48 protein-coding genes and 2 tRNA genes are annotated in these 57,671 nt (G+C 30.1%); 27 read left to right on the plus strand and 23 right to left on the minus strand.

Annotation, left to right across the window (positions count from 1 at the left end; all coding sequences use genetic code 11):
• Position 1 precedes the first annotated feature (1 nt).
• Both ACW9UN_RS00005 and ACW9UN_RS00010 read left to right on the plus strand, forming a co-directional pair.
• Positions 2 to 76: transfer RNA gene (locus ACW9UN_RS00005), tRNA-Pro, on the plus strand.
• A 29-nt stretch (positions 77 to 105) separates the two neighbouring features.
• Positions 106 to 179 (plus strand) — tRNA-Arg (locus ACW9UN_RS00010).
• A 259-nt stretch (positions 180 to 438) separates the two neighbouring features.
• On the opposite strand, the gene ACW9UN_RS00015 is transcribed toward ACW9UN_RS00010, so the two are convergent.
• From ACW9UN_RS00015 to ACW9UN_RS00060, 10 genes are all read right to left on the minus strand, one after another.
• A complete protein-coding gene (locus tag ACW9UN_RS00015; protein ID WP_459482940.1) occupies positions 439 to 1,095 on the minus strand; it encodes a response regulator in 657 nt (218 codons plus the stop codon).
• A complete protein-coding gene (locus tag ACW9UN_RS00020; protein ID WP_459482941.1) occupies positions 1,095 to 2,894 on the minus strand; it encodes a tetratricopeptide repeat-containing sensor histidine kinase in 1,800 nt (599 codons plus the stop codon). The genes ACW9UN_RS00015 and ACW9UN_RS00020 overlap by 1 nt, the downstream gene beginning before the upstream one ends.
• Positions 2,895 to 2,978: 84 nt before the next feature.
• On the minus strand, positions 2,979 to 4,022 hold the full coding sequence (locus ACW9UN_RS00025) for a hypothetical protein (protein ID WP_459482942.1): 1,044 nt from the start codon (positions 4,020 to 4,022) through the stop codon (positions 2,979 to 2,981).
• Between the two features lie 236 nt (positions 4,023 to 4,258).
• On the minus strand, positions 4,259 to 6,931 hold the full coding sequence (locus ACW9UN_RS00030) for a carboxypeptidase-like regulatory domain-containing protein (protein ID WP_459482943.1): 2,673 nt from the start codon (positions 6,929 to 6,931) through the stop codon (positions 4,259 to 4,261).
• A 63-nt stretch (positions 6,932 to 6,994) separates the two neighbouring features.
• Entirely contained in the window at positions 6,995 to 7,765 is a 771-nt protein-coding gene (locus ACW9UN_RS00035) for a GLPGLI family protein (protein ID WP_459482944.1), read from the minus strand.
• Positions 7,766 to 7,825: 60 nt separating this feature from the next.
• Entirely contained in the window at positions 7,826 to 8,608 is a 783-nt protein-coding gene (locus tag ACW9UN_RS00040; protein WP_459482945.1) for a GLPGLI family protein, read from the minus strand.
• Positions 8,596 to 9,372 (minus strand): GLPGLI family protein, encoded by a 777-nt coding sequence (locus ACW9UN_RS00045; RefSeq protein WP_459482946.1) that lies wholly within the window; start codon positions 9,370 to 9,372, stop codon positions 8,596 to 8,598. The genes ACW9UN_RS00040 and ACW9UN_RS00045 overlap by 13 nt, the downstream gene beginning before the upstream one ends.
• Before the next feature lie 63 nt (positions 9,373 to 9,435).
• A complete protein-coding gene (locus ACW9UN_RS00050) occupies positions 9,436 to 9,681 on the minus strand; it encodes a hypothetical protein (protein WP_459482947.1) in 246 nt (81 codons plus the stop codon).
• 592 nt (positions 9,682 to 10,273) lie between these two features.
• The gene (locus ACW9UN_RS00055) at positions 10,274 to 12,172 is read right to left on the minus strand and encodes an amidophosphoribosyltransferase (protein ID WP_459482948.1); all 1,899 of its coding nucleotides are present in this window, start codon (positions 12,170 to 12,172) and stop codon (positions 10,274 to 10,276) included.
• Between the two features lie 64 nt (positions 12,173 to 12,236).
• Complete coding sequence (locus tag ACW9UN_RS00060; RefSeq protein WP_459482949.1) at positions 12,237 to 13,163, minus strand: PfkB family carbohydrate kinase; 927 nt, start codon at positions 13,161 to 13,163, stop codon at positions 12,237 to 12,239.
• Between the two features lie 156 nt (positions 13,164 to 13,319).
• Between ACW9UN_RS00060 and ACW9UN_RS00065 the strand changes: the two genes are divergently transcribed.
• From ACW9UN_RS00065 to ACW9UN_RS00090, 6 genes are all read left to right on the plus strand, one after another.
• Positions 13,320 to 13,739, plus strand: a complete 420-nt coding sequence (locus tag ACW9UN_RS00065; protein WP_459482950.1) for a SufE family protein — start codon at positions 13,320 to 13,322, stop codon at positions 13,737 to 13,739.
• 7 nt (positions 13,740 to 13,746) lie between these two features.
• The gene (locus ACW9UN_RS00070) at positions 13,747 to 14,067 is read left to right on the plus strand and encodes an SUF system Fe-S cluster assembly protein (RefSeq protein WP_459482951.1); all 321 of its coding nucleotides are present in this window, start codon (positions 13,747 to 13,749) and stop codon (positions 14,065 to 14,067) included.
• Between the two features lie 90 nt (positions 14,068 to 14,157).
• Positions 14,158 to 14,667 carry a DUF2480 family protein gene (locus ACW9UN_RS00075; RefSeq protein ID WP_459483148.1) on the plus strand — a complete coding sequence of 170 codons (510 nt, stop codon included), beginning with the start codon at positions 14,158 to 14,160 and terminating at the stop codon, positions 14,665 to 14,667.
• 48 nt (positions 14,668 to 14,715) lie between these two features.
• The gene (locus ACW9UN_RS00080) at positions 14,716 to 15,579 is read left to right on the plus strand and encodes a DUF3078 domain-containing protein (RefSeq protein ID WP_459482952.1); all 864 of its coding nucleotides are present in this window, start codon (positions 14,716 to 14,718) and stop codon (positions 15,577 to 15,579) included.
• Between the two features lie 60 nt (positions 15,580 to 15,639).
• On the plus strand, positions 15,640 to 16,557 hold the full coding sequence (locus tag ACW9UN_RS00085; protein WP_459482953.1) for a DUF3078 domain-containing protein: 918 nt from the start codon (positions 15,640 to 15,642) through the stop codon (positions 16,555 to 16,557).
• Positions 16,558 to 16,835: 278 nt separating this feature from the next.
• A complete protein-coding gene (locus ACW9UN_RS00090) occupies positions 16,836 to 17,951 on the plus strand; it encodes a CNNM domain-containing protein (protein WP_459482954.1) in 1,116 nt (371 codons plus the stop codon).
• A 91-nt stretch (positions 17,952 to 18,042) separates the two neighbouring features.
• Here the strand turns inward: ACW9UN_RS00090 and pdeM are convergent, their stop codons facing one another.
• A complete protein-coding gene (pdeM, locus tag ACW9UN_RS00095) occupies positions 18,043 to 18,705 on the minus strand; it encodes a ligase-associated DNA damage response endonuclease PdeM (RefSeq protein ID WP_459482955.1) in 663 nt (220 codons plus the stop codon).
• Positions 18,702 to 21,149 (minus strand): ligase-associated DNA damage response DEXH box helicase, encoded by a 2,448-nt coding sequence (locus ACW9UN_RS00100; protein ID WP_459482956.1) that lies wholly within the window; start codon positions 21,147 to 21,149, stop codon positions 18,702 to 18,704. Before ACW9UN_RS00100 ends, pdeM begins: the two co-directional genes overlap by 4 nt.
• Before the next feature lie 500 nt (positions 21,150 to 21,649).
• Here ACW9UN_RS00100 and lysS point away from each other — a divergent pair, with 500 nt between their 5' ends.
• The 3 genes from lysS to ACW9UN_RS00115 all read left to right on the plus strand — a co-directional run bounded on the left by lysS (position 21,650) and on the right by ACW9UN_RS00115 (position 25,321).
• Complete coding sequence (lysS, locus tag ACW9UN_RS00105; RefSeq protein WP_459482957.1) at positions 21,650 to 23,347, plus strand: lysine--tRNA ligase; 1,698 nt, start codon at positions 21,650 to 21,652, stop codon at positions 23,345 to 23,347.
• A 122-nt stretch (positions 23,348 to 23,469) separates the two neighbouring features.
• The gene (locus ACW9UN_RS00110; protein WP_459482958.1) at positions 23,470 to 24,387 is read left to right on the plus strand and encodes a glutaminase; all 918 of its coding nucleotides are present in this window, start codon (positions 23,470 to 23,472) and stop codon (positions 24,385 to 24,387) included.
• 82 nt (positions 24,388 to 24,469) lie between these two features.
• Entirely contained in the window at positions 24,470 to 25,321 is an 852-nt protein-coding gene (locus tag ACW9UN_RS00115; RefSeq protein ID WP_459482959.1) for a DUF3667 domain-containing protein, read from the plus strand.
• A 237-nt stretch (positions 25,322 to 25,558) separates the two neighbouring features.
• Here the strand turns inward: ACW9UN_RS00115 and ACW9UN_RS00120 are convergent, their stop codons facing one another.
• Positions 25,559 to 26,422 (minus strand): sigma-70 family RNA polymerase sigma factor, encoded by an 864-nt coding sequence (locus tag ACW9UN_RS00120; RefSeq protein WP_018942691.1) that lies wholly within the window; start codon positions 26,420 to 26,422, stop codon positions 25,559 to 25,561.
• Positions 26,423 to 26,635: 213 nt separating this feature from the next.
• On the opposite strand from ACW9UN_RS00120, the gene ACW9UN_RS00125 reads away from it, so the two are divergent.
• The 3 genes from ACW9UN_RS00125 (at position 26,636) to ACW9UN_RS00135 (ending at position 29,847) form a co-directional block, all read left to right on the plus strand.
• Entirely contained in the window at positions 26,636 to 27,193 is a 558-nt protein-coding gene (locus ACW9UN_RS00125) for an RNA polymerase sigma factor (protein WP_459482960.1), read from the plus strand.
• A gap of 566 nt (positions 27,194 to 27,759) precedes the next feature.
• Entirely contained in the window at positions 27,760 to 28,299 is a 540-nt protein-coding gene (locus tag ACW9UN_RS00130; protein ID WP_459482961.1) for a CIA30 family protein, read from the plus strand.
• Positions 28,300 to 28,356: 57 nt separating this feature from the next.
• On the plus strand, positions 28,357 to 29,847 hold the full coding sequence (locus tag ACW9UN_RS00135) for a TIGR00271 membrane domain-containing protein (RefSeq protein WP_459482962.1): 1,491 nt from the start codon (positions 28,357 to 28,359) through the stop codon (positions 29,845 to 29,847).
• A 2-nt stretch (positions 29,848 to 29,849) separates the two neighbouring features.
• Here the strand turns inward: ACW9UN_RS00135 and ACW9UN_RS00140 are convergent, their stop codons facing one another.
• Positions 29,850 to 30,440 carry a SprT-like domain-containing protein gene (locus ACW9UN_RS00140; RefSeq protein WP_459482963.1) on the minus strand — a complete coding sequence of 197 codons (591 nt, stop codon included), beginning with the start codon at positions 30,438 to 30,440 and terminating at the stop codon, positions 29,850 to 29,852.
• Positions 30,441 to 30,458: 18 nt separating this feature from the next.
• Positions 30,459 to 31,139, minus strand: a complete 681-nt coding sequence (locus ACW9UN_RS00145; protein WP_459482964.1) for an SDR family NAD(P)-dependent oxidoreductase — start codon at positions 31,137 to 31,139, stop codon at positions 30,459 to 30,461.
• Between the two features lie 69 nt (positions 31,140 to 31,208).
• On the opposite strand from ACW9UN_RS00145, the gene ACW9UN_RS00150 reads away from it, so the two are divergent.
• Positions 31,209 to 32,483 carry a metal-dependent hydrolase family protein gene (locus ACW9UN_RS00150; RefSeq protein WP_459482965.1) on the plus strand — a complete coding sequence of 425 codons (1,275 nt, stop codon included), beginning with the start codon at positions 31,209 to 31,211 and terminating at the stop codon, positions 32,481 to 32,483.
• A gap of 87 nt (positions 32,484 to 32,570) precedes the next feature.
• Here ACW9UN_RS00150 and ACW9UN_RS00155 read toward each other — a convergent pair whose 3' ends face one another.
• Genes ACW9UN_RS00155 through ACW9UN_RS00165 form a run of 3 tightly spaced genes read right to left on the minus strand, consistent with a single transcriptional unit; the run spans position 32,571 to position 35,654 of the window.
• A complete protein-coding gene (locus tag ACW9UN_RS00155; protein WP_459482966.1) occupies positions 32,571 to 33,038 on the minus strand; it encodes a hypothetical protein in 468 nt (155 codons plus the stop codon).
• Positions 33,039 to 33,055: 17 nt separating this feature from the next.
• Entirely contained in the window at positions 33,056 to 34,573 is a 1,518-nt protein-coding gene (locus ACW9UN_RS00160; protein ID WP_459482967.1) for a hypothetical protein, read from the minus strand.
• Between the two features lie 43 nt (positions 34,574 to 34,616).
• Complete coding sequence (locus tag ACW9UN_RS00165) at positions 34,617 to 35,654, minus strand: glutaminyl-peptide cyclotransferase (RefSeq protein WP_459482968.1); 1,038 nt, start codon at positions 35,652 to 35,654, stop codon at positions 34,617 to 34,619.
• A 237-nt stretch (positions 35,655 to 35,891) separates the two neighbouring features.
• Between ACW9UN_RS00165 and ACW9UN_RS00170 the strand changes: the two genes are divergently transcribed.
• From ACW9UN_RS00170 to ACW9UN_RS00185, 4 genes are all read left to right on the plus strand, one after another.
• A complete protein-coding gene (locus ACW9UN_RS00170; protein WP_397447281.1) occupies positions 35,892 to 36,143 on the plus strand; it encodes a type B 50S ribosomal protein L31 in 252 nt (83 codons plus the stop codon).
• A 363-nt stretch (positions 36,144 to 36,506) separates the two neighbouring features.
• Positions 36,507 to 38,024 carry an FMN-binding glutamate synthase family protein gene (locus ACW9UN_RS00175; protein WP_459482969.1) on the plus strand — a complete coding sequence of 506 codons (1,518 nt, stop codon included), beginning with the start codon at positions 36,507 to 36,509 and terminating at the stop codon, positions 38,022 to 38,024.
• 8 nt (positions 38,025 to 38,032) lie between these two features.
• Positions 38,033 to 38,995 (plus strand): YpdA family putative bacillithiol disulfide reductase, encoded by a 963-nt coding sequence (locus tag ACW9UN_RS00180; protein WP_459482970.1) that lies wholly within the window; start codon positions 38,033 to 38,035, stop codon positions 38,993 to 38,995.
• A 12-nt stretch (positions 38,996 to 39,007) separates the two neighbouring features.
• Entirely contained in the window at positions 39,008 to 39,679 is a 672-nt protein-coding gene (locus ACW9UN_RS00185) for a class I SAM-dependent methyltransferase (RefSeq protein WP_459482971.1), read from the plus strand.
• A 52-nt stretch (positions 39,680 to 39,731) separates the two neighbouring features.
• On the opposite strand, the gene ACW9UN_RS00190 is transcribed toward ACW9UN_RS00185, so the two are convergent.
• On the minus strand, positions 39,732 to 40,475 hold the full coding sequence (locus ACW9UN_RS00190; RefSeq protein ID WP_459482972.1) for a tyrosine-protein phosphatase: 744 nt from the start codon (positions 40,473 to 40,475) through the stop codon (positions 39,732 to 39,734).
• 137 nt (positions 40,476 to 40,612) lie between these two features.
• On the opposite strand from ACW9UN_RS00190, the gene ACW9UN_RS00195 reads away from it, so the two are divergent.
• On the plus strand, positions 40,613 to 41,464 hold the full coding sequence (locus ACW9UN_RS00195; protein WP_459482973.1) for an N-acetylglucosamine kinase: 852 nt from the start codon (positions 40,613 to 40,615) through the stop codon (positions 41,462 to 41,464).
• On the opposite strand, the gene ACW9UN_RS00200 is transcribed toward ACW9UN_RS00195, so the two are convergent.
• Both ACW9UN_RS00200 and gldJ read right to left on the minus strand, forming a co-directional pair.
• On the minus strand, positions 41,457 to 42,716 hold the full coding sequence (locus ACW9UN_RS00200; RefSeq protein WP_459482974.1) for a UDP-N-acetylmuramoyl-tripeptide--D-alanyl-D-alanine ligase: 1,260 nt from the start codon (positions 42,714 to 42,716) through the stop codon (positions 41,457 to 41,459). The genes ACW9UN_RS00195 and ACW9UN_RS00200 overlap by 8 nt on opposite strands.
• Positions 42,717 to 42,781: 65 nt before the next feature.
• Positions 42,782 to 44,467 (minus strand): gliding motility lipoprotein GldJ, encoded by a 1,686-nt coding sequence (gene gldJ / locus ACW9UN_RS00205; protein ID WP_459482975.1) that lies wholly within the window; start codon positions 44,465 to 44,467, stop codon positions 42,782 to 42,784.
• Between the two features lie 192 nt (positions 44,468 to 44,659).
• Here gldJ and porU point away from each other — a divergent pair, with 192 nt between their 5' ends.
• The 7 genes from porU to ACW9UN_RS00240 all read left to right on the plus strand — a co-directional run bounded on the left by porU (position 44,660) and on the right by ACW9UN_RS00240 (position 54,757).
• Positions 44,660 to 48,055 carry a type IX secretion system sortase PorU gene (gene porU, locus ACW9UN_RS00210; RefSeq protein WP_459482976.1) on the plus strand — a complete coding sequence of 1,132 codons (3,396 nt, stop codon included), beginning with the start codon at positions 44,660 to 44,662 and terminating at the stop codon, positions 48,053 to 48,055.
• Between the two features lie 35 nt (positions 48,056 to 48,090).
• On the plus strand, positions 48,091 to 49,203 hold the full coding sequence (porV, locus tag ACW9UN_RS00215; protein WP_459482977.1) for a type IX secretion system outer membrane channel protein PorV: 1,113 nt from the start codon (positions 48,091 to 48,093) through the stop codon (positions 49,201 to 49,203).
• Positions 49,204 to 49,278: 75 nt separating this feature from the next.
• Complete coding sequence (gene cdd / locus ACW9UN_RS00220; protein ID WP_459482978.1) at positions 49,279 to 49,761, plus strand: cytidine deaminase; 483 nt, start codon at positions 49,279 to 49,281, stop codon at positions 49,759 to 49,761.
• A gap of 17 nt (positions 49,762 to 49,778) precedes the next feature.
• Positions 49,779 to 50,180 carry a group III truncated hemoglobin gene (locus ACW9UN_RS00225; protein WP_459482979.1) on the plus strand — a complete coding sequence of 134 codons (402 nt, stop codon included), beginning with the start codon at positions 49,779 to 49,781 and terminating at the stop codon, positions 50,178 to 50,180.
• A gap of 122 nt (positions 50,181 to 50,302) precedes the next feature.
• Positions 50,303 to 51,367 carry a 3-oxoacyl-ACP synthase III family protein gene (locus tag ACW9UN_RS00230; RefSeq protein WP_459482980.1) on the plus strand — a complete coding sequence of 355 codons (1,065 nt, stop codon included), beginning with the start codon at positions 50,303 to 50,305 and terminating at the stop codon, positions 51,365 to 51,367.
• A 187-nt stretch (positions 51,368 to 51,554) separates the two neighbouring features.
• Positions 51,555 to 53,090, plus strand: coding sequence for a glutamine-hydrolyzing GMP synthase (gene guaA, locus ACW9UN_RS00235; RefSeq protein ID WP_459482981.1), 1,536 nt, complete (start codon positions 51,555 to 51,557; stop codon positions 53,088 to 53,090).
• A gap of 5 nt (positions 53,091 to 53,095) precedes the next feature.
• The gene (locus tag ACW9UN_RS00240) at positions 53,096 to 54,757 is read left to right on the plus strand and encodes a LysM peptidoglycan-binding domain-containing protein (RefSeq protein ID WP_459482982.1); all 1,662 of its coding nucleotides are present in this window, start codon (positions 53,096 to 53,098) and stop codon (positions 54,755 to 54,757) included.
• Between the two features lie 705 nt (positions 54,758 to 55,462).
• Here the strand turns inward: ACW9UN_RS00240 and obgE are convergent.
• Both obgE and ACW9UN_RS00250 read right to left on the minus strand, forming a co-directional pair.
• Positions 55,463 to 56,452 carry a GTPase ObgE gene (obgE, locus tag ACW9UN_RS00245; protein WP_459482983.1) on the minus strand — a complete coding sequence of 330 codons (990 nt, stop codon included), beginning with the start codon at positions 56,450 to 56,452 and terminating at the stop codon, positions 55,463 to 55,465.
• Positions 56,453 to 56,528: 76 nt separating this feature from the next.
• Positions 56,529 to 57,647 (minus strand): adenylate kinase, encoded by a 1,119-nt coding sequence (locus tag ACW9UN_RS00250; protein ID WP_459482984.1) that lies wholly within the window; start codon positions 57,645 to 57,647, stop codon positions 56,529 to 56,531.
• Positions 57,648 to 57,671 lie beyond the last annotated feature (24 nt).

Raw genomic sequence — 57,671 nt, forward strand, 5'->3', positions numbered from 1 at the left:
TCGGGGTGTAGCGTAGCCCGGTTATCGCGCCTCGTTTGGGACGAGGAGGTCGCAGGTTCGAATCCTGCCACCCCGACAATGTTTTCGTAGAAACATAAAAACTACGGGCTCTTAGCTCAGCTGGATAGAGCACCTCCCTTCTAAGGAGGCGGTCGAAGGTTCGAATCCTTCAGGGCTCACTTAAAGCTTCACAGAAATGTGAGGCTTTTTTGTTTTCTATAGGTTTTATAGGGGTTTACTGTAGGATCATTCTCAATTGTTGGGATCATTCTCAATTGTTGTGTTTAAGCAAAAATGGATCATGGATCATTCTCAATTGTTGTTTTTAAGCAAAAATTGTAGTTAATCTAAAAAGGAAGAATTCTATATTTCTAAAACAGATGAAGTCTAAAGATTTTTACCTCATTTAGGTTTACGTTAAATCGAATTTAATTTATATTAAGAAGTTAATCCGTTTTGGAAAGCAAAACGAATTAAAGAAGCCACATTATGAACCTCTAATTTTTTCATAATATTGGTTCTATGCGTATCTACAGTTCTTGGGCTAATAAATAGTTTTTTGCCAATTTGATTGTTTGTAAAACCATTAGAAATTGCTATAATTATTTCTATTTCTCTTGGTGTTAAAGAATTTAATAAAGGTGATTTTTCTTTAGTTTCTACCGTTAATTTTGAAACACTTTTGTTGATGAGAAGTTCTTTTGTAACATCTGAATTAAAATAATGTTTACCCTTGTAAATTGTTTTAATGCCTTGTATTAAATCTTCTTTAGGAATTGTTTTGAGCATATAACCCTTTACCCCAATTTCTACTAACTCTTTAATAATAGATGCTTCTTTATGCATAGAAAGCATTGCTATTTTTGTATTAGTATATTTGGCTATAATTTGTTTTGCGGTTTCAATACCATTTAAAATAGGCATATCAATATCTAACAAAACAACATCTGCAGGTATGTTTTTAAGAAAATTTAAGGCTTCTTGACCATTTTCTAACACAGCCAATACATTTATATCATCATCTAAACTTAAAGCATCTTTAATACCTAAAGCCATTAGGGGATGATCATCAACAATAAGCGTATGAATGGGCATTATTTTTTAATTTTGATGGTGACTAAAGTACCCTTTTCTGGACTTTTATCAAAATTAGCTTCTCCATTTACAATTTCTAAACGGCTTTTAATGTTACTAAAACCCATTCCTTTTTTAGATTTCTTATGGTCTATACCAACGCCATTATCTTCTACAATAAAGATAATATGATCTGCAGAATTAATTAGCTGTACACTTACTGATGTTGCTTTGCTATGTTTAATGATATTATTTACCAACTCTTGGGTAATTCGATATAAGGTAATTTCGATTTTTTCTTGTAATCTTTCTTTTAAATTAAAATGTTCAAAAGAATAATTAATATTAACATAGGCTAAACTTCCATTAAGCAAATCATCAATTGCGGCTACTAAACCTAATTCACTTAAAGCTCTTGGCATCATTTGATGCGATATATTTCTCAAATCATTACTAGAATTATTTAGTCTTTTTAAGATTTCTTGTACTTCTTTATCGTCTTCAATTTCTTTTTTCTTAAAAACGTTTCTAGATTTTAAAATAATACTACCAATCTGCTGCACAACACCATCATGCAACTCTCTAGCAATTTTACTTCGTTCTTGTTCTTGAGCATCAATAATGGCTTTAAAACTTTTCTCTTTTTCTTTGGTAATTTGTAGTTGCGCCTTGCGTTTATTTCTTTGGGATATCGCTAAAAATGAAAAAACAGCCATTAAAAGACTTCCTACAACCACAAATAACCAACTTTTAGTTTTAGTTAACGCTAATTCTGCTTCTACTTTTTCTGTTCTGGTTTGTAAAAGCTCTTTTTCTTTTTCGTTACTTTTAAATTGAATTTCCAATTCTCTTATTCTGTTTTCAATTTTAACAGAGCTTGTACTATCATTTATTTGTTTGTTAATTTTTAAATATTGGTAAGCTTTTCCTAAATTTCCAGTAAGCTCATAACTCTTATACAATTGTTCTGTAAGGTCTTTAATCATATAATTAAAAGAATAGCGTTTAGCCATACTTAAAGCCTTTTCGTAATAATAAATTGCTTTTTTATAAAATTTGTTGTCGTAATAAAAGTTGCCTAAATTTTCATAGGAATCTACAATGCCATAAGTGTCGTTTATTTTTTGCCTAATCTGCAGTGATTTTTGCAATAGTTTTTTAGCTTTATCTCTTTTATTTAGATTGTTGTAGATAATTCCCATCTCAACCATTGCATAGGGCATACCTATACTATCATTATGTTGTATGCTTAATTGATAGGATTTTTTATGATAGTACAAGGCACTATCAATTTGAAGTTTACGTTGTTTTAAAATACCGTAATTATTGTAAGCACCAATTCTTAAAAAAGAGGTTTCTTTGGGTTGTTCTTCTAAGATATCAATTCCTTTTTTCATGTAAGAAATCCCCTTGTCTAAATCTCTTCTATTTATTCTCCAGCCCAGTTTAACATAACAATCTCCATATTTTTTTATATTATTTATGGCATAGTATAGGTTTGCGGCCTTTATGGTGTGTGCTATAGCAGCATCAAACTGATTGGTAAAGTGATAAGCCAATGCCAAATCTTCATAAGTTTTTGCAATTTTTAGACTATCTTTTAGAGATATTGCTATGGCATTTGTTTTTTTTGAAAGTATAAGAAACTGCTTACTATCACTTGTTTTTTCAGCAAAAGAAAGCGATAATACAGTGTCTAAAAACTGTTTTTTACTTACTTTTTTTTCTAATTTTTGTAATTTTAATAACTTATTTTCTTGTGATATGCCTAATTGACTGTAACAACAGAAGAATATAAAAAGAATCAATTTCTGAAACATTTTACAATATAAAACAAATTCCTCTTTTTTAAAAACAAGAAAAGCACCTGAATTCTCAGATGCTTTTTTTGATAAAAATTAGTACTACTTTTTCCTTGACTTGTCTAAATTGGAGAATTTTTTTAAACCTACTAATAAATCTTGGGAGATTCTTGCTGTAACCTTGTCTAAATCGTTGAGGTACCACTGTGTTATTTCGCCTGTTTTTCTTTTCATGTCTGCTATTTTAAAAGCTTCTGGGTTTACCAAAACAGAGGTAAATACCAAACCATCTCTATATTGATTCATCATTTTAGCCCCAATTCTTCCTTTATATTCAATAGATTCATCATCATTTATAGGGCCAGCAATAACAGTATTTAATCCTCTAAAAAACAAAGATCTACCCCCTTTTTCAATACTTACTTTTATGCCAACAATCAATACAGCATCTAAACCTAACTTTTCCGCTATTTTTCCTACTTGTGCTGGAGATTTTATATCTGAAGCAAAAACATCTGCTCCAATAGGGAAAAAGGTGTAATTTGTTGCAGCTGTGCTTCCTTGCCCTTCTCGTATTCCTTGTAATCTTCTAAAAATTTTACTGTTTGCAAATTTTGTTATTCCACTGAGTTCTATATTTGGAATTGCAGTATTATAGATTTCTTTTTTTTGAGGATTATCAATAAAATCAAGAGGTTGTTGTAGTACTATTGCTTTTTTTTGAAATTGTTTTTCTAAAACTGGAAACATAATTTCTAAAAATTTATCAGCAATGATATTACTACCATTTCCTGTAAGAAAATGTTTTTCATAATATCTCCAATTTCCAGATTTTCTACTTTTTGTAATAGACTCATCCCATATTTGAAAAGATAATAATCCTATTTTTTTTGGATTTGGGAGCTTATTTTTATCGAGTACATTAATGCCAATTAATCCTTCTAACTGCGGAATAAAATTACTGCTATTGCTGTAGTTTTTTACAGTTTTTTTCCATTTACGGTCATTGAAGTCATTAAGTTGTGAAAAATTTTTTTGTGCCTGCCCTTCGATTACAAGTGCAAAGACAAAACAAATAAACAAACCATAATTGCTTTTTAAATTTAAGATGTTTAATTTGTTTTTTAATAGATGTAAGGTTTTCATTTTTTTATTTTTTAGGACTGAATGAATTAACATTTCAAAAGTACCATTGAAAAAACATTATGTAAATAGAGTGTTTATCGTAAAACAACTAGGGTGATTCCCGTATTTTTAAGATAAAATAGGTTAATCAGTACAGGTGATTTGATTTTAGTACACCTTTTGATGTTATTAAAGTCAGTCTTATAACATTTAAAAAGCAAAAAGTTACGGGTATAGGTAAAAAGTGATGTACAGCGTTAAAAACGATATTCTATCTTTAACAAAACGTATCTTGGTAATAATCTAAATGCTGTAGTAGAAGAGCCGAAATCACTGATTGAAAAGTTTCTGAATGTTTTGGTGTTGAATAGGTTTTTACCAGATACACTTAGGGTTAATTTATCTTTCAATAATTTATAATTAGAATTTACGTCTAAAAAATAATAGGTGTTTTCATTTTGCAGATTACCAAAAAAGTAACGTTCAGATTGTACATCAATATTAAATTTATTGTTGAAAAGAAATGACAAATCTAAAAAGCTGGTATTATCTGTAAATGAATTTTTGAGAGTAGTTTGAATGGTGTTTGTATTCCATTTTGTGCCAAAGTGATAATTAAAAATTCCTGAAAAACCAGAACGAACTTCAAACCCATAAGTATAACTTTTGGAACTAATTGCTCTTAAATCGGAATTATTGATGATATTTTTAAAGTTGCTTTTAGAGTACCCCAAATCTATTTTTAAGTTAGAGGATATAAAATTGAAGTAATAGTCTAAGTTGGTGTTAATACTTAAAAACTCGCTGTCTTTAATTAGTATTTTTTCAGATTGCGTGTAATTTTGAGTAATTATGGAGTTGGTAGAAAAGAAGTCGTGATTTTTGTTATATATAAAAAATGTATTTGCAAAAAAACGCTCGCTCCAATTCCCAAGTTGATAATTAAATACAAAATTAGACGATTTGAGTTGATTAAAACTGCCTATTCCTTTTGTAAAAGAACGAAAACCTGTTAATACAAAATTATCATATACCTCTAAAATACCAGCATTTCTAAAATTATAAGCGTAAGAAGACATAATTTTATTGCGATCATTTATTTTCCAATCAAAACCAATATTCGGATTCATAAAAAACGGAGTCTCCTCTTTTATTTGAAGATCTGATTCTAATCGATTGTACAATTGATGAAAATCTAACTGACCAACAACTGCAAAATCATTGATTTTATATCGATATTTTGTTTTAAAATAACCGTTATTGGTTAAATAATTGATGTTATTTTGATAATCAATAGGGTTTTTTAGTACGCTTTCATCTTCTAATAACGTAAAAACAGAAGTCAAATTGTCTTTTCTAAATTCGTTTCCCAATTGTATTTCTAATAAATTTCCGTTTTCTTTTCTATCTAATAAATGCGCATTTATGCCAGCAAAAAGCATCTTGTTGGTGCTTTGTTGGTTTACATTATTGGTGTTTGTGTTCGGAAACAAATCCGCATAAAAAAATTGATTAATGGCATAGTTTTGAGGTGTTTCTTCCTGTATAAAACGCCCTGTAAGCAGAAATACTTTGGTATCTTTAAACTTATTGGTGTAATTGATTTTTTGATCAAATAATTGATTATTAGACTTTAAATTCTCTAAAGTAGAATTGCCGTTAAAAATTAAATTAGCATTGGCAGTATAATTGCCACTATTATATTTCGTTACACTTTCTAACATTTTTGTTTTAGAAATGTTATAGGTAACATCTAGTTTGCCAAAACCTATCATTTTTTTATTACCAAGTGTAAAATCTTCGGTATTGGTAAAATTGGTATTATTAGCGTTAAAAACTTCTATACTATTTCTAAAAAAATCGGTTTCATCCCAATTAAAAAAGCCTAGTGTTTTTATTTTTAATTTTTCAGTAGGATTAAAAATAGCGTTTACAGACAATAATTCTGCATTGTTAAAATTACTTCTACTTCTTTTAAAATTTAAGTTGCCAGCAGAAAGACTTAATAAATTATTTACCTGCATATTATCACCAATAGAACCTGGTTCATTTGCTCTAAAAGGTCTTATTAAATTTTGAATATCACCTGTAGCGTCAACACCAATAGTATTAAGGTTGGTTAAAAAATAGTATTTATTTTTTTTGCCAAAATTCATCAAATTTCCTTTTAATTCATAAAAATTATCGTTTCCAAAACCAAGTGTAGTGTTACCAAACCAGATGCGTTTGGCATCTTCATTCATTTTTAAATTTAAGGCTACTTTATTACTTTCTTCAACGCCTTTTAAGAGTCTATTGTTAGAATATTTTTTTAATATTTCAACTTGTTCAATTGGGTAAGCAGGCATATTCTTAGAGAGTATTTTGTAGCCTTTTTCAAACAAATCATCACCATCTATCATTAGTTTTTCTATTTCTTGATTACCTACTTTTATAGTGCCTTGGCTGTCTATTTGTAACCCTGGTATTTTTTTTAGTAAATCTTCTACGGTTTGTTCTGTGCCATTTACAAAAAACTTAGTTTTAAAAGTGATGGTATCTTTTTTTATTTTGATGTCTTTTTCTGATTCAATAATAATTTCATCCAATTCAAAAGGTTGTTCTTCTAATATGGCATCTATTTTTATTGCTGTTTGGTTGGTAATTGTAAAAGGAATCGTTTTGGTTTTGTAACCCAAAGAAGAAAATGTAAGGTTAAGTTTTCCTTTTTTATTTGTTACAATTAAATATTCACCTTTTTCTGATGAATAGGTGTACTCTAAAATATTTGATTTTAAGCTGTCTTTTAAAACTACGCTTGCAGAAACAAAAGTGTTTGTAGCGTTTTTAATTTTACCAGTGATATTTGTTTGTGATAAACAAATATTTTGGAAAAAAAATATAATTATTAAAGTTGAAAAAGATTTTTCTTTTACATTTCTTATCCTCATTTAAAAAAGAATATTTTTTAGGTTATTGTGTTTGGTTAGAATTAATAGATTTTTGCTTAAGAATTAATTTTCTAAATCAAAGGTTTCTAATTTTAAATCTTTAGGACAATCATCACAGTCTTCTGCAATAACATAAGGCTTAGCACCTTTTGGTAATTTAGAGTTTAATCTAGAAAAATATTTTTTGTCTTTTAGTTTGGTTTTTTGAACCATTTCTTTTATGCTAATAGCCTTTTTTAGCATTTCTTTATTTACAGGATTAGCACATTTTTTTGCGCTACTTAATACTACTTTTAAAGCTTTGATATAAATTAAATTATTCGAATCTGAAAGTTCTAAAATAAGACCTGGTAAATCTTTAGCTTTCCAAGGTCCAAATGGTACAGGTATATCAATAGCAAACCAAGCTGTAAATAAACTTCCTCTGAAAGTAGTTGTAGCTTTTTGACAATTAAATTTACCTATCTTCTTTGTAGCTGTTAGTAGATTCCATTTCCATATATTTTTATCTTCTTTTACAATATCAGTTTCATTATCAATATAATCAAAATTAAAATAAAAACTTTCTCCATCGTTATAAAGAAAATATGGGTCTAAATTTTTAGGTACTATGGTAATGCTTCTTGTAAAACCTTCTCCACCTTCCTCTATGTTTTCTTTATTTTTTAGTTTTTTACTATTTACTTGTTGGTTGTAAGAGAAATCTTTAGTGAAAACCATTTGAGAATATGTGGTAATATAACCTTGTGTCTTATAATCAACAATTCCGCAGACATTTTGACTGGCAATACTGTTTACATAAAAAATGTATAAAATAAGTATGGTTTTTTTCATTGTTTTAAGATTAAAGAGCATTGTTGATGAAGTGGTCATATGAATTTAAAAACTATTTTATTACTGTTTTTCTTCCCATTCAAATAGTAATTCTATTCCATTTCGTTTAATTTTTCTTTTATTCATGCTTGTACCTCTTGGTAGTCTAGATGCATTGAATAGATTTAATCCTTGATTATATCTCATATCAACATAATCTTTTATAGAAACCTTTTTTGAACTTTGAAGCATTTTTGTTAAGTCTATACTTTTCTTAGATTTTCTGATAGAACTAATTACCCACCTATATCTTTGAGTGTCATCATAAATTTCTAATATTAAACCAGGTAGTTTATTAAATTTCCAAGGGCCAAATTTTAAAGGATAATCTTCGCTAAACCAAGCAATATAATTTCTACCTCTAAACTTTAAGGTAGCTTTTTTTGCTAATAATTTGTCTATTATTTTTGTTTCTGAGGTTACTATCCAATCTAAAGTTTCTGCTTTCTCATTAATAATAAACTCGTTTCTTAAAATCTTTTCTTTAGAATATATACTGTCAACTTCTGACTTAAAATAATTGAATCTTTCGCTTTCACTAAATTTAATTTGTAAAGTATTTTCTGATGTTGTGTTTATAGTTCTATCTTTTCTTTTGCCATATATAAAAAGTGAACTTGTTAACGGCTCATTAATATATAAAACACCTTTTTTTATGTTTGGCATTTCAGTGTTGTAATAAATATCGTAATTAATTTGAAGTGATGTTACAAACTTGTCTTGCGCAAAATTAAAATTTTGCAAAAACACAAAAAATACTAAAAACGAAATTTGTTTCAATTTCTTTGAGCTTATTCTTCCCATTCGTAAACTAATTCTATGCCTTGTCTTCTTATTTTCATATCTCTAAATTTTGTTCCTTTTGGCATTTTTGATTTGATTAGGCTAGAATAGTTTTGTGAACCTTTACTTTTCATAGCAACATAATCTTCTAGCTTTACTTTTTTCAACTTTTTTTCATTAGGAATATCAAGTTTTACATTATCATTATATGGCAGTTTAATAACCTTGGTTTTCCAAGCAAATAAACTTTCAGTATCTTTTACTTCTAAGATTAAACCTGGTAATCCAGAGAATTTCCAAGGGCCACTATTTAAAGGGATTTCTGGGCTAAACCAAGCCATATAATTTCTCCCTCTAAAATAGGTAGTTGCTTTTTTACACGTAAACTTACCAATTAATTTTGTTTCATCTGTTATTGTCCACTTAAACGAATGTATTTTCTCTGTAACTATGAATCTATAATCTTCAGAACCAGAAGTTTGTTCTATTAGATTTTTAGTTCTGTCTGTTAAGAGATAAAAATTATTCTTGCTAGATCTATAGATAACTCTTTTAACACTATTTTCTTTTTCGTCAAAAACAGCTTTTTCATTTTTGTTATATTTAGTGTCTTTCGGATTAATAACATATAAAGACTTATTATTATTTATTAATAATTTCGCTTTTACATATATTGGCTTACCTACAGATAAGTTTATAATTTCATATTCAACATAAACTTTATTTTCTTGAGAAAATGCAATATTTACAGCTAAGAAAACAAAGATGGTTACTATAATTCTCATATTTTTATTTTATTAAAATCTTAGGGCATTTTCATAGAAATACCCTAAAATAAATTTTATTAATTAAAGTGAGTTTGCAAATTCCTCAGCCTGTTTATTACAACTTTCTTGTGAGCTCGCAAATCCAACCCAATGATACCAAGTAAACGAAGTAGTTTCAAAGGTTTCTGGATTTGTAGTTAGGTAAGTAACTTCAACCCAGCAATTAAAATAATCGTATTCGTTATCATTATTTTTGTTTTCATATTCATTTCCAAAAGAAAACAAAAAACTAAAACTTAGTACAAGGGTTAATATTATTTTTTTCATGATATTTATTTTTAAATTTATTAAATTATTATACAGAACACAATATCTAGTGTCCAAGATTACATCCAAGAATATCTTCTTGTTCAGGTTCAAATAAAATTTAAAAAAGAATGTGCGCAATTTTTATAAACATTCTTTTTCTTGCTAGCAATGTAAACTAAAAGTGATCATTTTTTTACTTACCATTCAAAACTACATAGAAAATAAGTTTCTCACAATCCCCATTTATGGTGAAATTTTTCTCTCCCCATTTATGGGGAGGCACCACCCCATAAATGGGGAGAGGTAATTTTTAAAAACCAGTAAAACAGTTAGTTATATTTTTTGTGCTATATTGGTTTTGTGCTTTAATTGAATGTTTATTAAATTGTGAAACAGCATACGATTGCTGTTTTAATCAACTTTAAGTTTTAAAGTCAAAAAAAAAGAGGCTGTCTGAAAAGTATTAAAATTTATCATCATTTCGACTGCAATGAAGAAATCTTATATATTGGTAATTAAATACAAAGATTTTTCGATTTCGCTCAAAATGACATCCAAATTTACTTTTCAGACAGCCTCTTTTTTCTATTATTTTTATGAAAGTTAACTTCTAATAAGCCCTTTTATTATTTCCTTCATAAAAGTTGATAAAAGCATTATTTACCACTCTCATACCACCAGGAGTTGGGTAATCTCCAGTAAAATACCAATCGCCTAAATTATCTGGGCATGCTTTGTGTAAGCCTTCTATAGTTTGATAAATAACTTCAACTTCTGCGTTGATGTCGTCAGTTTTAAGCATTTGAGCAATTTTTGCAGAAATTTCTTCCGCAGAAAATGGTTTGTACACCTCTTTTACATAATTGTTAATTTCTGCATCTTCTTTGGTTTGTTGTGCTTTACATTTTTTATAAATCTCATCAATAATATGGTATTGATTGGTTTCTTTGAGTAATTCTAAAGCCGCTTTAAATGCGATAAAAGCATCAATTCTTGCCATGTCAATTCCATAACAATCTGGATAACGAATTTGAGGTGCAGAAGAAACCACTACTATTTTTTTAGGATTTAATCGATCTAAAATCTTAATAATACTTTTCTTTAAAGTAGTTCCGCGTACAATACTATCATCAATAATCACCAAGTTATCTGTAGGTTTTACAACTCCATATGTAATATCGTAAACATGTTCTACCAAATCATCGCGCGAATTATCATCGGCAATAAACGTTCTTAATTTGGCATCTTTTATAGCTATTTTTTCAAAACGAGGTCTTTCAGATAAAATTTCGGTAACTTTTTCTTTTGATAATTTATAACCTCCTTCTAAAATTTTGGCTGTTTTTTGTTGATTTAATAAATCTTCTGCAGCTTCTGTCATTCCATAAAAAGAGGTTTCTGCTGTGTTTGGGATAAAAGAAAATACAGAGTTGGAAATATCAGAATCTATTGATTTTAAAATTTGAGGAAACACGTATTTTCCTAAGTTTTTACGTTCTTCATAAATGCTGGCATCACTTCCTCTCGAAAAATAAATACGTTCAAAAGAACAAGCTTTATTTATTCTAGGTTCTTTTATTTTTTTGATAGATGTTTTACCACTTTTTTTAATGATTAATGCATGGCCTCTTTCTAATTCTTGCACTTTATCAATCTTAATATTAAAAACAGTTTGAATTACGGGTCTTTCTGATGCTACAACTACCACTTCTTCATCTTCATAGAAATACGTAGGTCTTATTCCATTTGGGTCGCGTAAAACAAATGCATCTCCATGGCCCACCAAACCAGCCATAGCATAACCACCATCCCAATTTCTAGAAGAGCGTTTTAATACTTTTTTAAGGCTTAAATGTTTTTCTATGTAAGGTGATGCATCTCTTTTGTTAAACCCTTTTTTCTTAGCTTGTTGATAGAGTTTAGCAACTTCATCTTCTAAAAAGTGCCCAATTTTTTCCATAACAGTTACAGTGTCTGTAAACTCTTTTGGATGTTGCCCTAACTCTATTAATTCTTGTAAAATTTGATTGGAGTTGGTCATATTAAAATTACCAGCTACAATTAAGTTTTTGTGTTTCCAGTTGCTTTGGCGTAAAAATGGATGCACACTTTCAATAGAATTTTTTCCAAAAGTTCCATAACGAACGTGACCTAAAAATAAATTACCTATATAAGGCATATTTTCTACTTGCCACTTTACGTCTTCTTTTTTAGTAGGGTTTTGTTTAAAAACACCATTAATTCTGTCGTTAATTTGTGCAAATACATCTTGTATAGGTTGCGATTTGTTAGATCTAACTCTACTTACGTATCTGGTGCCTGGCTCAACATCAAATTTTATACTTGCAAAACCAGCACCATCTTGCCCACGATTGTGTTGCTTTTCCATTAACAAATACATTTTATTGATTCCGTAAAAGGCAGAACCGTATTTGTTTTTATAAAACTCTAAAGGTTTTTTTAGTCTTACTAATGCAATTCCGCATTCGTGTTTTATTGCGTCACTCATTTAATTGTATGTTATCGTTGTGTTTATCAAATAAAAAACCGCGTGTTTAGACGCGGTTTTTTATTTATGATAATTTTATATCAAATTGTGTTAATTCTTTAAAAGCGTGTAAACGCCTTTCTACTTCAGGTTTTTTTAAATCTTGCATTCGTTCTGTGCCAAATTTTTCTACACAAAAAGAAGCTAAGTTAGAGCCGTAAATGATAGCGTTTTTCATATTCTCAAAAGAAATATTTTCTGTTTTTGCCAAATAACCACAAAAACCACCTGCAAAAGTATCTCCAGCCCCTGTTGGATCAAAAACCTCTGCTAAAGGTAAAGCTGGGGCAAAAAACATTTTACCTTCATTAAACAACAAAGCGCCATGTTCTCCTTTTTTTATAACCACATATTTTGGTCCCATCTTGTGAATTTTCTTAGCAGCATTTACCAAAGAATATTCTCCAGAAAGTTGGCGGGCTTCTTCATCATTAATAGTAATAACATCTACTCTTTTTAAAACGGTATGCAAATCATCAAGAGCAATATCCATCCAAAAATTCATGGTATCTAAAACAATCAATTTTGGTTTTTCTTGCATTTGGTCTAGTACAGATGCTTGCACTAAAGGGTGTAAATTTCCCAACATTACAATATCAGCATCTTTAAAAGATTCAGGTACAACTGGTTGAAAATTTTCTAAAACATTTAATTCTGTGATTAATGTATCACGAGAATTCATATCATTATGATATTTTCCACTCCAGAAAAAAGTTTTGCCTTCTTTTATAATTTCAATTCCATCAGTATTAATTCCTTTAGAATTCATCATTTTTAAATATGAATCTGGAAAATCTCCTCCAACAACAGAAACAACCCCAGTTTCTATACCAAACTGACTTGCTGCTAAGCCTACAAAGGTTCCTGAACCACCTAAAATTTTATCGGTTTTACCAAAAGGGGTTTCAATGGCATCAAATGCTACAGTACCAACTGCTAATAATTTACTCATAAAATCTGTTATAGCCTTCCTCTTAAAGAAAGAATTAAAATTGTGTTATAATTTAAGTTGATAACACATTGTTAATATTTATTTTCTTATCAAAATATATGGCTTTTAATGCCTAATTTTGTATATTGAATGAAGCCACAAAAATAAGTTTTAAAAATGACTATCAAAGAAATACAAGAAGAAATTATTGACGAGTTTTCTATGTTTGATGATTGGATGGAACGTTACGAATACATCATTGAGTTAGGAAAGTCTTTGCCAATAATTGATGATGCGTACAAATTAGATGAAAATTTAATAAAAGGTTGCCAATCTAAAGTTTGGTTGTATTCTGAGTTAGAAAACGACACGATAAAGTATACAGCAGATAGTGATGCTATTTTAACTAAAGGTATTGTAGCTTTATTATTACGTGTTTTTTCTGGACAAAAACCAAGCGATATTTTAAGTGCAGAAACTAATTTTATAGACGAAATTGGTTTAAAAGAACACTTATCGCCAACCAGAGCAAATGGTTTAGTGTCTATGGTAAAACAAATAAAAATGTACGCTATTGCGCAACAAACAAAATTATAGGATTAAGATGACAGATAAAGAATTAGAAGAAATAGGAGATAAAATTATAAGAGTTTTAAAAACAATTTATGATCCAGAAATTCCTGTAGATATATACGAGTTGGGTTTAATTTACGATGTTTTTGTTTCTGATGAAAATAATGCAAAAATTTTAATGACCTTAACATCGCCAAACTGCCCTGTTGCAGAAACATTACCTGTAGAGGTAGAAGATAAGGTAAAAACCTTAAAAGATATTAACGAGTGTGAAGTAGAAATTACTTTCGATCCTACTTGGACTCAAGAAATGATGAGTGAAGAAGCAAAACTAGAATTGGGAATGTTATAAAGCCCCTGTTTCTCCAAAGAGGGAACACAATGGAATTAAAAAATGAAAAAACTAGATAAACCACAATCTGCTGGCGCTCCTCTAGAGGAGTTGCAGGAGGTCATAATAAATAGAGTTGCCAACAGTAAATTAAAAACTTTTGATTTAGAGGAAATTTATCCTGATGGAGAAAGAGTAGTATTTGATATTAAAGACTGGTTGTTTCAAGAAATGATTCTTAAAGAAAAAGACTTTAGGGCTTCTGTAAAAAATCACGATTGGTCTCAATACAAAAATACATTTGTAGCAGTAACTTGTTCTGTTGATGCAGTTATTCCTTCTTGGGCATTTATGTTAGCAACATCAGAAATTATGCCTTATGCAAAAAAAGTAGTGGTTGGAGATTTAAATTTGTTAGAAACGGTTATTTACCAAGAGTTAATTTCTTTTTTAGATTTTAAAGCATTTGTTGATGCACCAGTAATTATAAAAGGTTGTGCAGATAAACCAATTCCAGATTCTGCATTCGCTTTTTTAATAGAAAAGTTACAGCCAGTAGCCAAATCTATTTTATTTGGTGAAGCCTGCTCTACAGTACCACTGTATAAATCTAGAAAATAATTTTGTTTTTTAATATATAAACTTATTTTTGTATTTTAAAAGTTATTTGTGAAAAAGTTATTACTGTTTTTCTTACTACTGTTTTCTTTTACCACTTTTTCTCAAAAGAAAAAAAAAGAAAATACTCCACAACCAAAATGGAAAATTAAAGGAAGGTTTGCATTTATCTTCAACCAATCTTCATTTTCCAATTGGGCTTCTGGGGGTGAAAATACTGTTGCAGGAAACTTTAATGTAAATTACGACTTTAATTACAAAAAAAAGCCCATTAACTGGGATACCAGATTAATTACAGGTTACGGTTTAAGTCATTTAAGTGAAAAAGGATTAAGAAAAACCGACGATCGTTTCGAATTAAATTCTGTTTTAGGTATCAAAACAACAACATATTGGTTTTTTTCTTTTATTGGTAACTTTAAAACCCAATATACAGAAGGATTTAACTACAAAAAAGAACCCAAAGAAACAGTATCAGATTTTTTGTCACCAGCCTATTTAACCTTTGGGCCTGGTATGTTATGGAAAAAGTCAGATAATTTAAATGTAAATATTGCTCCAGCTACTGCAAGATATACGTTTGTAAATGATGAGTTTTCAGGTCAATTTGGTGTTGATGAAGGAAGAAATACAGCCTTTAGTTTAGGATTTAACCTTTCAGGATATTACAAATTTAACCTGATGCAGAACATTCAAATGGAAAATATTCTAACACTTTATTCAGATTACTTGGCTAATGTTGGTAACGTAGATACTGATTACCAGACAAATATTCGTTTTAAGGTGAATAAATCTATCAAAATGTTGATGACTTTTCAAACTATTATAGATGATAATGCATCAAGTAGAATTCAATTCAGACAACTTTTCGGCTTGGGAGTTAATTATAATTTCCACGATAAAGTGACTTACTAACATTTTTATTGTCTAAAGGATAAAAGTGTATTTTTACACGTTGAATTAAAATAGACAAAAATGAAAAAATTATCAATTTTACTAGTATTAGTAGGGATTAGCTTTTCTATAAATGCGCAAACCGCTGAAGAGCTAAAAAAAGAAATAGCACCTAAAAAAGCACAGATTTCAAAATTACAAGGAGAAGTTAAAGCTTTGCAATCTAAAATTGACGCACTACCAGGATGGAGAAAAGGAGCATTTGGTACCATTGGGGCTAGTTTGTCTGGTTTTAACAATTGGTATGCTAGAAATGCGCCGAATGCAAATGCAGGCAATATCGGAATCACCATAAACGGTTTCGCAAATCTTATTGAAAAAGATTTTTTCTGGAGAAACTCTGGAACCATTAATTTAGGGTGGGTTAAATTAGATGATAAATCTATTGATGGTGATGAAGACTTTGATACGGCTACAGATGTTTTTACCATTTCTTCTTTATATGGTAAGCGATTTAATAAAAAATGGGCGCTTTCTGCATTGGGTGAATACAGAACAACAATCATAGATAATTTTAATAACCCTGGGTATTTAGATTTAGGTGCAGGTGTAACTTGGACACCCACAAGCCACCTAGTAGTGGTAATGCATCCAGGAAACTACAATTTTGTATTTAGTAGCGGAGAAACTGTTTTCGAATCTTCTTTAGGTGCTAAAGTAGTAGCAGATTATACCAACAAATACAAAGGTTTAAGTGTAAAATCTAATTTATCGATATTTCAAAGCTATGATAGTGGAGATTTATCTAACTGGACATGGACCAACTCATTTGGATACACCCTTTGGAAAGGTATTGGTTTAGGGCTTGAAGTGGGTTTAAGAAACAATAAGCAAGAAGCTTTAAATAATGCAAGAGTAGATAATCCAGCAGAAACTTTTGCAACTGTAGATAACAAACTACAAAGTTATTGGTTATTTGGTTTAAGCTACGCTTTTTAAATTAATTAAAAAATAATAAGGCTGTCTGAAAAGTATTACAACTTGTTATTTTGGCTGTAATGTAAAAATTTGATTTTATTGATAAGTAAATTACGTTTTTTTACTTCACTCAGAATAACTTATAAATCTACTTTTTAGACTGTCTTTTATTCATTTAAACTTTAAAATTACCAGTAAATAAAGTAAAATTTAAGAATTAAATTATTACCACTTTTTTTAGTAAGATCTTAGAATTTATACAGTATAATTAATTATTTTTACAACTTAAATTTCTGTGGATGACATTATTAATTATTTACGCAACTATTTCTATTTTCTTTTCATTTTTATGCTCCATTCTAGAAGCAGTTTTATTAAGTATTACTCCAACTTTTATCAACTTAAAAAAAAGTGAAGGAGAAAAATATGCAGACGAATTAGAGGTTTTAAAAAAGGATGTAGACAAACCTTTAATTGCAATTTTAACAATAAATACCATAGCACACACAGTAGGTGCTATTTTAGTGGGGGTGCAAGCAAAAGTAGCTTATGCAGAAATGTATGGCACAACTACAAGAAATGTTTTAGGATTTCAATTTACTGAGGAAGTAATGGTAGGCGTTGTTTCTACAATTATGACTATTTTAATTTTGGTAGCTTCCGAAATTATACCAAAAACAATTGGGGCAACTTACTGGAAAAACTTAGCAAACTTTACCTCAAAAGCCTTAAAAGTGATGATTTTTCCACTTAAATATACAGGTATTTTGTGGATTTTACAGTTAACCACAAAATTAATTGGAGGAAAAGGACATGGTAGTATTTTAAGTAGAGAAGGTTTTTTGGTGATGACAGAAATGGCTGAAAAAGATGGTGTTTTTCAGAAAAATGAAAGTAAAGTGATTAGAAATATGTTGGGTTTTAAAGAAATAAAAGTCAATGATGTAATGACGCCAAGAACGGTTTTAGCAACTGCAGATGAAAGAGAAACTATTCAGTCGTTTTATGATAGTCATAAAAAGTTACGTTTTTCTAGAATTCCTGTTTTTAAAGAAAATCCAGATGAAATTACTGGCTACTTTTTAAAAGATAGCTTGCTAGAAGCTATTATTAATGGAAAAGGAGAGGAGTCTTTATCAACGATTCGTAGAGATATTTTAATAACCAATAGAGATTTATCCATACCAGATTTATTTGATAAACTAATTAAAGAAAGAGAGCATATTGCTTTAGTGGTAGACGAATATGGTTCTGTAAGTGGTTTGGTATCTCAAGAAGATGTTATCGAAACTTTATTAGGTTTAGAAATTATGGACGAAACCGATAATGTTGCAGACTTACAAGCCTTAGCCAGAAAATCTTGGGAAACACGTGCCAAAAGAATGGGTATTATTGAGGATTCTAAAGAAGAGTAAAAAAAATTTAATTTATATAATTCAGACCTCACAGGCTTTAAAACCAGTGAGGTCTTTTTGATGAAAAAATTCGTGAATTCGTGGTTAAAAATCAAACTTCAAAAATAGCATCACTAGTAAACCCATAGTTCTTACAATTTTTGGGAGCTTGTTTGGTATTTAAACCAGTAAATAAGCTAAATGCTGGTAAAATCAACTGATTAGCTGTTACCTGATAACAAGGCAGTTTAATGCGTTGTTTTCCTATCCCTTTTAGTAAAACACCAGGATGCGTATGCCCAGAAATCGTGAAACAATTTTTCCTTAATGCTACAATATCGTGTACAAAAAGTAAACGCTCAATTTTTAAAGAAGGTTGATAAACATCAATATTAAAATCATCATAAATAGATTGTTTTAATCGGTCATGATTTCCTTTGATGAGTACTAGTTTTAAATCTTTAAAATTAGATAGCCAACGTTTAAATTCATCCAAATCTTTGTTGTATTCAGCATGAAACAAATCGCCAACAATAATGATTTTTTGGGTATTAAAATGATGAATTAATTGCGCTAATCTATCCAAATCTTTAGCTAAGATTGATGAAGGAATTGGAATACCACTTTTTTGAAAATGGGCAGATTTACCAATATGCAAATCACTTAAAATTAAGCTATTTTGTTTTTCCCAATATAAGACTCTCTGGTTTGTTATTTCTAAAGTTTCATTTGAACAAACTATTTTTTTTGTAACTATTTTCAATTTCTTTATCATTTTAAAGCTTGTTTTTGAATACGTTGAATGCGTTTGCTCAATTCTTCATTGCTCATTGTGCCTCGTAAACTGTCTACTTTTAATGGAAAACTTAAAGGTGTAAAATCTTTGGCTCTTTTTAAAATAATGTTACTTTCGGAAATACGTTGAAACGCTTTTTGCAAACGTACTTTTTCCAACTCATAATCAAAAACTTCGTTATACGCTTGTTTTAATAATAAATTACTAGGTTCGTGATCGTTTAAGACTCTAAAAATCAATCCAGATGAAGATTGTAAACTTTTATTTGTTTTTTTATTTCCTGGTTGACTTTGTATTACCAAACCAGCAATTACAGCAATATCTCTAAATTTTCTTGAAGCCATTTCACTTGCATTGATACTAGCAGTAATATCTTGTATTAAGTTTTCTTTCGATAAAATTTGGGCAATATTGTATTCATTCAATGGAATCTCTTGATCACTTAACAACTCAAAACCATAATCATTTTGTGCAATAGTAAACGTTAAAGGTGTTATTTTACTAATTCTGTAAGCGATTAAACTTGCCATAATTTCGTGCACCAATCTCCCCTCAAAAGGATACATAAATAAATGAAAGCCATCTCTAGTTTGTATCAATTCTGCTAAAAACTCATTGTGTTTTGGTATGTGAGATTTTTCTTCTTGTCGTTTTAATAATGGATGTAAAAAGTTCAATTCTTTTTCTTTCTTTTTAGCAGTAATGGCATCACTTAATTTCAAGCGTAAAAAATGGGTTAAGTAAGAGGTTAAAGGCAAACGACCTCCCAACCAACTTGGTGTGATGGCTTTTTTAGACTTGCTTCTTTTTACCAAAACAGTCATATCTTTTATTTGTTGCATTTCTACAACTTTACCACCAATTACAAAAGCTTCTCCTTTTTTGAGTTTAGAGATAAAAAACTCTTCTACCATTCCTATATATCCACCAGAAAAATATTTTACATAGAGCATTACTTCTCCCACAATTACGCCAATATTCATTCTGTGCATCATTGCAATTCTTCTACTTTTTACACGATAATATTCATCATCATCTAAAATTACTTTATGGAATTCTTCATAAGCCTTTAGTGTGTTTCCTCCTTGTGTGATAAAATGGAGGCACCAATCAAATTCTTTTTTGGTAATGTACTGAAAAGCGTGTATTTCTTGAATCAATTCAAAAGTTTCATCAGCCTTAAAACCTTCGCCAACGGCTAATGTGACTAAAAATTGCACCAAAATATCGTAGGTCAATACATAAGGATATCGAGCTTCAATTTCGTTTTGTTTTACAGCTTCTTTCACAGCAGCAACTTCAATTAATTGTAATGAGTGCGTAGGCACTGCATACATTTTTGAAGTTTCGAAAGGCGAGTGCCCACTTCTTCCTGCTCGTTGTAAAAAGCGTGCAATTCCTTTAGCAGAACCGATTTGAATTACACAATCTACAGGTTTAAAATCGACTCCTAAATCTAAAGAAGAGGTACAAACTACCGCTTTTAAAATGCCTTCAGAAATGGCATCTTCTATAAAATTACGTTGCTTTTTATCTATAGAACCATGATGAATGGCAATTTGACCAATTAAATCTGGTGCTTCTTCAATAATAATTTGATACCACAATTCACTTTGATTTCTTGTGTTGGTAAAGATTAAAGTAGTGTTATTTTCATAAATAATAGGGATAATTTTAGAACTCATTTTCTTCCCTAAATGCCCTGCCCAAGACAACTCTTCTACTTCATCTGGCAATACAGGAATAATCTCAATTTTCTTTTTTTCTTTGGCTTTAATCATGGTGGTTTTAACTCCCTCATAAGGAATTAAAACTTCTTTGGCTTCTTTAAGGTTTCCTATGGTTGCTGTAATTCCCCAAATTCTTAATTTTGGTGATAAACTCCGAATTCTTGCAATTGCCAATTCAACCAAAACACCTCTTTTAGAGCCTAATAATTCGTGCCATTCATCTACAGCAATACAATTGACAGTTGCAAACCAACGTGAGTTCTTTTTTTGAGAAAACAATAAATGCAGAGTTTCTGGAGTGGTTAATAACACATCAGGCATTAAACGTTCTTGTTTTCTGCGGATGTTGGTAGGTGTATCTCCATTTCTAACAGCCACTTCCCAATCTAAACCAACTTCTTCAACAACAGCATTCATTGCTTTTGCCAAATCTTTTGCCAATGAACGTAAAGGGCTAATCCAAATGAGTTTTAACCCTTTTTTATGTTTTTCAGGGTGATTTAAATAGTTAATAACCACTGCCAAAAACACTGAGAATGTTTTTCCAAAACCTGTTGGTGCCACAACCATTCCACTATAATTATTGTGGTAACGTTCCCAAGTTTGTGCTTGAAAACTAAAAGGAGAGTGTCCTTTTTCTTCCATCCAATTTTGGATGATTTCATAGCCTTGGGATTGTTTGAAGTTGCTCACTTATAATTGTTAATTGATGTTTTTTATCCTTTTTTATAAAATCAATAAAGTAATTTTGTTACAATCAGAAATCTCTATAAAAAAAGATAACTTTATTAAAGTACAAATTTACGGTCTAACAACATCAATATAAAATTCTTTTTGATTGATATTTTATAAATCTGTAAACTAATTTAAATATTTATTTTGCCTTGTGCTTACTACAACTTTATAATAGCGTTAAATTATATTGATAAGAATTTGAATGTAAAAAGGGATAAAACAAAAAAAGCAACCCAATTTTGGGAAGCTTTCCATTGGTTAACAAAACCAGACACTTTTATACGAAAGTGACAAAACAACACAACTGTTATCACTCTAACAAAAAGTGATATGCAAAGATACATTCTTTTTGGTTATCTTAAAATAATTATCTCTTTTTTTACATTTTTCTGAATTGTGTATTTGCGCATTCATTGTATCTTTGCAAACTTTATAAAACATCAGAAATTTAACAGCAAATGCAATTATCAGAACAAGAAGTTGTACGTAGAGAAAAGTTAGCAAAATTAAGAGAGATGGGGATCAACCCTTATCCTGCAGATCTATTTCCTTTAAACTCAAATTCAAAAGAAATTAAAGAAAATTTTGCTGAAGAAAAACAGGTAACCATTGCTGGTCGTTTAATGTCTAGAAGAATACAAGGTAAAGCTTCTTTTGCAGAGTTACAAGATGGCGAAGGTAGAATTCAAGTGTATTTTAATCGTGATGAAATTTGTACTGGTGAAGATAAAACTTTATACAATGATGTGTATAAAAAATTACTAGATATTGGTGATTTTATAGGGATAGAAGGTAGTTTGTTTACCACTAAAGTTGGTGAAAAAACGGTAATGGTTAAAGATTTTAAATTGCTTTCTAAAGCTTTAAAACCATTGCCATTACCAAAAGTTGATGCTGAAGGAAATACCTATGACGCGTTTAACGACCCAGAAATGCGTTACAGACAACGTTATGCAGATTTAGTGGTAAATCCGCATGTAAAAGAAGTCTTTATTAAAAGAACCAAATTATTTAATGCCATGCGTTCTTTTTTTAATAATGCTGGTTATTTTGAAGTTGAAACACCGGTTTTACAACCAATTCCTGGTGGTGCAGCAGCAAGACCATTTATTACACATCACAATTCTTTAGACATTCCTTTGTATATGAGAATTGCCAACGAATTGTATTTAAAACGTTTGATTGTTGGTGGATTTGATGGTGTATATGAGTTTTCTAAAAACTTTAGAAATGAAGGTATGGATAGAACGCATAATCCTGAATTTACAGCCATGGAAATCTATGTTTCTTACAAAGATTACAACTGGATGATGGATTTCTGTGAGCAATTACTAGAACATTGTGCCATTGCTGTAAACGGAACTTCTGAAGCTACTTTTGGCGAACATCATATCAATTTTAAAGCGCCTTATAAAAGAATTACCATGCGCGATTCTATCCTAGAATTTACAGGTTTTGATATTTATAATAAAACTGAAGCTGAAATTCGTGAAGCTGCAAAAGGAATGAACATTGAGGTTGATGAAACCATGGGGAAAGGAAAATTAATTGATGAAATTTTCGGAGAAAAATGTGAAGGAAACTACATTCAGCCAACATTTATTACAGATTATCCTAAAGAAATGTCTCCACTTTGTAAAGAACACAGAACTAACCCAGAATTAACAGAGCGTTTTGAGTTGATGGTTTGTGGTAAAGAAATTGCAAATGCATATTCTGAATTGAACGACCCAATTGATCAACGTGAGCGTTTTGAACATCAATTAAAATTAGCGGCAAAAGGAGATGATGAAGCAACCGAATTTATAGATCAAGATTTTTTACGTGCTTTAGAATATGGTATGCCTCCTACTTCTGGAATGGGAATTGGAATGGACAGATTAATTATGTTCTTAACCAATAATCAATCCATACAAGAAGTGTTATTCTTTCCGCAAATGAGGCCAGAGAAAAAAGCACCTGCTGTAGAATTGAATGATGAAGAAAAAGCGGTTTTAGAAATTATCACTAAAGCAGAAAAAATCGAGTTGGTTACTTTAAAAACACAATCTGGTTTATCTAACAAAAAATGGGACAAAACCATTAAAGGTTTAACAAAAAAAGAAGTTGCTAAGGTTTCTAAAACAGACGAAGGTTTGTTTGTAGAAATTGTATAACAAAATTATTGTTCTGAACTTATTTTAGAATTTTATAAAATATTTTAAAGGAATTGTAGCAATGCAATTCCTTTTTTTATTCCATAATTTTCTAATAGTTTTGATAAAACAAAAATTAACCAATGGATAATTATCAAAAAATAATCGAAGGCATTTATACTGATGTTAAAAATATCGAAGATTCAGGAAAAGTTGCCAGTTATATCCCAGAATTGGGCAACATTTCTCCAGATAATTTTGGCATTCATATTACTACTATTGATAAAAATTCTTTCGGAATTGGAAATTCTGACACTAAATTTTCTATACAAAGTGTTTCAAAAATTTTAACCTTAACACTGGCTTATAAATTAGAAGGCGAAAAACTTTGGGAACGTGTAGATGTAGAACCTTCTGGAAATCCGTTTAATTCTTTATTACAATTAGAAGCAGATTTAGGGAAACCAAGAAACCCGTTTATCAATGCAGGAGCAATTGTAGTGTGTGATGTTTTAATAAGTCATTTACAAAACCCGAAAGAAGATTTTTTAATGTTTTGCAAAGATATTTCTAATAACCCTAATTTAAGTTACAACAATAAAGTAGCTCAATCAGAAAAAATTACGGGTTTTAGAAATATTGCTTTATGTAATTTTATAAAATCTTTTGGTAATATTAAAAATAATATTGAGGATGTATTAGATTTTTACTTTTATACGTGTTCTATCGAAATGAGTTGTAAAGAGCTTTCAGAAATCTTTCTTTATTTAGCTGATGATGATTTTATCACTACAAAAGGAAATACTGTACTTACAGAAAGTCAGGCAAAAAGAATCAATGCAATTTTACTTACATGTGGTTTTTATGATGAATCTGGTGAGTTTGCTTTTCGAGTTGGCTTACCTGGTAAGAGTGGGGTAGGAGGTGGTATAGTTGCCATTCATCCTGATGAATTTTGTATTGCTGTTTGGAGTCCTAAATTGAATAAAAAAGGAAATTCTTACAAGGGGATGTTGTTTTTAGAACAATTTACCTCAGAAACGGCTTCTTCTATTTTTTAAATCTATCAGTACTAGCAGATAAAAAGAAAAAAATGGATCTTACTAAAACTACCTTTAAAAACCTTTTTTTATATTTGGTAATATGAATTGCAAAAACTGCCAACATCCTTTATCTGAAAAAGCACATTTTTGCGAAAATTGTGGTGCTAAGGTAATTAAAGATAGAATTACTTTTAAAGCTTTGCTTGTGGATGTTTTTATTAATGTGTTTGGAATTGATAGTAAATTCTTTTTAACATTAAGAATGGCTGCCAGAAAACCTCATGTTCTTGTAAGTGATGTGATAGGAGGTGTTAGAAAACGATACATGAATCCATTTGCTTTTTTAGCTGTGGGCGCTGCTATATCTTTATTAGTGTTTAATTATTTTTCTGATGATTTTAAAGCTGTAAATAGCGAAATTAATTCGTCTCAAGTTGAGGAGTACAAAAAGAAGGCAAATTTGGACATTGCCTCTATAAAAGGTTTATCTGAAAAAGAAAAACAAAAGTTAGAAATTGAAAAGAAAACAGCTCAATTTCAACTAAAATTTTTAGACGGTATGATGAACTTTATGCTGCAATATTACAATTTACTGGCCTTTGCTTTCGTTTTTATCTATGCAGTTTTAAGTAAATGGACCTATTGGAAACCACATAATTTTGGAGAACATATTGTTATAAATGCTTATTTTTTTGGCTTTACAACGTATTTGTCACTGATACTTTTTTTCTTTTCCATGCTTGTACATCCATCAATTTACATGTACAGTATTTTAATATACATCATTTATTATATGTTTGCATTCGGAAAAATATATGATCTCTCTGTTTGGAAAAATACATTAAAACTATTTCGTTTTCTTCTTGGGCTAATTGTTCTTTTTTTGTCAGTTATTATTATTGGAATCATAGTAGGAGTAATTTTAGGTCTTTTAGGATATATAAAAGTTTAAATTAACCTTATAAGTACACATTTTTTTAAGGCAAAAATTTGATGTATTGCAGTTATTTGAGCTATTTTTATCAAATTAAACAAAAAGAGACTGTCAAAAAAATATTAGAATTTGTCATTTAGAGTATAATGGAGAAATCTTATTTATTGATAATAAAATAGATTTTCAACTTCGCTCAAAATGGCATTTACCTCTACTTTTCAGACAGCCTCTTTGATATTTTGTTTAGAATAATCCTTATCCTAAATAGGTCATTAAAATTTTACTTCTAGAAGTATGCTTTAATCTACGTATTGCTTTTTCTTTAATTTGACGAACACGCTCGCGAGTTAAATCAAAAGTTTCACCAATTTCTTCTAATGTCATTGGTTGGTGTTCACCCAAACCAAAGTATAATTTTACAACATCAGCTTCTCTTGGTGTAAGTGTTTCTAGTGCTCTGTTGATTTCAATTCTTAATGATTCGTGTAATAAAACACGATCAGGATTTGGAGATTCTCCAGAGTTTAACACATCGTATAAATTAGAATCTTCACCTTCTATTAAAGGGGCGTCCATAGATACGTGACGTCCAGAATTTTTCATAGATTCTTTAACGTCATTAACAGTCATGTCTAATTTCTTAGCAATTTCTTCTGCAGAAGGCGGACGCTCGTTTTCTTGTTCTAAGAAAGCGTACATTTTGTTAATTTTATTTATAGAACCAATTTTGTTTAAAGGTAAACGTACAATACGAGATTGCTCTGCTAAGGCTTGTAAAATCGATTGGCGAATCCACCAAACCGCATAAGAGATAAATTTAAAACCACGTGTTTCATCAAAACGTTTAGCTGCTTTAATCAATCCTAAATTTCCTTCGTTAATTAAGTCTGGTAATGTTAATCCTTGGTTTTGGTATTGCTTTGCAACAGATACTACAAAACGTAAATTGGCTTTCGTTAATTTTTCTAATGCTCTTTGATCACCTGCTTTAATAAGCTGCGCTAATTCTACTTCTTCATCAGCTGTAATTAAGTCTACTTTACCAATTTCTTGTAAGTACTTGTCTAACGACGCAGTTTCTCTATTCGTAACCTGCTTTGTAATTTTAAGTTGTCTCATCTAATTCTCTATGACTTTTTAAAGGATTAATGTATTGCTACAATTTATTATACGTAACAATTAATGTAAATGTTACAAAAAGTTTACCTTTTTTTTAAAGAGATAATATGCTCGGTTAACGTTTAAGTTATACAAATCAGCTTTTTTTTAAAGTAAATGGGTTAAAAATTTTCTTTTTTTACATTCTAACTTTAATAGATATTGAAAAATACTATGCTAAATACATTAACAGACGAAGAGCTAATTTATAAAATTGTAACAACGCGCAACTCAAAATTGTTTGCGATATTGTATAATCGATATGCTAAAATTGTTTACAATAGGTGTTATGGTTTTTCTAAAAACACACAAGAAGCAGAAGATTTAACTCACGATGTTTTTGTACGCTTATTCTTAAAGTTGAATACATTTAAGGGTAAAGCAAAATTTTCTACCTGGTTGTATTCTTTTACGTATAATTTTTGTGTGAATTATGTGCAGAGAGATAAGCATAAAAAGAGAGAAAAAGTTACTGTAACTACAGATTTGATTAGGCAACATGATTGCTTTGAAGAAGCAGAAGATACAAACTTACTTGAGTTAAAATCAGAGAAACTTATTAAAGCTTTAGATTTAATAAACCCTAAAGATAAAATGATTTTGTTAATGAAATATCAAGACGATACAAGTATCAAAGAAATTAAAGATGTTTTAGCGATTGGCGAAAGTGCTGCAAAAATGAGAATTAAAAGGGCAAAGCAAAAAGTGGCAAGCATTTACGCAGAATTATAATTTTTGGTTGTTTTAAAAAGTTTTTAGCATTAGTTTTTAGATTAGGAGGCGTATAGACTTTAATTTATTTGAACCAAAATCGTTTTGTTTAAAGTGTTTTTTGCAATTGAAAACTGTCTATATGCAATAGATTAGTTATATCGTTTAACCTATTTCAATTTAGTTAATGGTATTAAATTCGATTTTTGATATTTTTTGATAGGAATAGATTTGATTTCTAGCAAAATATCTATTATATTTGTGTCGTTTTTTTAGGGTTTGATTAAAATTACTTAATTTACTCTAATACAAACTATTATCATTTTAAAAAAATAACTTTACTGCTTAAATTATATTGAAGTGTTAGAAGCACTTAAAATCTGATAGAAAGTTGGGGGACTATCTATCATTAGTGAGTTAAATCACAAAAAAAGAGACCGTTTTTACGGTCTCTTTACTTTTAATTTAAATGCTAAAAATCACCTTGAAGTTAACCAAGGGATTGAGTCAAAAAGTTGTATACATACATATTTATGTTAAACCGAATAAAAAATCTATATTTATTTTAAGAAATCCGAGTAAATCAAATGAATAAGTTACCTTTAATTTTAATTTTTATTCTTGGCATAATGCAGCTTAATAATCAAATAATTTTTAATTTTTCTAAAGATGCTGATCTCTCTTTATGGAGGGTTGTAGATGATGTTGTTATGGGAGGTATTTCTCGTGGAAATATTAAAATCGATTCCAATGGAAATGGGGTGTATTTCGGAAAAGTTTCTTTAGAAAATAATGGCGGTTTTTCTTCATTGAGGTATCGTTTTAATCAGATAAATGTTTCTAAATTTTCTAAAGTGATATTAAGAATAAAAGGTGATGGAAAAAATTATCAATTTAGAATAAAAGACAAGCTTGCAAATTCTTATTCTTACATCAAAGTTTTTGAAACTTCAGGAGAATGGGAACGAATTGAAGTAAATTTAGCAGAGATGTATCCTGCATTTAGAGGAAGAAAATTAGATATCCCAAATTTTTCTTCGGATGTTATCGATGAAATAGCTCTGCTAATTGGGAATAAAAAAGAGCAAAATTTTCAGTTAGAAATTGATAAGATTTATCTTGAATAATTTCATATCAACAAAACTACCTTTTTTTGTATCTTTCCAACATTGTTAATATCATATATGGAAGAAGACATTCACAAAAACAATATTCAGCCAACTGAAAAACCTGAAAACGATTCAGAAAGCTCAAAACAAAATGTTCAGAAAGATGCTTTAGGTCTTTTTGAAAGTATTAAAAAGTTTTTAATCGAACTTTTTGATTTTAGACACGATACAGATCACGAAGCTACTATAGAAGCCATAAAAGCAGATATTCCTTTTAAAGGGGCAACAGCATGGATTCTTATTTTTGCAGTCTTTGTGGCTTCTATAGGTTTAAATGCAGATTCTACAGCAGTTGTAATTGGAGCCATGTTGATATCACCATTAATGGGGCCAATTTTAGGAATTGGAATGTCTTTTGCCTTAAATGATATCATCACCTTTAAAAAGTCGTTAATTAATTTAGGAACGATGATTGGGCTGAGTTTATTTGCCTCTTTCTTATTCTTTTATTTTTTTCCATTAAGTGAAGATAATTCTGAACTTTTAGGGAGAGTAAGTCCAGATATTCGCGATGTTTTAATTGCTTTTTTTGGTGGATTAGCGTTAATGGTAGCCAGAACAAAAAAAGGTACAATTGCCTCAGTAATTTTTGGTGTTGCCATTGCAACAGCCTTAATGCCTCCTTTATGTACAGCTGGTTATGGTTTGGCAAAAGGTAATTTTGCTTACTTTTTTGGTGCGATGTATTTGTTTACGATCAACACCATTTTTATTGCTTTAGCTACTTTTTTAGTGTTAAAGTTATTGCGTTTTCCAATGCACAAATACGCAAACGCAGCAAAAAGAAAACGTTATGCAACTATTGCAACAGTAGTAGGTTTTGCAGTAATGATTCCTGCAATTTTTACCTTTATTAAAGTTTTTAACGAAAGTCAGATAGATTTACAGGTTACTAATTTTATCAATAGCGAAATAAAAGAAATCGAAAGTTTTCAATTAATTGGAGATCCTGAAGTTGATATAGCAAAAAAAGAAATAAAATTGAGTTTCTTTAACGAGGTTACTGATGGAGAACGCAACTTATTAAGCAACCAATTAAAAAATCAACAATACCATAAAATAAAAGATTTTCAGCTAAAAATTAAAGGTAGCGATACCAAAAGTTTTGAGTTAATTACAACCGCTTATAAAGAGAAAAGAGAAGAGTTGCAGCAAAGTAAAAATATTATTGCTGGTTTACAAAAGCAAATTGCAGAATTACAACAGACAATTTCTACATTAAATAATAGAATTGAACAAGATGCTTTAAACAAAAATCAAAATGTAATTACTTTTAGCACTATTGCTAAAGATGCAAAAATTAGGTATTCTGATATTGAATCTATTGGTTTTGCAAATGTTTTGTCCTCTAAAGATTTTATAAAAGTAGATACCATTCCTGTTGCTACAATTAAATGGAATGTAAGTTTAACAGACAGCATCATATCACCTAAAGAAAAAGAATTAAGAGATTGGTTGCAAAAAGAAATGAAATTAGATACGTTGTTTATTAAAAGAGAAAAATAAACTTATTTGTAGCGTTCAATTTCTACATTCTGATTGAATAAATATACCTTTTTGTTGTGCATATTTAAGCATTCTATTCTTGTTCTTCGTTTATTTCCGCGTTTATAAACTGTGTTTTTAAATGAAAATAAACTGCCAACAGGAATTTCGAAAATAAAATGTTTGCCAGTTTCTGCTTGATGTTCTCTTAAGGCTAGCGATAAATTTACATCAGAATCTGTGCTTGCTTTGGGGTTTTTTAAATAGTTTGCCAAATGCGATAACATGGTTGCAGGATAAATTTCTGGTCGTAAAAAAGGCAACATTAAATGCTGAAAAACAGTTTTCCATTCTTTTCCATGAGGCTGAACTCTCCCAAATTTTTGATGCGTAACATGATGTGCAATTTCATGCACGAGCGTTAATAAAAATTGATATTTGTTTAAATTATTATTAACCGTAATTTGATATTTGCCATTGGGTAATTTTCTAAAATCTCCATGTTTTGTTTGACGTTGTTCTACGATTTTTAAATCAAAAGAATGTTTGTCAATTAAAAACTGTACAAAAGGTATTGCTTTTTGCGGTATGTAATTTTGATAGCTGTTCTTCAATGTGATATCAAAAAAAAATTAAGGTGTAGAATTAGACACTTGTAACACTTTACCATTATAAAATTGACTTCCGGTTAAAGAAAAATCAAAAATATAATTCGCCATTTCTTTTGCAGAAAGTGGTGCTTTATAATCAGGAAAAGCTTCTGCCAACATTTCTGTTTGTACAGCGCCTAAAGCCAAAACATTAAACGCAATTTGTTGTTCTTTGTATTCTTCTGCTAACAATTCAGATAAGGTAATTACAGCGCCTTTTGCAGAAGAATAAGCTGCTAAACCAGCAAATTTCATACTGCCTTGTATGCCTCCCATAGAACTTATGGTAACTACATGACTTCCTTTTTGTAAAAAAGGGATTAAATTTTTGGTTAAGGCTGCTACTCCAAAAACATTTACTTTGTAAACTTCTAAAAAATCATCAGAAGTTAATTCTGTAAAAGGTTTGTTGATTAATTTCCCTGCATTATTGATTAAAATATCTACTTTTTTCCAATTGTTTTTAATAAAATCTGATACTTTTTCTACAGCATTATCATCAGAAATATCCACCGAAAGTATTTTTATGTTTTTATGATTTACTTCTTCTAAAGGCTTGCTATTTCTAGAAAGCGCCAAAACATTGTGATTGTTATTGGCAAATAATTGTGCAAGCTCAAAACCAATTCCTCTACTTGTACCAGTAATTACTACGTTTTTCATTTAAAATCGAAATTTTTAATGCAGCAATCTACTTAAATTTTCATACATTTAAGAATTAATCTTACACAAATGAAGAAAACAATTTTATTTTTTTTAGCCTTAGTTTTTATGCAAAACATTTTCGGACAAACTACTTACATTTTATGTGGTAAATTAATTGATACCAAGTCTGGTAACATCAGCACTAAAAAAACAATAGTAGTAAAAGAAAATAAAATTACTGCTGTAATAGACGGTTATGTGATGCCAAAATCTGGTAATTTAATCGATTTAAGAGATAAGGTTGTAATGCCTGGTTTAATTGATTTTCATGTACATATAGAACAAGAATTTTCTGCAAGAACTAGGATAGAAAGCTATATTTTAAATGAAGCAGATGTGGCATTTAATTCTGTAGGTTTTGCTAAAATTACCTTATTAAACGGATTTACAACAGTTAGAGATTTGGGCGGAACTGGTGTAAATATCTCTATAAGAAATGCTATTAATAAAGGTAAAATTCCTGGACCTCGCGTTTTTACGGCAGGTAAATCTTTGGCAACAACTGGGGGTCATGCAGATCCTACAAACGGAAGTAGTAGAAGATTAATTGGAGATCCAGGACCCAAAGAAGGTGTTGTAAATTCTGTAGAAGATGCAAAAAAAGCAGTAAGACAACGTTATAAAAACGGAGCAGATTGTATTAAAATTACTGCAACTGGTGGAGTTTTAAGTGTAGCAAAATCTGGAGACAATCCGCAATTTACAATAGAAGAAATCAAAGCAATTTGTGATACTGCTAAAGATTATGGAATGCATGTAGCAGCGCATGCACATGGAGATGAAGGCATGCAAAGAGCAATTATTGGTGGAGTTAAAACGATAGAACACGGTACTTATATGAGTGATGAAACTATGGAGCTCATGAAAAAATACGATGCGTATTTAGTGCCTACAATCACTGCAGGTAAAGAAGTAGAAGAGAAAGCAAAAATAAAAGGGTTTTATCCAGATATTGTAGTGCCTAAGGCTTTGGCTGTTGGGCCTCAAATTCAAGGAACTTTTGCAAAAGCGTATAAAAAAGGTGTTGGTATTGCATTCGGAACTGATGCAGGAGTTTTTGCCCACGGAAATAATGGAAAAGAATTTGCATTTATGCAAGAAGCTGGGATGCCAGCCATAGAAACCATTCAGTCTGCTACTATAACCAACGCAAAATTATTAAAGTTGGAAAATGAATTGGGGCAAATTAAAAAAGGTTTTTTGGCTGATATTATCGCCGTGAACGAAGACCCTACTGAAAATATTTCTACGATGGAAAATGTTGTTTTTGTAATGAAAGATGGTGTTGTTTACAAAAAATAATTTTCAAACCTTAAAGGTCTTTATAAACAAAGAGAAATATGCTTCATTTATAGACAGTTATAATCTCAAAGCTTAATTTTTTAAGGTTTATTTTTGTCTATGCTTTTTTTTCTTGTATTTCTTCTTTAATAATTTTTCTGCTAAATCATAAGACATTACAGCAATATTGCTAAAACTTAAGTCTTTTTTACTAAGCAGATGTGCATTGATAAAGTTAAAATAACTAATAACAGCTTTTTTATCATTTTTAGCACGTATAAAAAGTTGATAAGCATTTGCTCTTAAATCTTCTCGAAAACACTCATTTATATACATTTTTAAAATATGATCAGCAACATAAATTTCGGTATCAAGTTTATGGTGTAGTGTGCGACTCTGTTTTTTAGTATTTTTTTTACTAAGAATGTTTCGTATAATACCTTGTTTTAGAGCTGTATAATCTTTTTGATTTCTTTTAGGAAATGCCATCAAAGAGTTACCTAGCTCGTCTTTAGGATATAACCAAATGCCCTTTAATTTCTTTTTAGTTTTTCTTGGAAGTCTAAATGTTTTCATTTCTAAATAACATTACACTATTCATCTTCTTCAAAAACAATATGTTGATAAGCACCAATATCTGGATTCGTGGTTCTATCTTCTCCTAAAATATCAAAAGAAAAAATAGTGTTTTTGGCTTTATTGATAGCATCAGAATCTTTACCAATAATAAAGTCTTCATTTTGAGGGTCTCTAAAATTAGAAAATCCATTTAGAATAATATCTGAATAATTGGTGTTATTTGCAAAGTCCATTTCTATATAGTCTGCAAAAGAATCATCAGTATCGTTAAATTGAATCATGCAATTATTGATGTTGTAATTAAATGCACTGCCCTCAATTTTATCTAAAAGAAATTCGATATTATTATTACCATCAAAAATACAATTGGTAAAATTTGCTGCTTTTAAATCTCTTGTGGTTGCTATTTCATTGCCATTATCGTCATTAAAAATAAAAAAGTTATTGATTAATACAGCTGGTAAATCTCTAATACCGCTATTCCAGAAATTAGCAAATGTACTATGTGTAAAATTATAAGTACCACCAATGGTTGCAGCCAAAGAAGCTTGGCCAGCAGAACCAATCACTACGTTATGGCCTTCAATATTGGTTTCACGAGCTAAAATACCAAAGTTAGAGTGGTTGTAAATTTCTGAATTTTGTAATTTTAAAGTAGGTGTGGTGTTAGAGCCAATACTATCTATTAATATACCAATTATCGCGTTTTTTATCTGTGCATATTTAATTTCATTGTCTTTACTACCAGCTCTCATCCAAATTGTTCCCCATTGTCCAGGTGTTTTACTAAAACGATTTTCTAATCGATCACCTTCAAAAGTTACTTTTTCGGTTAAGGTGCCATTTACTTTTAAAGTAGCTTTATTGTCAATTATTAATCCAGAATTATCATGAAAATAGAGTTTAGCTCCTGCTTCAATCGTTAAGGTTTTATTAGCAGGTACAGCAGCATAACCATAAATAACAGTAGGTTTTGTGTTGGTAATAGTCAATTCTTCATCCGTTAAAAAACGGCCTTTAATTGTGGTGGCTTGTCCATCAATAGTTAAACTGTCAATTTTTCTGGTGATTGGATCACGATCAGGAAAAATAAAATTAGCATCTTGTACTAAAGTAACCAAATCTACATCTTGCTGATTTGTGCCTGTGTCAAATAAAATTCGATCTGTATATAATGGCGTTTTTGTTGTGTTTGCATCAATGGTAGTTTCAATAAAAACAAAAATACTGTCTTTGGCTAAAATATCGATATTATTAAATTCTTTACCAGGTATCCCATCCACATTCAATCTGTAATTAGAGTTTACACCATTTTCTAAAGAAATTTCAGGTATAGTAATGGCTTTATTACCTCTATTGTATACTTTTAAATTATAAGTAGCAGAACCAATATTGGTAAATATAGTATCTAAAAAAACGGTATCTTTAGAAAATTCTAAACTGCCAAAATTTGGTATGGTAGAAAAATCTTTTCTACAAGAACTTACAGAAACAAGAACTACACAAATTAGTAAGGTAAGAAAATAACGCATAAATCAATTTTTATAAAAATAGAACTTTAAAATGAATCGTTTATTATTTTTTAATCAATTTGATTTCAAACAATTTCCCCCAATTTTTACCGGTTACAAAAAGTCTATCATTTGCTTTATCGTAAGCAATACCATTTAGGACTTCATCTTGAGCCACTAATTTTTGGGTTTTTGCCATTTCTTTTTCTAAAGGTCTTAAATCTGCTAAACCAATTACAGCACCACTTTTTATGTCAATAATTACAATGGTGTTTTTTTGATATTTGTTAGAGTATAATTTTCCATCAATCAATTCTAGCTCGTTAATATTATCAACGGCTCTATCATTAGAATATACTTGAATAGAACGCTTTTCTTTTAAAGTATCAGGGTCAAGGAACCAAATTTTATGTGATCCATCAGATTTTATCAATTCTTGTCCATCATTGGTTAATCCCCAACCTTCTTTACTATTTTTGTAATCGAATTCTTTTTCAAGTTCAAAAGTTTTCAAATCATACACAAAACCTTTTTTTGCTTCCCAAGTCAACCAATAGATTTTATCATTTAAAATGGTCATTCCTTCACCAAAATATTGTTTATCTAAGTCTATTTTTTGTAGTACTTTACCGGTTTTAATGGCTACTTTTCTAAGTGTAGATTGTCCTCTTCTACCTGTAGTTTCATACAAATAGCCATTATAATATTCTAAACCTTGAGTGTAGGCTTTGGTATCGTGAGGATAAGAATTTACAATTTCATAGGTGTAAATTGCAGGTTTTTGATTGGCAAATACTTCAAAAGAGTTGTTTAGTTTTTTTGTTTTTCCAGGATAAAAAGCCAAAACAGAAACCGTATGTTTTCCAATTCCAAAATCTGATGCCTTTAAAGAAAGCGAGTTTTTTTGAGTAAGAATTTCTTTTCCATCAACAAAAAACTGAATTTTATCTAAAGGTTTATTATTTTCTTCTTTTAAACTTAAGGTAACTTTACCATTTAGTGTGGTTTTTTTAGTAACATTTAACTTTAATGAGTAGGTGTCATTACAACTTGTTAGAAAAAGAATCATTAAAGTAGCTGCAAAAAAAGCAATTTTCTTCATTATATTGTGTTTATTATTTTTTGGTATGGCTAAACTTGTATTAAATCTGCAAAAAATCAAATTTTTTCAATAAAAAAATGGTTACTACAAATAAAAGCAAGTTATTTATTTGTAAATTAAAAAATATCGTTAAATTTGCATCCTCAAAATAGTAATTGTAAGCTATTTAAACAATTTAGTAAAGCCTTACCAACTTTACTTTGCAAACATAACATTAAAGAATTAAAATATTATAAAATGAAAAAAGGAATTCATCCAGAAAATTATAGAATGGTAGCTTTTAAAGACATGTCTAACGAAGATGTTTTTTTAACACGTTCTACTGTAGACACCAAAGAAACTTTAGAAGTGGATGGTGTTGAGTATCCTTTAGTAAAATTAGAGATTTCTAGAACATCTCACCCATTTTACACTGGTAAATCTAAATTGGTTGATACTGCAGGTCGTATTGACAAGTTTAAAAACAAATACGCAAAATTCAAGAAATAAGTTTTTTAGAATTTTAAAAATACAAAAAACTCCAACATTTATTTGTTGGAGTTTTTCTTTGGCCTATATTTATTTAGGTTAAACGATAAGGTAGCTGCTTTATACAACACAAATTATTTGGGCGTTACTTTACCCTGAAAGCATTCAGGGTTAAAGTCAGGCTTTACGTTGCAATCTTTTTATGCCGCCTTTTTTCAAGTTTTATTTTTTCAATATCAAATTGATGCATTTGAAAGAAATGGAGCAAATAGTTAGGCATAAAAAGGATTTCCACTACAATCCTTAACGCAACTATCTGCCAACTATTCTCATAATGTAAAACGAATAGATTATTTTTATCCTTTTAAAATTCATTTTAAAACAATGAGAAATACAATACTTTTCCTATTTATACTTGCCACTCTAATATGTGGAGTTTTAGTATATTTTATACCCCAAACAGGCACAATTATTTTGCTGTCCATATCTGGTTTGTTAACTATTATTGTAATTCACGATAGTCTGCAAACCAAACATTCTTTATTAAGAGCTTTTCCTTTAATTGCACGTTTACGATGGTTTTTTGAAGAAGAAAGAGATAAAATTCAACAATATTTTATAGAAGATAATTTAAACGGAACTCCTATAAACAGAGAAAAGAGAAGCATTGTATATCAAAGATCAAAATTAGAAAAAGACACAGTGCCATTTGGTACACAGCACAATGTATATAAAAAAGGATATGAATTTGTAAAACACTCTTTATTTCCTAAAAACCATCATGATATTACAGGAGAACGTGTACTTTTGGGTTCAGATAAATGCAAGCAAAAGTATTCTTGTTCTATTATTAATATTTCAGCAATGTCTTTTGGTTCTTTAAGTAAAAATGCTATTATGGCATTAAATCAAGGTGCTAAAATGGGCGATTTTGCGCATAATACAGGAGAAGGAGGAATATCACCATATCATCTACAAGGTGGAGATCTATGTTTTCAAATAGGCACAGGATATTTTGGTGCAGGAAAACACGATGTAAATGGTAAACGTTTTTTTGATGACGAAACATTTAAAGAAAATGCTAAGCGTCCTGAAGTAAAAATGATTGAAATTAAATTTTCGCAAGGTGCAAAACCTGGTCATGGAGGTATTTTACCAGCAAAGAAAAATACCCCAGAAATTGCTGCAATAAGAAAAGTTACAGTAGGTACACAAGTCGATTCGCCACCCAGTCATTCCGCATTTTCTAATTATGAAGAAATGATAATTTTCATACAAAAAGTTAGAGATTTATCCGAAGGAAAACCTGTAGGTATAAAACTTTGTGTAGGAAATCATAAAGAAATCGAAGAAATGATACACGCATTTGCAGTTGCTAAAAATTATCCTGATTTTATTTCTGTGGATGGAGGAGAAGGAGGTACAGGTGCTGCACCTCTAGAGTTTACCAATTACATTGGTAGTCCATTAATTGAAGGTTTGGTTTTTATAAATCAGTTATTGATCAAATACAAGCTTAAAAGTCAAATTAAAATTATTGCTTCTGGTAAGGCTGTTGATGCTTTTGATGTGGTAAAACTGCTTGCTTTAGGAGCAGACTCTATAGCAATGGCTAGAAGTTTTATGTTAAGTTTAGGTTGTATACAGGCCAGAGAGTGTAATTTAGACACTTGCCCTGTTGGTGTAGCCACACAAGATAGCGAATTGGTAAAAGCATTGGTTGTAGAAAAGAAAAATGTTAGAGTAAAAAACTACCACTATAAAACCATATCTGCTGTTAAAGAAATGGTTGCTGCTATGGGTATAGGATCAATTGCCAATTTACAACCAAACCATATTTTTAGAAGAAGAAAAGAAGAAATTGTAAGTTTAGATGAGGTGTATTATACTCCAAAAAAATAGAAAGTATTATGAAATTTTTTGATCTTATTATAGTAGGTGGTGGACCAATAGGAATAGCTTGTGGGTTAGAAGCTCAAAAAAAAGGGCTTAGTTATCTTATTCTCGAAAAAGGGCCAATTGTAAACTCACTATACAATTACCCTGTTAATATGCAGTTTTTTTCTACATCCGAAAAATTAGAAATTGACGGTATTCCTTTTATTAGTAAAGCAGCAAAGCCAAGTAGAAGTGAGGCTTTAGAATATTACAGAAGAATTACCACATCAAACAAACTAAATATAAAACTATTTGAAAAAGTAGAAACTGTACAAAAAAAAGGTACACTTTTTCATTTAAAAACAAATAAAACTGACTACCAAGCCAAGAATTTGATTTTGGCGACAGGCTTTTATGATATTCCTAAACTTTTACAAATACCAGGAGAAGATTTATCAAAAGTAGCTCACTACTATAAAGAACCTCATTTTTATGCAGGTCAAAAATTGGCAATTATTGGGGCAAGTAATTCTGCAATAGATGCTGCTTTAGAATGTTACAGAAAAGGTGCAGAGGTTACTTTAATTATTCGTGGTGCAGAAGTTGGGCATCGTGTAAAATATTGGGTGCGTCCAGATATTATCAATAGAATTAAAGAGGGTACTATTAAGGCATATTATCATAGTCAAGTTATGGAAATTCAGCAAAATAACATCAAAGTAAACACTCCTGAAGGAAAAATTACTTTAGAAAACGATTTTGTCTTGGCGTTAACAGGTTATCAACCTAATTTTTATCTCTTAGAAAAACTTGGTGTTGAACTGTCTGAAGATGATAAAAGAATACCAAAATACAACCCAGAAACAATGGAAACCAATGTAGAAAATATGTACTTGGCAGGTGTTATTTGTGGTGGTATGGAAACTCACAAGTGGTTTATAGAAAACTCGAGAGTACATGCAAAAATGATTGTAAAAAGTATTTTAAAAAAATAATTTTATTTTTTAATGCATAAAAAATTACCTAAAAAAAACAAAAAACCTTGGCCAACCAAAAAGGTAATGGAACAGATTTACGATTTAAATCTTTGGGGTAGCAACAATGCTGAATTTTATTCTGGCTTTGGTTCTCATCATCCGGAATTGGTTGCACCTTATATTCAAAAAGTAGCATCTTTTTTAACTTCTTTTAAAGTACCATTAACAATTTGTGATTTGGGTTGTGGTGATTTTAATGTTGGTAATCAACTCGTTAATTTTTCAAAACAATTTATTGCCATAGATATTGTACCTTCTTTAATTGCATTTAATACCAAAACTTTTAAAGCAAATAATGTAAAGTTTTATTGTTTGGATATTGTAAACGATCGTTTACCAAAGTCAGATTGTGTTTTATTAAGGCAAGTATTGCAACATTTATCAAATGCTGAAGTACAAAAAGTTGTTGCTAAACTCACTAATTATAAATATGTAATTCTTACTGAACACCTGCCAAATGGTTATTTTACACCCAATAAAGATATTATTTCAGGTCAGGGAATTAGACTTAAAAAACAAAGCGGATTAGATATTTTAAAAGCACCTTTTAACTTTAAACCCAAAGAGGTAAAAGAACTTTTAAGATATAATTTAAAAAATAAAAAAGGGGTAATTGTTACTTGGTTGTTTGAGGTTTTTTAGACTTAATTTTACATCAATATAAATTAGAAATTTTAAAACAATTGAAAAATGTTTATTCAAGAAATTTTTTGTTGTTTAACAGTAGTTTCTCTAATTTAAAAAGGTTTTTCTTGGTGCTTATTTTTTTTAATCCATCTAAATGGTTAAAATGATGTGCATCTGTGCCTACAAAATCATACATATTTTCTTTAAGCAATTTTTCTGTTGTTTTTTGAACACCCTTACCATAATTTTCTGAGAGCGACAATAAATTTAATTGAAACAAGCAGCCTGCATTTTTTAATTTTTGATAAATTCTAAAATTGTTATGATAGCTATTGTAACGTTCAGGATGTGCCAAAACAGGTTTATAGCCTTTTAACCCCAATTGAAATAAAATATCAAATAAGTGAATTGGCGGACTAAAATAAGACATCTCAACTAAAATCAAATTATCTTTTAAGGTTAGTAATTGGTTGTCTTCATCTAAAAGCGTTAAAAAGGTTTCATCCATCATATATTCTGCAGCAGCTCTAATAGAAATATCAACCATATTTCTTTTAGATAATTCTTGCTTAACATCTATAAGTTTATTGGTAATAATTTCTGGAGTATTTGGGTAAACATCACCTAAAATATGTGGAGTAGTTATAAACTTTTTAATTCCATAAGAAGCCATTCTTTCAATTAATTCAATAGAATTATTCAAATCTTGAGCACCATCATCTATCCCTGGAAGCAAATGCGAATGGATATCTATGAATCCCTCTGGAAAAAAATCACTAGGTAAAATCTCTTTACTTTTAAAAAAAAACATTTGATATCAATTTTACACAAATTTACAACAATCATTGTAGCAAACGCAAAAATATTTTTTTCGAAAACGATTGAATTTTTTTTAACTGTTGCACAAGCAGTTTTGTTACGATATCTTTGATAAATAAATTTTATATTATGATATTAATTGCAGACGGTGGTTCTACCAAAGCAGATTGGATAGCCATTAACGATACTAAAAAAGAAGAGTTTAGAGTAAGAACGCTAGGGTTAAATCCTGCTGTTGTAGCAGAAGAAGAACTGAAAAATAGAATTGTAAATATGTTTCAGTTAATCAATATAAAAGAAGATGTAAAAGAAATTCATTTTTACGGTGCTGGCTGTGGTACACCAAAACCAGCAAAAATCTTAGAAGATATTTTACAATCTATTTTTATAAATGCAAAAATTAATGTTTCAGAAGATATGTTGGCTGCTGTATATGCAGCTACAGGAAAAGATCCGGCTTTAGTATGTATTTTAGGTACAGGTTCTAATAGTTGTTATTTTGATGGCGAAAACGTACAAATGAAAACAGCTTCTTTAGGATATATTTTGATGGATGAAGCCAGTGGAAACTACTTTGGTAAGGTATTATTAAGAGAATATTTTTATAATAAAATGCCTACTGCTATTGCTGAAAAATTTAATGAAGAGTTTAATTTAGATGCAGATTATATTAAAAAGAATTTATATAGAATGCCAAACCCAAACATGTATTTGGCTTCTTTTGCAAAGTTTATGTTTGACTTTAAAGATGAAAAATATATCAAAAGAATTATTGAAAGAGGATTTCAAGAGTTCTTTGAATACAGAATTTTACCTTTCGAGAAATCTTCAGACACAGCTTTATATTTTATAGGTTCTATAGCCTTTTATTTTAGAGATATACTTGAAAAAGTGGCTAAAAAATATGATTTAAAAGTTACAGATGTTATTCAAAGACCTATAGACAATTTATTAAAGTATCACATTAATAACATTAGTTAATCAAATCTAAAACTCTTTCTAAACGCATTCCTCTTGAACCTTTAATTAATATTGATTGGTTTTTAAGAGGATTTTTTTGGATGTAGTTTTCAAAATCAGTAAAATTTTCAAATTTTTGTTTGCTTGTTTTACATTGATAAAAATGTTTTCCAATAAAACACTGCTGACCAAAACTTAAAGTATTGCACAAATTTATAATGCTTTGATGCTCCATAAAACCATCTGTACCCAGTTCAAACATATCACCTAGAATAACCATTTTATTTTTATTAGGCAATGCAGCAAAATTTTCTAAGGCGGCTTTCATACTAGAAGGATTGGCATTATAGGCGTCTAAAATTATGGTATTACTGTGTTTTTTGATAATTTGAGAACGATTGTTTTTAGGAATATAACTTTCAATAGCTGCTTTAATCTCTTTTTGGTCAACGTTAAAATAAGTTCCAATAGTAATGGCAGCAGCTATATTAGAAAAATTATACTTGCCTATTAAGTTACTTTGTACAATAGTATTTTTATAAGTAACTTGCACAAAAGGGGTTAGACTTTTAAATGTTAGGTTTTTTTGATCGAAAACAATAGATTGAATATGTTTCGTTTTTTCTACCTGTATGTTGTCATCAGGGTTAACAAAAGCTATTTTATTGTGGTTTTTTAAAAATGTATATAATTCACTTTTGCCTTTTATAACACCATCAACCCCTCCAAAACCTTCTAAATGAGCTTTTCCAAAATTGGTAATATAGCCATAGTCAGGTTCACAAATAGCCGATAAGAATTCTATTTCTTTTTGATGATTTGCGCCCATTTCTACAATACCTATTTCATGCTTAGGAGTCATAGATAACAGCATTAATGGCACACCAATATGGTTGTTTAAGTTACCAACAGTTGCAGCAGTATTGTATTTTTTTTGAAGTACAGCGTTAATCAATTCTTTGGTAGTTGTTTTACCATTACTACCTGTTAAAGCTAGTATTGGTAAACCTAATTCTTTTCTATGATAGTTCGCTAATTCTTGAAGTGTTTGTAAAACATTAGTAACCAAAATAATATTTTGATTTGTTTTATATATTTCTTCATCTACAATTGCATATTTAGCTCCTAATTTTAAAGATTTTTCGGCAAATTTATTACCATTAAAATTGTCTCCTTTTAATGCAAAAAATAGGCTGTTTTTTCTGATTTTCCGAGTATCGGTATCAACTAAATAATGCTTCTTATATAATGTGTAAATTTCAGATATTTTCATCTATTTGGGCATACAAAAGCCTCATTATTTAAGAAACAATGAGGCTTTACATCAAAAAAATTATTTTATCTGCTAGGGTTTCTAGCTTTTTTATTTCCTGTAGTCATTGGTCCCACTTTATCAGAAACGCATCTAAAGCCTATGTAATTGGTAGCCATATATTCTGGTAAATATCTTCTCTGAGCTGGATCTAACCAATATTCTCTGTCAGACCAAGATCCACCTTTGTAAACTCTAGTTTTGTTGCTAATTAATGTAGTTCTTCTTTTTTCGTCATTTACTAATACTTCTTCACCAGTATTTGGATCTATTTCTCTAGTGGGTGGTTTAGGCGAATTATACATGCTTGGTTTAGAGTTTAAACCATCTTCATCTTCTAGGTAAAAACGAGATGAATTAGCATCACCATCATTAATGTCTGTATTATCTGCCACCATAAAGTTTCTTCTTAAGCTGGTGTCGTCTTTAGTGATAGGAATATACTTGATGGTATTTGGTAATTGTTTTGGTATAATTTTACCATTAGGTAAAGTATCATATTCTACTTCTGGAGAGTCATCAGTAGCAGCAATCACAACATTTCCTTCTTCATCAATTAGTTTTTTAGTGAAGATATTTCCTCTAAAATAATTAAAATCATTGGCTTCGTTATCTATTATTGGTCTATAAACATCAGCCACCCATTCTGCAACGTTACCAGACATGTCGTATAAACCAAAAGCATTTGGAGGGTATGATTTTATTTTATTTGGTATATCAGCTCCATCAGAACTCCAACCAGATAAACCACTGTAATTTCCTCTACCTTGTTTAAAATTGGCTAATTGATCTCCTCTAGTTCTTTTATCTTTAGATCTAGAATATTTTCCATCCCATGCATATTTTTTTCTACCTCTTATATTATTATACTCTCTGTTCTCAATATTTGCCTTAGCAGCAAATTCCCATTCAGCTTCTGTTGGTAATCGAAAACGTTGCGTTAAAATACCATCTGCCTGAGATATTTTTCTAGCTCCTTGAAAAGCATCTCTATCAGGTCTTGGTTCACCTCTTTTTCTTACGGCTCTTCCAACACCTCTTTTATAAATTGTAGTATCACCAGCAAAAAGTTTAGAGTCATCAGCTAAAAACACATCTGTATCAAAAAAATTAGGTATAGAATCAATTTCAAATATGTTTTTGATGTGCCCTTTGTCTATCAATGTCTTTAAATTTACAGCATTTGTACGCCATTTACAATACTCATTAGCTTGTAACCAACTTACACCCACAACAGGGTAATCAGCATAAGCTGGATGGCGAAAATAATTTTCTGATAAAATATCTGTATTTCCTAAACTTTTTCTCCAAACTAAAGTGTCTGGTAAGATAGAACTGTAAATATGTTTGTATTTTTCATCAGATGGAGGAAAAACATCTTTCATGTACTGTACATACAAAAAGTATTCTGAGTTTGTAACCTCAGCTTCATCCATGTAAAAAGAACGAACGTGTATTTTTTTAGGAGTGGTATTCCAGTCAAACATTACGTCGTCTTGAACTTGCCCCATTGTAAAAGAACCACCTTCAACACCTACCATTCCTAATGGTGTTTTTTGACCGTCAAAAGAATTACTTCTAATATAATTACCATTTTTTGGGTCATTAAAAGACAAGCCTGTTAACGTAGATTGGTTTCTGTTAGAACTTTTACAGTTAACCAAAAGTATTGTGGTTAAGGCGAATAAGGTTATTTTAATTATATTTTTCATTTCCTAATTTAAAATTGATAGGTTTTTTTATAGCGAATTTACGGTAAATATACTTTCTTACAAATAAAACACCAAAGTTTTAACGCATCATTTTTGTATATATTCTTTTAACGATTGCTTTTTTAGTTTAGTATAATTTATCTTTGCCCTCATAAAATATCTTATTTTTATTTGCGTTATTTAATTTTATTTATGAAAAAATATTTTTTATTCTTTTTTTTTGTTTTTCTCTCGCAAATATTTCTCTCTCAAACCAGTAATTCTGTGTTGTCTAGTGGAGAGTGGTATAAATTTTCTGTAGATACAACTGGTATCTTTAAAATAGATAGAAATTTGTTGCAACGAATAGGAGTTTCAACAAGTGGTTTAAATCCTAAAAAAATACATATTTATGGCAATGGAGGGCAATTATTACCAGTTTTAAATAGCGATTTTAGATACGATGATTTGCAAGAGAATGCTATTTTTATTTCAGGTGAAAACGATGAATCTTTTGATAGTAATGATTATATCCTTTTTTATGCCAAAGGGCCACATGGTTGGAGTGTAGACACTGCAAGAGGTTTAGCAACGCATAACCAAAATATTTATTCAGATAAGGCTTATTATTTTATTACTGTAAATGATGTTGATGGTAAGAGAGTTCAACCCAAAATACCAATTACATCAAATGTAGTTTCTCAAATTACGGTTTTTGATGATTATACGTTTTACGAAAAAGACGAAAGAAGCATTTTGGCAGCTGGTACTCAGTGGTTTTTTGATGATAATTTTAATATAGAAAATACACAAACATTTCGTATTCCTTTTCCGAATGCAGTAAACAATCAAAATATTAATGTAAGTGTAAGAGGTGTATCAACATCTAGTGCTGTATCTACAATGGATGTAAAAGTGAACGGAGCAGATGCTTTAACTATAAGTTTTCCTGCAGTAAACCCATCTTCTTTAACAAAGGCTTACGCTTTAGAAAGAAGTGTAAACTTGCTGAATTCTTCTCAAAATATAGAGGTGGCTATTACTTACAACAATAACGGAAATCCTTCTGCAAATGCTTTTTTAGATTACATAGAAATTGTTGGAAAAAAACAATTGAGTTTTAGCGATTTTCAGTTTTCTTTCCGAAGTTTTGAGCAGGCAAATACAATAGGTACTGTAGAATATCAAATACAAAACGGAAGCTCTGCCTTTCAAGTTTGGGATGTTACAGATCACATCAATCCAAAATCTATAACCAATGAAAGCACAGACGATAGCTTTAGATTTAAAGATGATGGAGGTGTATTTAAAGAATATGTTATTATTAATCAAGATGATTTTTACTTACCAAAAGTTATCCAAAATTCTAAAATTAATAACCAAAATTTACACGCCGTAAAAGATGTAAATTATATGATGATTACAAATTCAGAACTTGCAACACAAGCACAACGCTTGGCAGATTATCATCAAGAAAATTCAAATTTAACAACTCAAGTAGTTGTTTTAGATGAAATTTACAACGAATTTTCATCGGGTTCTAAAGATATTACAGGAATTAGAGATTTTATAAAACATGTGTATGAGTCAAATTCATCCGAAGAAACAAAACTAAAATATGTATGTTTTTTTGGTGATGCATCGTACGATTATAAAGATAGAATTGCAAGCAACAACAATATTGTACCTGTAAAATTATCAAATATCAGTTTTAATTTAGCGAGTTCTTGGGTTACCGATGATTTTTATGTGATGTTAGATGATAACGAAGGTACAATGTCTAGTTCGCATACTGTAGATGTAGTTTCAAGTAGAATACCAGTCTCAACAATTGCAGAGGCCACTACTGTAGTTGATAAAATTTTAAGCTATTACAGTAAAGATGCTATTGGAGATTGGCGAAATACAATTACCTTGTTGGCAGATGATATTGATGTTTCTGGAGAAGATGTAATTCAAGGTGGTGTTGAGTCTATAGCCGATGAAATCAAAAATAATAAATCTGTTTTTAATGTTAATAAAATTTATGTTGATGCTTTTGTACAACAAAATTCTTCTGGAGGAGAACGCTATCCAGAGGTAAACAGCGCAATAACTAATGCCATTGAAAAAGGGACATTAGTTTTCGATTATTTTGGTCATGGAGGTGAAGATGGTTTTGCATCCGAAAGAATTCTTGATGTTCCTCAAATTCAATCGTTAAACAATAAAAATACCTTACCTCTATTAATTACGGTTACTTGCGATTTTTCTAGATTCGATAACCCAAACAGAATTACAGCTGGTGAATTAACTTTTAAAAGTAAAACAGGTGGTGCTGCAAGTATGATAACCACAACAAGAGAAGTTTTTATTTCTACTGGGCAACGTTTTAATGAACAACTTATTAGAATATTATTAGCGTTTAATAATGAAGATTTTACAATTGCAGAAGCTTTGGTAGTAGCCAAAAATAATTTTTCGAGTACACAAAAATTCTTCATTTATCACTTTGGTGATCCAGCAATGAAATTGGCCATACCAAAACCAAATATTCGTATCACAAAAATGAATAATGTTAATGTAACCCAATCTTTAGATACCATTAAAGCATTATCAAAAGTAAAATTTGAAGGTGTAATTACAGATAATAATAACGTAGTTTTAAACGATTTTAATGGTACATTATCTACAACAATTTTTGACAAATCTATAGATAAAACAACATTAGATAATGATGGCTTTGGAGTTGAAATGGCTTTTGATACACAAGATAGTAAAATATTTAGAGGTAAAGCAACAGTAACCAATGGTGCCTTTAATTTTGAATTTGTTGTGCCTAAAGATATAAAAGTGGCATACGGAAAAGCAAAATTAAGTTTTTATGCAGAAAATGGTAAAATTGATAGAGCAGGAGCTAATTTTGATGTTGAAGTTGGCGGAATTGACGCTAACGCCCCAGAAGATACTGTAGGGCCACAAATAAATGTTTTTATGAATGATGAATCTTTTATTGATGGTGGTAATACCAACAGTTCACCAAATTTAATTGCTGTATTGTCCGACGAAAATGGAATAAACACCTCCATTACAGCAGTAGATCATGATATTGTAGGGATTTTAGATGGTGATACCTCAAACCCAATTATTTTAAATGACTTTTATCAAACTGAAATAGACGACTTTACAAAAGGAAAAGTAAATTATACTTTAAGAGATTTAGAAGTTGGTCCACATACCTTAAAAATAAAAGCTTGGGATACTTACAATAACTCATCAGAAACTACGTTAAATTTTGTGGTTGTAAGTGATGCTATTTTAAATTTAGAAAATGTATTGAATTATCCAAATCCGTTTGTAAATTACACCGAATTTTGGTTCAATCATAATAAGCCCAATGAACCTTTAGAAGTGCAAGTTCAAATTTTTACAGTTTCTGGAAAACTGGTAAAAACCATCAACCAAAATGTGCAAACTACAGGTAATTTATCTAGAAATATTACTTGGAATGGTCTAGACGATTTTGGCAATAAAATAGGTAAAGGAGTATATGTATATAAGTTAAAAGTAACCTCAACTGTCAACAATTTAGTTGCAGAGAAATACGAAAAATTAGTAATCCTACAATAAAAAGTAGATATTTGTAAATAACTATAAAATTAAAAATGAAAAAAATAACTTTTTGTTTAGCGCTTTGTGCTTTAATGAGTTTCAAAGTCAACGCTCAAGATAGAGCGATCACAACAGCTGTACCTTTTATGTTAATTGTATCAGATGCTAGATCTGCAGGAATGGGAGATATTGGGGTTGCTACCACTGCTGATGCTTGGTCCTTATTTCACAATCCAGCAAAAATGACATTTAGTGATCGGCAAGTAAAAACCGGAATTAGCTACTCACCTTGGTTACGAAATTTAACTGATGATATTTTTGTGGCTAGTGTATCTTACATCAATAGATTTAGCGAAAATTCAGCTTGGGGAGCTGAGTTTAGATACTTTTCACTTGGAACAATTGATTTAGCTAATGAAGTAGGACTTTCAGCAGGTAGTATTAATCCGAATGAATTTGTTTTTACAGGTTCCTATTCGTTAAAGTTGAGTGAAACATTTTCTATGGGGGTTGGATTGAAATATTTAAGGTCAGACTTAGCTCTCAATACCGTTATTGATAATGGAATAGAAACTATCAATTCTTTTGCAGTTGATGTTTCAGGATACTACCAATCTTATGAAGAAAACTACGGTAACTTTAATGGGCGTTACAGAATCGGTTTTAATATATCTAATGTTGGGCCTAAAGTTTCGTATACGCCAGGAGAAGAAGATTTTATACCAACCAACTTAAAATTTGGTGGAGGTTTTGATTTTATTTTAGATGATTATAACATTATTTCTACCAACATCGAGTTTACGAAACTTTTAGTACCAACTCCACAGCCAGATGGCTCTGATGAAGAAAAAGGGTGGATTCAAGGAATTTTTGGTTCTTTTGGTGATGCGCCTGATGGTTTTAGCGAAGAATTAAGCGAGTTTACGTATGCTTTAGGTGCTGAATACCTATACAACCAAGCATTTGCCTTAAGAGCAGGATATTTTCATGAAAGTCCAGATAAAGGAAATAGACAGTATTTTACCTTAGGAGGTGGTTTTAAAACCAACGCTTTAAATATCGATTTATCTTATTTAATCAATTCTTCTGATGTAAATAATCCGTTAGAAAATTCTTTACGTTTCTCATTATCGTTTGATTTAGGTGAAATTTATGATAATTATTAAAAGTGATAAATTTTTAGTAACTTTAAAATATGGTAAAGCAGTCTTACAAGGCTGCTTTTTTTGACGATACTAATTATGAAAAAAATTGAAATTAAAACATCAGCAATTGTTTATAATGATATTTCAGAACTTTCTACTGCGGATAAAATATTAATGAACAAAGCCATTGAAGCTAGAGCTAAAGCCTACGCTCCGTATTCTAAGTTTAGTGTTGGTGCAGCATTATTGTTAGATAATAAGCAGATTGTTTTAGGTAACAATCAAGAAAATGCAGCCTATCCATCAGGTATGTGTGCAGAAAGAGTTGCAGTTTGGAGAGCTGGTTCTGAGTACCCAGAAGCAAAAATTTTAAAACTAGCGATTTCGGCAAGTTCTTCTATAACCAAAGTAAACCGACCTGTAGGGCCATGTGGTGCATGTAGGCAAGCATTATCGGAATACGAGGTAAAACAAAAACAGCCTTTTGAAATTTTGTTTATGGGGCAAGTAGGTGAGATTATTAAAACAGCATCTTTACAGTCTTTACTTCCTTTTTCGTTTGATAGTTCTTACTTGTAAGGGATATTTACAAACCAATGACAGAGCTTAAAGAAAATTTTAAACCAGATGTCTCATCAAGAAAAGACATCAAAAAAATTATCACAATATTTTACGATAAATTGCTAGACGATAAAACAATGCTTCCTTTTTTTCAAGAAATTGTAGCAAACAATCAGTTAGAACAGCACCTAGAAATAATTACTGATTTTTGGAACGATATTTTGTTTGATACAGCAACATATTCTAACAATGTAATGCAAAAGCATTTGGATAAAAATGTTGAACTAAACTTCAAAAAACAGCATTTTACCATTTGGGTATCGTATTTTACAGAAACAATTAATTCTATTTTTCAAGGCGAAATTTCTGAACGAATGAAAGCACGAGCCCAATCAATAGCAACAATAATGCAACTTAAGATGAAACTGTATCAATAAAATTAAAACCTTTTTTATTGTTTTACTGGTTATTTTAGTTAAGTTGAATGTAATAATATTATGCGTGCATAGTAAATGGTTCGCATCAAATTTTTTAAATTTGTTTGGTAAACATTCGTATTATGATTTCATCAAAAATAACAGGTACAGGTACATTTATTCCTACTCAAAAAATTGAAAACACTGATTTTTTAAACCATGAATTTCTAAATGCAGATGGCTCTATATTTTCTGCAGATAATGATGTGATTGTAGAAAAATTTAAAGGCATTACAGGTATTGAGTCTAGGCGTTATGCAGCAGATAAATATACAACCTCAGATTTGGCTTTTTTTGCGGCTCAAAAAGCAATACAGGATGCAAATATAAATCCTGAAAAACTAGACTATATTATAATTGCTCATAATTTTGGTGATGTTAAGCCTAGTACAATTCAAGGAGATACTTTACCAAGTTTAGCAACAAGAGTTAAATATAAATTGGGTATCGAAAACCCCAATTGTATAGCTTACGATATTTTATTTGGTTGCCCAGGTTGGATTGAAGGAGTAATTCAAGCACATGCATTTATAAAGGCAGGCATTGCAAAAAAATGTTTGGTAGTTGGTGCAGAAACATTATCTAGAGTTGTAGATAAATATGATAGAGATTCTATGATTTATAGTGATGGTGCAGGAGCATGTATTTTAGAAAAAACAGAAAACCCAGAATCAGGTATCCTAAGTCACGCAAGCCAAACATTTGCTAAAGATGAAGCGTATTTTTTGCACTATGGAGGTTCTTTTAATAAAAGTGAAGACCAGAATATCAGATATATTAAAATGTTTGGTCGTAAAATTTATGAATTTGCCATAACTAATGTGCCAAAAGCAATGCAATTGGCCCTAAAGAAAAGTGGTGTTGAAATAGATAATATTAAAAAGATTTTTATACATCAAGCCAATGAAAAAATGGATGAAGCTATCATCAAACGTTTTTATAGATTGTATAAAAAGCCAGTTCCAGAAGGAATAATGCCAATGAGTATTCATAAATTAGGAAATAGTTCTGTAGCAACAGTACCAACCCTATTAGATTTAGTCTTAAAAGGTAACATAGAAAATCAACAAGTACATAAAGGAGATGTTATTATGTTAGCATCTGTAGGTGCTGGAATGAATATAAATACAATTATTTACAAATATTAAGTTTTTTTACGTGTTAATAAAAGTATCAAAAAAAACAGAAAATAGTTAAAAGGTTTATAGAGAGTTGTTTAATGTTTTTTAAAGGAAGTTTCACTACGGATTCTTACAAATATGCACGAATTCTAATTCATAAAAAAAATCTAACTTTTGATATCGCAAATCTAATCTCAAAATATTATTTTTGCGCATGCAACAACAAAACGTACTTATATTAGATTTTGGATCTCAGTATACACAACTCATTGCAAGAAGAGTTAGAGAGTTAAATATTTATTGCGAAATTCATCCGTATAACAAAATACCAGAAACTTTAGATACTTTTAAAGCGGTTATTTTATCTGGTAGCCCAAATTCTGTTAGAGGCGAAAATGTTTTACATCCAAACTTAGCTAATATTAAAGGTAAAAAGCCTTTATTAGCAGTGTGTTATGGAGCTCAATATTTAGCACATTTTTCAGGAGGAAAAGTATCAGAATCCAACACAAGAGAATATGGTAGAGCCAATTTATCTTATATAAAAGAAGATGAAGCTTTCTTTAAAAATATATCAGAAGGCAGCCAAGTTTGGATGAGTCATTCAGATACTATTAAAGAATTGCCAACAAATGCAGTTTTACTAGCTAGCACAAAAGATGTGCAAAATGCAGCTTACAAAATTCAAGGAGAAACTACGTTTGCTATACAGTTTCATCCAGAAGTATATCACTCTAAAGATGGTAAACAGGTTTTAGAAAACTTTTTGGTAAACATTGCAGAAGTTGCACAAACTTGGACACCAGATTCTTTTGTAGAAAGCACTGTAGAGGCTATCAAAGAAAAAGTAGGTAATGATAGAGTAGTACTAGGACTTTCAGGAGGTGTAGATTCATCTGTAGCAGCAGTTTTATTACACAAAGCCATTGGCAAAAACTTATACTGTATTTTTGTAAATAATGGACTATTGCGTAAAAACGAGTTCGAAAGTGTTTTGAAACAATACGAAGGCATGGGATTAAACGTTAAAGGTGTAGATGCATCTGAACGTTTTTTAAAAAAATTAGAAGGCATTACAGATCCTGAGGGCAAACGTAAAGCAATAGGTAATACTTTTATTGATGTTTTTGATGATGAAGCACATCAAATTAAAGATGTAAAATGGCTTGCTCAAGGTACAATTTATCCAGATGTTATTGAATCTGTATCTGTAAATGGAGGGCCATCTGCAACCATAAAAAGTCATCATAATGTGGGTGGTTTACCAGATTTTATGAAACTTAAAATTGTAGAACCATTACGTATGATTTTTAAAGACGAGGTTCGAAGAGTTGGTAAATCTTTAGGAATTCATAAAGATCTGTTGGGTCGTCATCCATTTCCTGGGCCTGGTTTAGGAATTAGAATATTAGGAGATATTACCGCAGAAAAAGTTCGTATTTTACAAGAAGTAGATGCAATTTTTATCAATGGTTTAAAAGAAGATGGTTTGTACGATAGTGTTTGGCAAGCTGGTGCTATGTTGCTACCAGTAAACTCGGTAGGTGTTATGGGAGATGAAAGAACCTACGAAAAAGTTGTAGCGTTAAGAGCTGTAGAAAGTACAGATGGTATGACAGCAGATTGGGTAGATTTACCGTATAAATTTTTACAAAAAACATCTAATAAAATTATCAACCAAGTTAAAGGGGTAAATAGAGTAGTGTATGATATCAGCTCTAAGCCGCCTGCAACAATTGAATGGGAATAGAGCATATGAAACATTTAAAATTATTTATTTTCCTGTGTATTTTAACCTTTACAGTTTCTTGTGGTCAGCAGAAAAGATACATTCAGTACAAGGTTAAGAAAGGCGAAACAATGAGTAAAATTGCTAAAAAGTTAGACATGAAAAAGGCTAACTTAATTCGCTTAAATCCAGATGTAAATGGAGAACCTAGAGCAAATACATTTTTAGTTGTACCCGAAAAAAAATTAAATAATTTAAAAAACAACATCAAACAAAAAACAGATTTAGTTTTAGATTCTATTGTTGATGTAAAACCAGAGTTAACAACAGAAGAGCACCTTTTAGAAAACTTAAAAGAAAAGTATGAAATCTATGAGGTTAAAAAAGGAGATACTTTTTACAACATAAAAAAAAGATTTGGTGTTTCAAGAGGCGAGTTGTTGTTGTTGAATCCTGAGTTAAAAGAAGGGTTAAAATTAGGAATGATTTTAAAACTAAAAGAAATTCCTGTAAAAGTTTTATTAACAGATAACGATTACTATAATGATGTAATTGATACCAATACCGATTTAAAAGTTGCACTATTATTGCCTTTTAGAGCTCATAAATACCAAAGCGATACACTTTTGCTAAAAGAAATTTTTGCAAATAACTCAACCCTTGTAAATATTGCTACAGATTTTTATTTGGGTGCAGAAATGGCTGTAGATTCTTTACGTAATCAGGGTGTAAACATTCAGTTTACGGCTTACGATACAGGTGAAAGAAGATCAAACCAACTTAATACCATTATAAATCAAAATAATTTAGAGGATAATAATGTTATCATTGGCCCTTTGTATTCAGAGCAAGCATCTACAGTTGCGTCAAATGTTAGTGTACCAGTAATATACCCAGTATATTCTAGTGATCAATCTAATTTTTCTGCAAGCAATATTGTAAAAACATCACCAGAAAAAGAGGTGTTTAGAGCTGAGTTAGAAAGATATCTTATAGAAGAATTTAACAGAATAGATACACTTTTTACAGATTCAATTGCCGCTGAAAATATACTAAATAAAGGTAATATTATTATTGTAAGTGATAATGATGCAAATTCAGTTAAAATTAGTAAATCAATACAAGCTAACTTAAGGTTAAGTACTACTGCTATTGCAAATATTTTACAGCCAGAAGAAGGGTATATAGCCAAATCTCGTTTTTTAGAATTACTAAAACCAAATGAAAAGAATTGGATAGTAATTACTACTGATGATAGTGTTATTGTTAATGATGTAATTAACAGTATGATTAGTTTGCCCGAAAAAACTACAGCAAAAGTATTTACATTTGATAAAGGGCGTGTGTACGATAAAATTGACAATACCAAACTAGCAAAAGTTGGTTTTACTTATGTAAGTGACGAGTTTATTGATGAAAATTCATCAAATGCAAAAATTTTTAACAAACAATATCAAGAAAAAAACAATGCTTTACCATCGTACTATTCTGTAAAAGGTTTTGATATTACCTACGATATTTTGATTAGGTTAGCCTCTGGAAATGACTTGAAATCTACCTTAAACACAGGGGTTTCAAGACGTATAGAAACAAAATTCGATTATAGAAATAGCTCTTTGATTTCAGAAAATAAAGGTTTATTTATTGTGCAGTATAATGAAGATTTAACATTGACTCGATTGAAATAATCATATTTATATATTCTAATATCGACTTTATAGAAGCTCTTTCAGAAGTAAATATACTCTTGTTTATCAGTTAAATAAGTTGTGCTTTAGATAAAAACAGGCCCCAAAAAACGAGTTGTAGGCTCAAAAATCGGGGTTTTTATTTACGGTCTATGTCTAAAATACGAATAATCTAAGAATTTCAGCACGAATTTTTATTTTTAAGTGCTAGCGAAACCTTCAATTTTATTTTAATCAATTTTTGTTATTGATTTGGGAAAATTTATTCAGCAATTCCTTGGGATGATCTAGTATCTGTTTTTAAGATAAAAGAATCCGTTAAAGAGATAAAAAAAAATATTTAAGTCCCAAAGGTAAAATAGCACCAATGTTTTTAAAATATTATGCTTGTTGTTCAGATAAAAATTAATAGAACAACTGATTGCAAATTATTGTAAACAAAGGGCTACTCTAAAAAAGATAAGTGTTCAACAAGAACCTCTTTTTACTAAAGGAGAAAAGCGGTAATGGTGCCAAAAATGGTTGGCAACTTTTAGATTATTATTTGTTATATTTTCCGAGTTAATTTTTACAGGACATAAGCACTGCTGAGGAGCAATTTATTAGCGAATTAGTTTTGATGATTTTAACGAAGGCACTCAGTTTAAAAAAACATTTATATAATTTAGTTCATAAGAATCAAGTTATAAATCGCCCAGAAGTAATTTAATTCAACATTTTCCAAAGCTTATCTTTCAATTCTTGCAACCCTAATTGTGCAACAGAAGAAATAAAAATCGCTTCTACACCTTTTGGTAATTCAGCTTTAATTTCAGCTTTTAGCTCATCATCTAACATATCTGTTTTAGAAATAGCCAACAATCTATCTTTATCTAACAATTCAGGATTGTGTTTTTTAAGCTCATTCAATAAGATTTCATATTCTTTGTTGATGTCATCAGAATCTGCAGGAATCAAGAATAACAACGCCGAATTACGTTCTATATGACGCAAAAAACGATGCCCTAAACCTTTACCTTCTGCAGCACCTTCTATAATTCCAGGAATATCTGCCATTACAAAAGTTTGATGATTTCTATGTTCTACAATTCCTAAATTGGGTTTTAATGTTGTAAACGCATAATCTGCAATTTTAGGTTTTGCAGCAGTAATTACAGATAATAAAGTAGATTTACCAGCATTAGGAAAACCAACCAAACCAACATCTGCTAATAATTTTAATTCAATTCTAAACCAACCTTCTGCACCATCCATACCAGGTTGTGCATATCTAGGAGTTTGATTTGTAGATGATTTAAAATTCCAGTTTCCAAGTCCACCTTTTCCACCACGTAATAAGATTACTTCTTTTTTATCTTCGGTAATTTCTACAATTACTTCATCAGTATCTGCATCTTTTATAATAGTTCCTAGAGGTACATCAATATAAATATCTTCTCCATCAGAACCTGTACTTCTACTTTTACTACCAGCTCCACCACCTTCTGCTCTAAAATGACGTTTAAATTTTAGATGGAATAACGTCCACATATTTTTATCTCCACGTAAAATAATGTGTCCTCCACGTCCACCATCACCACCATCAGGACCACCTTTGGTTATATATTTTTCTCTGTGTAAATGCGCAGAACCTTGTCCGCCTTTACCAGAAGAAGCATATATTTTTATGTAGTCTACGAAATTTCCTTCAGTCATTGTTATCAGTTCAGCGTTCAGAGTTCAGCGTTCAGAGTTATGTACTCATAACTTAAAACTTATAACTCTGAATTTGTTACAGTTTGTCAAATACTTCTGCAATTCTTTTGGTAATTTCTTCTATAGAGCCAACACCATTAATACCATAGTATTTGTTCTGAGCTTCGAAATAATCTTTTAAAATTGCTGTTTTTGTATTGTATTCGTTAAAACGATTTCTAATTTTGCTTTCATCAGTATCGTCTGTTCTACCACTTGTTTTTCCTCTTTCTAGTAAACGAGTTACTAAAACATCTTCTGGTACTTCTAAAGCAACCATAGCATTAATCTGCTCGCCTTTATCAGCTAAAAAAGTATCTAAAGCTTCTGCTTGCGATTGTGTTCTTGGAAAACCATCAAAAATAAAACCATTGGCATCTGCATTTTTTTCTACTTCTGCTTTTAGCATATTTATGGTTACTTCATCTGGCACTAAATCGCCTTCATCCATATATTTTTTGGCTAATAAACCTAATTCAGTAGCGTTTTTAATATTGAAACGAAAAACATCTCCTGTAGAAATATGTACTAAATTATACATTTCTTTTAAGAAGTTTGCTTGTGTTCCTTTTCCTGCTCCTGGAGGGCCAAATAATACGATGTTTTTCATTTTAGGTTTTGTTGTTAATTGATATATTTCTGGGTAATTTCTTCCTATTCCATTATAATCTAGTCCATATCCAACTATAAATTTGTCTTCGATACTTTTACCTATATAATCTATTGGTAATTCTTTTCTAAATACATCTGGTTTAAAAAATAAAGAAACTACTTTTAATTTTTTAACATTTTGGTTTTTAAAGATATTATAAATTTCTTGTAGTGTATTTCCTGTATCTATAATATCTTCTAGAATTATAACAGTTCTGCCAGTTAAATCTTCGTTAATACCTACCAATTGTTTTACATTATCTGTAGATGAGGTACCTTGGTAAGAAGCTAATTTTACAAAAGAAACTTCGCAATTGCCATTAAATTCTCTAATAAAATCTGCCGCAAATAAAAAGCATCCGTTTAAAATACCTACAAAAAGTGGTACTTCGTTTTTAGGTAAATCTGCGCTAACTTGTTCTGCTAAATGTTTTACAATGGCACTGAGTTCATCTTTTTTGATGAAAGGTTTAAAGTATAAATCGTGAAGTTTTAAAATACTCATAAGGATGCAAATATAACAGCTATA

The organism is Polaribacter litoreus, from assembly GCF_054584775.1.

Bases quoted from the DNA above. Each gene is read 5' to 3' on its own strand.
- ACW9UN_RS00020 (WP_459482941.1), bottom strand. From the start codon at position 2,894: ATGTTTCAGAAATTGATTCTTTTTATATTCTTCTGTTGTTACAGTCAA.
- ACW9UN_RS00035 (WP_459482944.1), bottom strand. From the start codon at position 7,765: ATGAAAAAAACCATACTTATTTTATACATTTTTTATGTAAACAGTATT.
- ACW9UN_RS00135 (WP_459482962.1), top strand. From the start codon at position 28,357: ATGGAAGAAGACATTCACAAAAACAATATTCAGCCAACTGAAAAACCT.
- ACW9UN_RS00200 (WP_459482974.1), bottom strand. From the start codon at position 42,716: ATGAAAATATCTGAAATTTACACATTATATAAGAAGCATTATTTAGTT.
- ACW9UN_RS00175 (WP_459482969.1), top strand. From the start codon at position 36,507: ATGAGAAATACAATACTTTTCCTATTTATACTTGCCACTCTAATATGT.
- ACW9UN_RS00125 (WP_459482960.1), top strand. From the start codon at position 26,636: ATGCTAAATACATTAACAGACGAAGAGCTAATTTATAAAATTGTAACA.
- ACW9UN_RS00185 (WP_459482971.1), top strand. From the start codon at position 39,008: ATGCATAAAAAATTACCTAAAAAAAACAAAAAACCTTGGCCAACCAAA.
- ACW9UN_RS00160 (WP_459482967.1), bottom strand. From the start codon at position 34,573: ATGCGTTATTTTCTTACCTTACTAATTTGTGTAGTTCTTGTTTCTGTA.
- ACW9UN_RS00130 (WP_459482961.1), top strand. From the start codon at position 27,760: ATGAATAAGTTACCTTTAATTTTAATTTTTATTCTTGGCATAATGCAG.
- ACW9UN_RS00060 (WP_459482949.1), bottom strand. From the start codon at position 13,163: ATGAGTAAATTATTAGCAGTTGGTACTGTAGCATTTGATGCCATTGAA.
- ACW9UN_RS00065 (WP_459482950.1), top strand. From the start codon at position 13,320: ATGACTATCAAAGAAATACAAGAAGAAATTATTGACGAGTTTTCTATG.
- ACW9UN_RS00240 (WP_459482982.1), top strand. From the start codon at position 53,096: ATGAAACATTTAAAATTATTTATTTTCCTGTGTATTTTAACCTTTACA.
- ACW9UN_RS00150 (WP_459482965.1), top strand. From the start codon at position 31,209: ATGAAGAAAACAATTTTATTTTTTTTAGCCTTAGTTTTTATGCAAAAC.
- ACW9UN_RS00110 (WP_459482958.1), top strand. From the start codon at position 23,470: ATGGATAATTATCAAAAAATAATCGAAGGCATTTATACTGATGTTAAA.
- ACW9UN_RS00015 (WP_459482940.1), bottom strand. From the start codon at position 1,095: ATGCCCATTCATACGCTTATTGTTGATGATCATCCCCTAATGGCTTTA.
- porV (WP_459482977.1), top strand. From the start codon at position 48,091: ATGAAAAAAATAACTTTTTGTTTAGCGCTTTGTGCTTTAATGAGTTTC.
- ACW9UN_RS00070 (WP_459482951.1), top strand. From the start codon at position 13,747: ATGACAGATAAAGAATTAGAAGAAATAGGAGATAAAATTATAAGAGTT.
- ACW9UN_RS00170 (WP_397447281.1), top strand. From the start codon at position 35,892: ATGAAAAAAGGAATTCATCCAGAAAATTATAGAATGGTAGCTTTTAAA.
- ACW9UN_RS00025 (WP_459482942.1), bottom strand. From the start codon at position 4,022: ATGAAAACCTTACATCTATTAAAAAACAAATTAAACATCTTAAATTTA.
- ACW9UN_RS00165 (WP_459482968.1), bottom strand. From the start codon at position 35,654: ATGAAGAAAATTGCTTTTTTTGCAGCTACTTTAATGATTCTTTTTCTA.
- ACW9UN_RS00190 (WP_459482972.1), bottom strand. From the start codon at position 40,475: ATGTTTTTTTTTAAAAGTAAAGAGATTTTACCTAGTGATTTTTTTCCA.
- ACW9UN_RS00050 (WP_459482947.1), bottom strand. From the start codon at position 9,681: ATGAAAAAAATAATATTAACCCTTGTACTAAGTTTTAGTTTTTTGTTT.
- ACW9UN_RS00115 (WP_459482959.1), top strand. From the start codon at position 24,470: ATGAATTGCAAAAACTGCCAACATCCTTTATCTGAAAAAGCACATTTT.
- ACW9UN_RS00030 (WP_459482943.1), bottom strand. From the start codon at position 6,931: ATGAGGATAAGAAATGTAAAAGAAAAATCTTTTTCAACTTTAATAATT.
- ACW9UN_RS00085 (WP_459482953.1), top strand. From the start codon at position 15,640: ATGAAAAAATTATCAATTTTACTAGTATTAGTAGGGATTAGCTTTTCT.
- guaA (WP_459482981.1), top strand. From the start codon at position 51,555: ATGCAACAACAAAACGTACTTATATTAGATTTTGGATCTCAGTATACA.
- lysS (WP_459482957.1), top strand. From the start codon at position 21,650: ATGCAATTATCAGAACAAGAAGTTGTACGTAGAGAAAAGTTAGCAAAA.
- ACW9UN_RS00225 (WP_459482979.1), top strand. From the start codon at position 49,779: ATGACAGAGCTTAAAGAAAATTTTAAACCAGATGTCTCATCAAGAAAA.
- ACW9UN_RS00090 (WP_459482954.1), top strand. From the start codon at position 16,836: ATGACATTATTAATTATTTACGCAACTATTTCTATTTTCTTTTCATTT.
- ACW9UN_RS00055 (WP_459482948.1), bottom strand. From the start codon at position 12,172: ATGAGTGACGCAATAAAACACGAATGCGGAATTGCATTAGTAAGACTA.
- cdd (WP_459482978.1), top strand. From the start codon at position 49,279: ATGAAAAAAATTGAAATTAAAACATCAGCAATTGTTTATAATGATATT.
- ACW9UN_RS00155 (WP_459482966.1), bottom strand. From the start codon at position 33,038: ATGAAAACATTTAGACTTCCAAGAAAAACTAAAAAGAAATTAAAGGGC.
- ACW9UN_RS00230 (WP_459482980.1), top strand. From the start codon at position 50,303: ATGATTTCATCAAAAATAACAGGTACAGGTACATTTATTCCTACTCAA.
- ACW9UN_RS00145 (WP_459482964.1), bottom strand. From the start codon at position 31,139: ATGAAAAACGTAGTAATTACTGGTACAAGTAGAGGAATTGGTTTTGAG.
- pdeM (WP_459482955.1), bottom strand. From the start codon at position 18,705: ATGATAAAGAAATTGAAAATAGTTACAAAAAAAATAGTTTGTTCAAAT.
- obgE (WP_459482983.1), bottom strand. From the start codon at position 56,452: ATGACTGAAGGAAATTTCGTAGACTACATAAAAATATATGCTTCTTCT.
- ACW9UN_RS00040 (WP_459482945.1), bottom strand. From the start codon at position 8,608: ATGGGAAGAATAAGCTCAAAGAAATTGAAACAAATTTCGTTTTTAGTA.
- ACW9UN_RS00195 (WP_459482973.1), top strand. From the start codon at position 40,613: ATGATATTAATTGCAGACGGTGGTTCTACCAAAGCAGATTGGATAGCC.
- ACW9UN_RS00120 (WP_018942691.1), bottom strand. From the start codon at position 26,422: ATGAGACAACTTAAAATTACAAAGCAGGTTACGAATAGAGAAACTGCG.
- porU (WP_459482976.1), top strand. From the start codon at position 44,660: ATGAAAAAATATTTTTTATTCTTTTTTTTTGTTTTTCTCTCGCAAATA.
- ACW9UN_RS00180 (WP_459482970.1), top strand. From the start codon at position 38,033: ATGAAATTTTTTGATCTTATTATAGTAGGTGGTGGACCAATAGGAATA.
- ACW9UN_RS00045 (WP_459482946.1), bottom strand. From the start codon at position 9,372: ATGAGAATTATAGTAACCATCTTTGTTTTCTTAGCTGTAAATATTGCA.
- ACW9UN_RS00250 (WP_459482984.1), bottom strand. From the start codon at position 57,647: ATGAGTATTTTAAAACTTCACGATTTATACTTTAAACCTTTCATCAAA.
- gldJ (WP_459482975.1), bottom strand. From the start codon at position 44,467: ATGAAAAATATAATTAAAATAACCTTATTCGCCTTAACCACAATACTT.